General features: G+C 41.5%; 47 protein-coding genes and 3 tRNA genes (1 of these 50 only partly in view). 24 read left to right on the forward strand and 26 right to left on the reverse strand.

The window, feature by feature from the left end:
* The 6 genes from dgcN to pgaA all read right to left on the reverse strand — a co-directional run.
* Window positions 1–1,190: the 5' portion of a diguanylate cyclase DgcN/YfiN gene (gene dgcN / locus Xedl_RS00220; RefSeq protein WP_074022068.1), read on the reverse strand. The gene continues 73 nt to the left of window position 1, outside the view; only the first 1,190 of its 1,263 coding nucleotides appear in the window; its start codon is at window positions 1,188–1,190; its stop codon lies beyond the left edge, outside the window.
* Between the two features lie 5 nt (window positions 1,191–1,195).
* Window positions 1,196–1,810, reverse strand: coding sequence for a regulatory sequestration protein YfiR (yfiR, locus tag Xedl_RS00225; protein ID WP_083600247.1), 615 nt, complete (start codon window positions 1,808–1,810; stop codon window positions 1,196–1,198).
* A gap of 88 nt (window positions 1,811–1,898) precedes the next feature.
* Window positions 1,899–2,321 (reverse strand): poly-beta-1,6-N-acetyl-D-glucosamine biosynthesis protein PgaD, encoded by a 423-nt coding sequence (pgaD, locus tag Xedl_RS00230; RefSeq protein ID WP_074022070.1) that lies wholly within the window; start codon window positions 2,319–2,321, stop codon window positions 1,899–1,901.
* Entirely contained in the window at window positions 2,318–3,649 is a 1,332-nt protein-coding gene (gene pgaC, locus Xedl_RS00235) for a poly-beta-1,6-N-acetyl-D-glucosamine synthase (protein ID WP_074022071.1), read from the reverse strand. The genes pgaD and pgaC overlap by 4 nt, the downstream gene beginning before the upstream one ends.
* The gene (pgaB, locus tag Xedl_RS00240) at window positions 3,642–5,678 is read right to left on the reverse strand and encodes a poly-beta-1,6-N-acetyl-D-glucosamine N-deacetylase PgaB (protein ID WP_074022072.1); all 2,037 of its coding nucleotides are present in this window, start codon (window positions 5,676–5,678) and stop codon (window positions 3,642–3,644) included. Before pgaB ends, pgaC begins: the two co-directional genes overlap by 8 nt.
* A 10-nt stretch (window positions 5,679–5,688) precedes the next feature.
* Complete coding sequence (gene pgaA, locus Xedl_RS00245; protein ID WP_208605011.1) at window positions 5,689–8,187, reverse strand: poly-beta-1,6 N-acetyl-D-glucosamine export porin PgaA; 2,499 nt, start codon at window positions 8,185–8,187, stop codon at window positions 5,689–5,691.
* Between the two features lie 828 nt (window positions 8,188–9,015).
* Here pgaA and menD point away from each other — a divergent pair.
* The 6 genes from menD to Xedl_RS00275 all read left to right on the forward strand — a co-directional run bounded on the left by menD (window position 9,016) and on the right by Xedl_RS00275 (window position 15,398).
* Window positions 9,016–10,689 (forward strand): 2-succinyl-5-enolpyruvyl-6-hydroxy-3-cyclohexene-1-carboxylic-acid synthase, encoded by a 1,674-nt coding sequence (menD, locus tag Xedl_RS00250; protein WP_074022074.1) that lies wholly within the window; start codon window positions 9,016–9,018, stop codon window positions 10,687–10,689.
* Complete coding sequence (menH, locus tag Xedl_RS00255; RefSeq protein ID WP_074022075.1) at window positions 10,650–11,468, forward strand: 2-succinyl-6-hydroxy-2,4-cyclohexadiene-1-carboxylate synthase; 819 nt, start codon at window positions 10,650–10,652, stop codon at window positions 11,466–11,468. The genes menD and menH overlap by 40 nt, the downstream gene beginning before the upstream one ends.
* Window positions 11,468–12,325 (forward strand): 1,4-dihydroxy-2-naphthoyl-CoA synthase, encoded by an 858-nt coding sequence (menB, locus tag Xedl_RS00260; protein WP_074022076.1) that lies wholly within the window; start codon window positions 11,468–11,470, stop codon window positions 12,323–12,325. Before menH ends, menB begins: the two co-directional genes overlap by 1 nt.
* Window positions 12,326–12,339: 14 nt before the next feature.
* On the forward strand, window positions 12,340–13,320 hold the full coding sequence (gene menC / locus Xedl_RS00265) for an o-succinylbenzoate synthase (protein WP_074022077.1): 981 nt from the start codon (window positions 12,340–12,342) through the stop codon (window positions 13,318–13,320).
* A complete protein-coding gene (menE, locus tag Xedl_RS00270; RefSeq protein WP_074022078.1) occupies window positions 13,311–14,732 on the forward strand; it encodes an o-succinylbenzoate--CoA ligase in 1,422 nt (473 codons plus the stop codon). The genes menC and menE overlap by 10 nt, the downstream gene beginning before the upstream one ends.
* Window positions 14,733–14,855: 123 nt before the next feature.
* Window positions 14,856–15,398: a YfaZ family outer membrane protein gene (locus Xedl_RS00275; RefSeq protein WP_074022079.1), complete on the forward strand. Its 543-nt coding sequence runs from the start codon at window positions 14,856–14,858 to the stop codon at window positions 15,396–15,398.
* A 66-nt stretch (window positions 15,399–15,464) separates the two neighbouring features.
* Here the strand turns inward: Xedl_RS00275 and tyrP are convergent, their stop codons facing one another.
* From tyrP to Xedl_RS00290, 3 genes are all read right to left on the reverse strand, one after another.
* A complete protein-coding gene (gene tyrP / locus Xedl_RS00280) occupies window positions 15,465–16,610 on the reverse strand; it encodes a tyrosine transporter TyrP (RefSeq protein ID WP_422645886.1) in 1,146 nt (381 codons plus the stop codon).
* Window positions 16,611–17,038: 428 nt separating this feature from the next.
* A tRNA-Thr gene (locus Xedl_RS00285) sits at window positions 17,039–17,114 on the reverse strand.
* 6 nt (window positions 17,115–17,120) lie between these two features.
* Window positions 17,121–17,208 (reverse strand) — tRNA-Ser (locus tag Xedl_RS00290).
* A gap of 212 nt (window positions 17,209–17,420) precedes the next feature.
* Here Xedl_RS00290 and rcsD point away from each other — a divergent pair.
* Together rcsD and rcsB are read left to right on the forward strand one after the other, a co-directional pair.
* Window positions 17,421–20,168, forward strand: coding sequence for a phosphotransferase RcsD (gene rcsD / locus Xedl_RS00295; RefSeq protein WP_074022081.1), 2,748 nt, complete (start codon window positions 17,421–17,423; stop codon window positions 20,166–20,168).
* Between the two features lies 1 nt (window position 20,169).
* A complete protein-coding gene (gene rcsB / locus Xedl_RS00300; protein ID WP_074022082.1) occupies window positions 20,170–20,820 on the forward strand; it encodes a response regulator transcription factor RcsB in 651 nt (216 codons plus the stop codon).
* An 81-nt stretch (window positions 20,821–20,901) separates the two neighbouring features.
* Here rcsB and rcsC read toward each other — a convergent pair whose 3' ends face one another.
* Together rcsC and gyrA are read right to left on the reverse strand one after the other, a co-directional pair.
* Complete coding sequence (gene rcsC, locus Xedl_RS00305) at window positions 20,902–23,742, reverse strand: two-component system sensor histidine kinase RcsC (RefSeq protein WP_074022083.1); 2,841 nt, start codon at window positions 23,740–23,742, stop codon at window positions 20,902–20,904.
* Between the two features lie 176 nt (window positions 23,743–23,918).
* The gene (gyrA, locus tag Xedl_RS00310; protein WP_074022084.1) at window positions 23,919–26,543 is read right to left on the reverse strand and encodes a DNA topoisomerase (ATP-hydrolyzing) subunit A; all 2,625 of its coding nucleotides are present in this window, start codon (window positions 26,541–26,543) and stop codon (window positions 23,919–23,921) included.
* A 208-nt stretch (window positions 26,544–26,751) separates the two neighbouring features.
* Here gyrA and ubiG point away from each other — a divergent pair, with 208 nt between their 5' ends.
* From ubiG to Xedl_RS00335, 5 genes are all read left to right on the forward strand, one after another.
* The gene (gene ubiG, locus Xedl_RS00315; RefSeq protein WP_074022085.1) at window positions 26,752–27,486 is read left to right on the forward strand and encodes a bifunctional 2-polyprenyl-6-hydroxyphenol methylase/3-demethylubiquinol 3-O-methyltransferase UbiG; all 735 of its coding nucleotides are present in this window, start codon (window positions 26,752–26,754) and stop codon (window positions 27,484–27,486) included.
* 401 nt (window positions 27,487–27,887) lie between these two features.
* On the forward strand, window positions 27,888–30,179 hold the full coding sequence (gene nrdA, locus Xedl_RS00320) for a class 1a ribonucleoside-diphosphate reductase subunit alpha (RefSeq protein WP_074022086.1): 2,292 nt from the start codon (window positions 27,888–27,890) through the stop codon (window positions 30,177–30,179).
* A gap of 12 nt (window positions 30,180–30,191) precedes the next feature.
* On the forward strand, window positions 30,192–31,322 hold the full coding sequence (gene nrdB, locus Xedl_RS00325) for a class Ia ribonucleoside-diphosphate reductase subunit beta (RefSeq protein WP_074022087.1): 1,131 nt from the start codon (window positions 30,192–30,194) through the stop codon (window positions 31,320–31,322).
* Between the two features lies 1 nt (window position 31,323).
* Window positions 31,324–31,590, forward strand: a complete 267-nt coding sequence (yfaE, locus tag Xedl_RS00330) for a class I ribonucleotide reductase maintenance protein YfaE (protein WP_074022088.1) — start codon at window positions 31,324–31,326, stop codon at window positions 31,588–31,590.
* 256 nt (window positions 31,591–31,846) lie between these two features.
* Window positions 31,847–32,620 (forward strand): N-acetylmuramoyl-L-alanine amidase, encoded by a 774-nt coding sequence (locus tag Xedl_RS00335; protein ID WP_074022089.1) that lies wholly within the window; start codon window positions 31,847–31,849, stop codon window positions 32,618–32,620.
* Window positions 32,621–32,752: 132 nt separating this feature from the next.
* Here the strand turns inward: Xedl_RS00335 and Xedl_RS37605 are convergent, their stop codons facing one another.
* Window positions 32,753–33,148 carry a DUF6693 family protein gene (locus Xedl_RS37605; protein ID WP_422645883.1) on the reverse strand — a complete coding sequence of 132 codons (396 nt, stop codon included), beginning with the start codon at window positions 33,146–33,148 and terminating at the stop codon, window positions 32,753–32,755.
* Window positions 33,149–33,734: 586 nt separating this feature from the next.
* Between Xedl_RS37605 and Xedl_RS00345 the strand changes: the two genes are divergently transcribed.
* On the forward strand, window positions 33,735–34,169 hold the full coding sequence (locus Xedl_RS00345) for a lysozyme (RefSeq protein ID WP_074022091.1): 435 nt from the start codon (window positions 33,735–33,737) through the stop codon (window positions 34,167–34,169).
* A 152-nt stretch (window positions 34,170–34,321) separates the two neighbouring features.
* Here Xedl_RS00345 and Xedl_RS00350 read toward each other — a convergent pair whose 3' ends face one another.
* Window positions 34,322–34,717, reverse strand: a complete 396-nt coding sequence (locus Xedl_RS00350) for a VOC family protein (protein ID WP_074022092.1) — start codon at window positions 34,715–34,717, stop codon at window positions 34,322–34,324.
* Between the two features lie 146 nt (window positions 34,718–34,863).
* A complete protein-coding gene (locus Xedl_RS00355) occupies window positions 34,864–35,457 on the reverse strand; it encodes a lytic polysaccharide monooxygenase (RefSeq protein ID WP_074022093.1) in 594 nt (197 codons plus the stop codon).
* Between the two features lie 991 nt (window positions 35,458–36,448).
* Between Xedl_RS00355 and Xedl_RS39540 the strand changes: the two genes are divergently transcribed.
* Window positions 36,449–36,637 (forward strand): hypothetical protein, encoded by a 189-nt coding sequence (locus Xedl_RS39540; RefSeq protein ID WP_479688306.1) that lies wholly within the window; start codon window positions 36,449–36,451, stop codon window positions 36,635–36,637.
* A 276-nt stretch (window positions 36,638–36,913) separates the two neighbouring features.
* On the opposite strand, the gene Xedl_RS00365 is transcribed toward Xedl_RS39540, so the two are convergent.
* The 3 genes from Xedl_RS00365 to Xedl_RS00375 form a co-directional block, all read right to left on the reverse strand.
* Window positions 36,914–36,990, reverse strand: a tRNA-Pro gene (locus Xedl_RS00365).
* Between the two features lie 75 nt (window positions 36,991–37,065).
* On the reverse strand, window positions 37,066–38,805 hold the full coding sequence (gene yejM / locus Xedl_RS00370; RefSeq protein WP_074022094.1) for an LPS biosynthesis-modulating metalloenzyme YejM: 1,740 nt from the start codon (window positions 38,803–38,805) through the stop codon (window positions 37,066–37,068).
* A gap of 29 nt (window positions 38,806–38,834) precedes the next feature.
* Window positions 38,835–39,062 carry a YejL family protein gene (locus tag Xedl_RS00375; RefSeq protein ID WP_074022095.1) on the reverse strand — a complete coding sequence of 76 codons (228 nt, stop codon included), beginning with the start codon at window positions 39,060–39,062 and terminating at the stop codon, window positions 38,835–38,837.
* A 275-nt stretch (window positions 39,063–39,337) separates the two neighbouring features.
* Here Xedl_RS00375 and yejK point away from each other — a divergent pair, with 275 nt between their 5' ends.
* On the forward strand, window positions 39,338–40,345 hold the full coding sequence (gene yejK / locus Xedl_RS00380) for a nucleoid-associated protein YejK (RefSeq protein WP_074022096.1): 1,008 nt from the start codon (window positions 39,338–39,340) through the stop codon (window positions 40,343–40,345).
* A gap of 98 nt (window positions 40,346–40,443) precedes the next feature.
* On the opposite strand, the gene rplY is transcribed toward yejK, so the two are convergent.
* Together rplY and radD are read right to left on the reverse strand one after the other, a co-directional pair.
* On the reverse strand, window positions 40,444–40,725 hold the full coding sequence (gene rplY / locus Xedl_RS00385; protein WP_047679702.1) for a 50S ribosomal protein L25: 282 nt from the start codon (window positions 40,723–40,725) through the stop codon (window positions 40,444–40,446).
* 178 nt (window positions 40,726–40,903) lie between these two features.
* Window positions 40,904–42,661 carry a DNA repair helicase RadD gene (gene radD, locus Xedl_RS00390; RefSeq protein WP_074022309.1) on the reverse strand — a complete coding sequence of 586 codons (1,758 nt, stop codon included), beginning with the start codon at window positions 42,659–42,661 and terminating at the stop codon, window positions 40,904–40,906.
* 271 nt (window positions 42,662–42,932) lie between these two features.
* Between radD and rsuA the strand changes: the two genes are divergently transcribed.
* The 3 genes from rsuA to Xedl_RS00405 all read left to right on the forward strand — a co-directional run bounded on the left by rsuA (window position 42,933) and on the right by Xedl_RS00405 (window position 45,878).
* Complete coding sequence (gene rsuA / locus Xedl_RS00395) at window positions 42,933–43,640, forward strand: 16S rRNA pseudouridine(516) synthase RsuA (RefSeq protein ID WP_074022097.1); 708 nt, start codon at window positions 42,933–42,935, stop codon at window positions 43,638–43,640.
* Window positions 43,641–43,673: 33 nt separating this feature from the next.
* Window positions 43,674–44,864: a Bcr/CflA family multidrug efflux MFS transporter gene (locus tag Xedl_RS00400; RefSeq protein WP_074022098.1), complete on the forward strand. Its 1,191-nt coding sequence runs from the start codon at window positions 43,674–43,676 to the stop codon at window positions 44,862–44,864.
* A 669-nt stretch (window positions 44,865–45,533) separates the two neighbouring features.
* Window positions 45,534–45,878 (forward strand): YejG family protein, encoded by a 345-nt coding sequence (locus tag Xedl_RS00405; RefSeq protein ID WP_074022099.1) that lies wholly within the window; start codon window positions 45,534–45,536, stop codon window positions 45,876–45,878.
* A 92-nt stretch (window positions 45,879–45,970) separates the two neighbouring features.
* Here the strand turns inward: Xedl_RS00405 and mepS are convergent, their stop codons facing one another.
* Both mepS and Xedl_RS00415 read right to left on the reverse strand, forming a co-directional pair.
* Window positions 45,971–46,558: a bifunctional murein DD-endopeptidase/murein LD-carboxypeptidase gene (gene mepS, locus Xedl_RS00410; RefSeq protein ID WP_074022100.1), complete on the reverse strand. Its 588-nt coding sequence runs from the start codon at window positions 46,556–46,558 to the stop codon at window positions 45,971–45,973.
* A 344-nt stretch (window positions 46,559–46,902) separates the two neighbouring features.
* A complete protein-coding gene (locus Xedl_RS00415) occupies window positions 46,903–47,607 on the reverse strand; it encodes a phosphatase PAP2 family protein (RefSeq protein WP_074022101.1) in 705 nt (234 codons plus the stop codon).
* 464 nt (window positions 47,608–48,071) lie between these two features.
* Here Xedl_RS00415 and Xedl_RS00420 point away from each other — a divergent pair, with 464 nt between their 5' ends.
* Entirely contained in the window at window positions 48,072–48,398 is a 327-nt protein-coding gene (locus tag Xedl_RS00420) for a type 1 fimbrial protein (RefSeq protein WP_244149646.1), read from the forward strand.
* Window positions 48,399–48,677: 279 nt separating this feature from the next.
* The gene (locus Xedl_RS00425; protein WP_074022102.1) at window positions 48,678–48,989 is read left to right on the forward strand and encodes a type 1 fimbrial protein; all 312 of its coding nucleotides are present in this window, start codon (window positions 48,678–48,680) and stop codon (window positions 48,987–48,989) included.
* Window positions 48,990–49,065: 76 nt separating this feature from the next.
* Here the strand turns inward: Xedl_RS00425 and yeiP are convergent, their stop codons facing one another.
* The 3 genes from yeiP to Xedl_RS00440 form a co-directional block, all read right to left on the reverse strand.
* Entirely contained in the window at window positions 49,066–49,638 is a 573-nt protein-coding gene (gene yeiP / locus Xedl_RS00430; RefSeq protein WP_074022103.1) for an elongation factor P-like protein YeiP, read from the reverse strand.
* Between the two features lie 130 nt (window positions 49,639–49,768).
* Entirely contained in the window at window positions 49,769–51,013 is a 1,245-nt protein-coding gene (mtr, locus tag Xedl_RS00435; RefSeq protein WP_074022104.1) for a tryptophan permease, read from the reverse strand.
* A 165-nt stretch (window positions 51,014–51,178) separates the two neighbouring features.
* Window positions 51,179–51,598: a nucleotide triphosphate diphosphatase NUDT15 gene (locus Xedl_RS00440; RefSeq protein WP_074022105.1), complete on the reverse strand. Its 420-nt coding sequence runs from the start codon at window positions 51,596–51,598 to the stop codon at window positions 51,179–51,181.
* A 219-nt stretch (window positions 51,599–51,817) separates the two neighbouring features.
* Here Xedl_RS00440 and fruK point away from each other — a divergent pair, with 219 nt between their 5' ends.
* Window positions 51,818–52,756 (forward strand): 1-phosphofructokinase, encoded by a 939-nt coding sequence (fruK, locus tag Xedl_RS00445; RefSeq protein WP_074022106.1) that lies wholly within the window; start codon window positions 51,818–51,820, stop codon window positions 52,754–52,756.
* Here fruK and nfo read toward each other — a convergent pair whose 3' ends face one another.
* Window positions 52,757–53,599 carry a deoxyribonuclease IV gene (nfo, locus tag Xedl_RS00450; protein ID WP_074022107.1) on the reverse strand — a complete coding sequence of 281 codons (843 nt, stop codon included), beginning with the start codon at window positions 53,597–53,599 and terminating at the stop codon, window positions 52,757–52,759. It abuts the gene before it with no gap.
* A 95-nt stretch (window positions 53,600–53,694) separates the two neighbouring features.
* Window positions 53,695–54,777 carry a YeiH family protein gene (locus Xedl_RS00455; RefSeq protein ID WP_074022108.1) on the reverse strand — a complete coding sequence of 361 codons (1,083 nt, stop codon included), beginning with the start codon at window positions 54,775–54,777 and terminating at the stop codon, window positions 53,695–53,697.
* 189 nt (window positions 54,778–54,966) lie between these two features.
* On the opposite strand from Xedl_RS00455, the gene yieE reads away from it, so the two are divergent.
* Entirely contained in the window at window positions 54,967–55,830 is an 864-nt protein-coding gene (gene yieE, locus Xedl_RS00460; RefSeq protein WP_074022109.1) for a DNA-binding transcriptional regulator YeiE, read from the forward strand.
* Between the two features lie 126 nt (window positions 55,831–55,956).
* Window positions 55,957–57,444: an amino acid permease gene (locus tag Xedl_RS00465; protein WP_074022110.1), complete on the forward strand. Its 1,488-nt coding sequence runs from the start codon at window positions 55,957–55,959 to the stop codon at window positions 57,442–57,444.
* The last annotated feature ends 227 nt before the right edge of the window (window positions 57,445–57,671 follow it).

Genomic DNA, 57,671 nt, shown 5'->3' on the forward strand with positions numbered 1-57,671 from the left:
ATGTGATACATTGCCGCATCAGCTTCAGAGAGCAGTTGTTCTGCCGTTAGCTCACCATTGGATAAGGCAATACCGATGCTGAGTGTGATACGTAGATGTTGTCCATTAGGAAGCAGAATGGGGGCATCCATAGCATGGATGATATTTTTAGCAACACGTTCTGCATCTTCCAGGTTGGCAGAAGGCAACAGGATAGCGAATTCATCTCCGCCTAGTCGGGCAACGGTATCTGTTTTTCTTACCCTTCGTCTTAAGGTCGCGGCGATAGTGACAAGCACGTGATCGCCAGCAGCATGTCCATAGATATCATTGACATATTTCAGCCTGTTACCATCAATAAATAATATCGCTGCACTTTCACGCATAAATTTATCGCTCATGACGGTTGAAAGAACGCGCTCAAAAGTCGCCCGATTTGGTAAACCTGTCAGGGAATCATGTTGGGCTTGCCAGGTTAAAACGGCTTTTTCTGTTTGCAGATGGTGTTGCCACTCTTCCAGCTCTTCTAGCAGGTGATTGAAAACCTGGCTTAGCTCATGCAGTTCAGCAATATGGGCAGAGGGTACGCGTCGTGAAAATGTCCGGCGTTGCCGCACATCATGGGCGACGGCCGTAATGTTTTGTAAGGCTCTGACGATACCATCGTGCATGCGCAATGAAAGATAGAGTGAAATGACGGCGCTGAACAGCAGGCAGGCAAATAGTACCAGCAGAGCCTGATAAATAAATTTGATGATGTGATCGCTGTTGCCAATTAACCAGACTGCCCCTACTTTTTGCTGGTGATGATAAATTGGCAAGGTAAAAGGTTCAGGAAAAAGCCAATGCTCGACCAATTTTTTGAAATTACCAGTACGCGTTTCCTGATTGGCTTGCCATCTGGCTAACACCTGCTGTTTAGCATCAAAAATTTTGGCTTCTGTAAAACCATCATGAACAGCAATGAGTTCCAATATTTCGTTTGCTGCGGTTTTATCCTGAAAGACTACTGCGGCCTGTGCTGTATGAGCAATGGTCGTGGCAATCAGTTTTAAACTGTTTTCAGCATATTTCTGCATGGCAAGCAGTGCCAGTAAAGATAAAAATAAACCGACGACGGATAATATGATAAACGTAATGACCAAATGGATCCGGTGGAAAGCGTGACGCAAAGTAGGGCGTGATGGCATCAGTGAATAACGTTTTTTCATATAGATTATTCCACCTTACGAGCCAATTGCAGGACATTCGGATGTACGCGCACGCCGCTGCGCGTCAAAATATCAAGATTGAGGCTAAATGTTGCCTGAGCGCTGTTAATGTTGAGGCAAAATGCACTGCCAATTTCACAGTTCGGGTTATTTTCAGCAATGGTAAGCAATGGCTTGTCATTTTTCAGGTTGACCACCTGGTGTTGAAGTTGTGGATCGACTTGACCATAGTAAATGACATCACATCTTTCTATGAGTTGTTCTACGTTGAAATTGAGTGTTTCAACTTGCAGTTCTGTGTGATCAGAAATCATATCAATGTGGGTTAAGGCGCTAATGTAATTGGATGGGGGAACCAGACATAAGTGCAGGGTAGTCGGTGTCATAGGCCAGTGGGTATAACTGATAATTCCAGAAACTACCCGCGCAACATTTTCGTTGTGTGCTGTTTTTTCATTGATTATTTGTTTTTTATTGGTATCAGCCATAGCCATTACTGTTGAATTACATGTGACGGTGATTAAGCATAAGGTCATTAATACCCATAGAGATGGTCTGGAAATACAGCGTTTAAAAATAGCGCGTTTACAAAGATAATGAGTCCGTTCAATCACTTTCATATCGGGTTCCAGTATTTATTTTTCACATTGGAAATCTAATTGATACCGTCAAGGTATAATTTCATTTTTAATAAATAGATGGTTCTTTTTATATCGATACATCTTCATTGATTCCTATTATATGTCCATGATTGTCATACGTGATACTGGAAACCTTGCTTTGCCTTAAGGTATCTAACCACGCTTGTTCCAAAGTAAAACTCTGGGCTATTTCAGCGTGAGTTAATGTTGGTCGATGACGACGGCGTTCGATTCTAAATCGATGTTGGTTGTATTTTGCCCAGCCAATGAGAAAAAATGCATTAAATATGGCAATAGCAATATAAACGGCGACGGTTCCCAGTTCTGAAGTCAATAATGTCGAAATAAAAGGCTTAGGGTCATTATGGACGGTATAAAATAATCCCACTATGAATAAATAGATAAAACCCGCCCAAGCCAGAATGGTCAATAGAATATCAATTAAACGAGGCCATAACCTTTGTTCAGTAAAAATCAAGGGTTCTTTCATGATTCGATTCTCTCTATTCCCCTGTCAGGGCTTTCCCAGCGAGCCCGTTTTCTGTGTACTTTAAGCATTACTTTGGGAAAAGATACCAAGGTCGTAAATAGGTTTAGCATCCAATAGACCATCGGATACCAAATCACCCAGAACAGCGATGAAGCAACGTGTTTTTCATAGCGTCGTTCAATCAATAAACTGACGGTAAACTGGATCAGACAGGTAGCCGCCAGTACCAATCCCGTATACCCAGGTGGAAATAGTGTATAGACGCGAATGTTTTCCGGTAATGTGAGGAACATGCCGAGCAAAAATAAAATGATGGAAAGAGCAAATGTAAATGACCAGATAACGGAACAGCAGAATTCAGCAAATAACACCCACATGCGGCGATATTGCCATGACCACAATTGACGCAGGTTTTTCAGGAAAACTTCGGCTCCACCCTGTGCCCAGCGTAACCGTTGTTTCCATAGTCCCCGTAGGGTTTCAGGCATCAAGATCCAGCAGATGGCGCGAGGTTCGAAAAAGATAGACCAATGGTGTAACTGGAGTTTCCAACTCACATCGATATCTTCTGTGATCATGTCGTTACTCCAATACCCCACATCGGCCAATGCCCTGCGGTTAAAGGCTGCAACAACACCTGAAACGGTAAAGACTTGACCATAAACCCGTTGAGTACGTTTGATTAGGCCAATGATGGAGGAGAATTCTCCAACCTGAATGCGACCAACTAAGGTGGAGCGTGTACGAACGCGCGGATTACCTGTAACAGCCCCAACACGGGGATGATCAATCATGGGCTTGACCAGCCAAACCGCCGCATCGCGATCTAACAGAGCATCCCCATCAATGCAGACCAGATAATCACTCTTCGCGGCAGCAGCACCCGCTTGAAGTGCAGTCGCTTTGCCTTGATTCTGTTTCAGGTGTATCACCCTCAAGGCTTGATGCTGTTTTGCCATAGCATTGAGTTCCTCTGCGGTGCTATCGGTTGAGCCATCATTAATAGCGATGACTTCAATATTGGGATAGCGTTGGTTCAGTGCTGCCAGCAGTGTTTCGCGAACATTTGGCCCCTCGTTGTAGCAAGGGATCAAAATTGAAATCAGAGGTTCACCTGCAAGATGCGGGGCTTCTTTATCAATGACTTTCCAATGCCTTTCCCGATAGAGCCAGAAATAGATCCCTCCTGAGATCCAGATGGCCGACATGAACAAAGGCCAGAAAAAGACAAAGTTCAGCATGACTTCTCCGGTAAAGGTGATAGCGATGCCAAGGGGGATGCTCAATACAAGGCAGAGCACTATAAAAGCAATAATACGATCAATCATTAAGTGGATACCATTCAGGAGAAAGAACAGGGTGAATCTCATTCATTTCTGGTTGATTGTTGAGAAAGTCATCAGGGTAGTAACCGAAACTCTGTGCGCCATTGAGCTGTAACCGACGCATCCATTCTGCTAATTGGTGCCCTGGAATTGCTCTTTTATCCAGTGGTTTGCGCCAATCTACGGATTGCAATTCAAAGACAGTTTTGTCCAGTGCCTGTGGCCGTTGTGCAATGGTTTTCACCAATCGGGATAACCACTGATTGCTTTTGGACAGCGGCACATTTTCCATCAATGGCATTGCCATTGGGGCAACCCAATCGTAGTGAGTAAGGAAATCATCCAGATTTTGGGCAAACCACGTTTCGCTGTCCGGTTCTAGAATGGGCAGGGCAAAAATATTGCGCGCAGTTTTGAGCTGATAACCCCGTACTGATTTGAGTTCTTTGGTTAATTCGTGAGTAAAATCAATCAGGTATTGGCTTTTGAACCGTGTCCAACGGGCAAATTGTTCTGGATCTTGCCGAATTTCTGCAATCGAGGCAGATAAACCTGCGGCCTGATAAACTTTGATGGCATCTGCGCCAGAATCTTCAAAATCAGACATAACGGCATCATCGTGATACAGGATGCCCTGAAAAATGGCATGAGAAGCCAAATCTTGATAAATCTCTTTGATCCTTTTACGGTTTTCTGGGTTATAAGGCGATAAGCGCCGATATTGTGTCGGGTTTATAAACGGCGAGTTGTGACTTTCGTCATAGCTCATTACCCGCGGGAGTGAAGGTTCCAGCTCAAATGCCAGAACAGGCATCCAGGCATAAACTTCAATATTCAGGCGACTGTGCAGTTGCCAGGAGACACGGTTAAATAAGTCGGCGCGCATTGGCAGCCAGCGATTAGGAAAGTAGAGCTCACGTACATTGCCATCGCCTTTGGCATCAGCAAAGGCTTGCAGGAAAACGGTATTGACGCGCATATCGGCAATGCGCTGAACCAGCTTGTCGAGGTTCCGGGCTTGTTGAACGGGGTCAGGATCGTAAACATAGTCCAGATCAATATGGGCAATCCGTAAGATCTGTTTATTCTGTACCTGGATCACCTGCTCGGCGAACTCTTTCAGGGAAGGGTTATGTGTGAGCAATATACGCGGAACATTATCAAGATTGTTGACGTTCGCCAGCCCATTGTCCAGGGTCAATGCCATTTTGTAGCCATAGCGTTTGGCTATTTCCAGTGTTACACCGCTATCTATGCCATAAGGCCAAATCCAGACTCGTGGCGGCTTGCCTGTAGCAGCGGTAATTCTTTGGGTAATAGTAGCAATATCTTTTTCCATTCGCTGGCGAAACGCTTGTTCACTTTCATAGTTACCTGTTTTTGGATTGTAAATGCGAACGGCCGCCGCAGGCTCTGTATTGCCTTGTGGATTAGCGATAGCGCCATAATGATGCTGATAAGTATGGGAGCCAATTTCTACTAAACCAGAACGGGACATTTCAGCTACCTGTTCCCAGGTCGTGAAACGCTCCCGCGCTACCTTCAATCCACCAAAATCCACGGGTTTTTCGGCGGGTGCATCAACCCAGATCCCAACCGGAGCCAGAATGGCTGGCCAGTTATAGGCTTTCAGCAGCGGAAATACACGATGGTAGAAACTGCTATAGCCATCATCGAAAGTCAGCAATACGGCTTTGGGCGGCAAGGGTGTTCCCCCCTGATTGGCAGTGAGAATTTGATCGACAGTAATCGGCTGGTAGCCATTTTCCCGCAGCCAGGCAAACTGATCATTCAAGGCACTGGTACGGACTGACATAAAACGCTGATCTGCTCCATCATCTTCGACGTCATGGTAAGCGAGCACCACAAAACCATTTTTAGGCCAAGGGCGTTCATTCATGGGAAGCGGTCGTTGCGCTGGTGGAACGAAATCAGGTTTTTCTGCATATGCCAGCATGCCAAATGGGGAAATCAACAGGCTAATCAGCAGTGCCGATATCATCAACCAATGACGAAAAATGTTGTGTATCATAAAAAATCCTTTAGAACCGATAGATTAAATCAAAAGCAGCTTGCAGATTACGTTCGCGTTTACCGTCATAAGGACGTTTATCCAGCGTGAGCCTTACTCCTGCATCAATAACATCATTCCATGTAATACGTTGGCCATATCCCACCCTTGTGATCAAGCCGTTGCCATATCCTCGCTGCCAATATTGCCCAATGCCTGCCACAATTTGCTGACTCCAGACGGTTTGATAGTGCCGATACATGATGTGATCTGCTTCTAGCTCAGGCAGTAATGTAAAGTCGCTTTTGGGATTGAAATAGGGGGTATTTTGCCGGGTATTGTGAGTTGTACTCAGTTCCAACTGCGCATCGATCTTTAGGTAAGAGGCGGTATATAGACGTTGAAGGCCGTCAATGCCATATTCAAAGCGATGGTTACCATCTGAAAAGAATGCAGGGGCAAAGCGAGCACTCCATTGGCTGCGTTCGCTGTATCGCCAGCGAGTGTAAATTTGTCCGCCATTGGCGTGAATATTATTGCTCAACGTACGCAGGGGGGTATTACGAGCCAGGCGTTCTGCGGAACTACCCAGTCGCCATTGATCATTGAAGTCATACCAGGCTGCGATTCGCAATCCTGTCTTGTTGCCATGACGATAATGACGTGCAGAAATTTCACCTTCCAGCCAAAGATCCCGTGAACGCCACTCTACACCGCCGCGTAAATCACGGCTCAAACCTCGGCCTTCTGGAAATTGACTGCGATTGTAAGCACCACCAGCAAATAAGCGCCAATTATCCTCAAAAGGAGGGCTATAAAGTACAGTGTCAATATCTGAACTGTGTTTGCCGCTTTCTGGATTATCTGAATTAATACCTTGATTGACCTTAATTTGCAGTTCTGACATATGATACACATTGCGCAGACGGTCAAGGCGTTTAGCGAGCATATCTTCTGGTGCGCGGGTTATCACATCATCAGCCAGCAAATCCATCTGCCGCCATTCTTGCAGGGCAAGGGCGGTATAACCTTGCTGGATTTCCAACGCCAGATTGCGGTGATCGAGTCCTTCAATTTGCTTCAATTCACTCTCGGCACGACGTGGCCAACCGCGATCCAGCCAGATAGCCGCCAGATCAATCCGTAATTTCTGGTTTCCGGGGGCAGTGCGGGCTAAATGGGTAAAGCGTTTTTCTGCTTCGGCAAGATCTGCCTGTAATTGTGCAGATTCCGCTAAAAACTGCTGCCCTTGTAGCCAGTCATCATTGGGAACACGAATGGGAGAGCCAAAAACATTAAGCATGTAAGGATTGCGTTGCTTGATATCGGTAGCAAGTTGTTGGGCTGCATCCAGACGCTCACTTTCCACATTCGCATAAAAAAGAACAATATCATCTTCAAGGGGGATATTGGCTGATGATATTTTCCCTGACGACGAGGTATTTTCAGCAGGATGATTCAAAGAGGAATAGTTCAAAGAACGCAGAATACTCCGTGCTTTTTCTGGCTGGCGCAGATTCAGGTAGGCTGCTGCTGCCCATTTCTGCGCATATTCAGGGATATGTATGCCCTGTTTCTGCAAAGCCAGATATTCATCAATGATTTCTTGCATCCGATAGCGAGAAAGAAGGGCACCAAGCCGATCAACCCGCGCCTGTTGGTGATCTTGTTGTGCATCAGGCAGGTTGTGCCATTGATTAAGCATCTGCTCGTAGCGTGCAAGGGCCCTGTCAGCAATGTCAAAGCGCTCTTTTTCACTACGATTAGGGATCATTGATAAACGAACCAATTCTGCGGCGGCGTCGGCTTCCAGCCTGCGCAATTGCACCGAGGTTAATTGTGTCGTGTGCTGTTGTCCCAGGTGCCATGCTGGGTCACTGATCCGATGGTTTTTCAGGCTGAACAGATAGTCTTGGGTGACTTCTTGATTGTCGGGAAACCGTTTATGCGCGATAGAAAGCATTTGCATGGCATCCCATGTCCGACCAGCAGCTTGGTCAACGTAGGCCATCAAACGGTAATTCGCCGCGTCAGGCTTATCAGCCAATAAATTTTTTGCTAAACGGCGGGCTTCTGTATCTTGTTTGGCATCGGCGAGCGTCATAATAAGGCCGGCTTTGGTGTCTCGGTTTTGTTTGTCCAAAACCAGGGCTGTACGCCACATCTGTATTGCTTGTGACCACTGGCGTTGGTTGCGATAAGCGCGGGCAACCGCTGAAAGCCCTCTGGCGGGTATAGCCATTGCGTGATAGCGTTGCCTGAGAGCAATGACTTCATCATCATATCCAGCCCAGCTTGCCACTTGTAACCAATCAGCAATTTGTGAGGAAGAAAGACGATGTTGTTTTTCTTCCTGACGGATATATTCGAGCATGGGGTTGGTATTACCATTTCTGGCTTGTTGAATTAATGCATCGTAATCTGCCTGAGCGGATTCCATTGTTGTTAAACAACTTAATGATATAAATAACGATAACAACTTATACCGATATCTATGAAAGCCCATCGGACGGAAATAAAGGTATGACACGCTATCCCCTTTTTATACTGCTTCTTTATTTTACAAATAGCAGAACCAGACGGAATTGAGTTTAATTTAAATTAAGATGAATTTTTGCATTCTTCATTTTTGAAGAGGCGAAATAATACGTATTGTGTGAATTTATATCAATGGGAAAATTTCGATAAATAATTATGGATATTTGGTTTTCTATTGGTATAGTGTCTATTTGAAATAGTGTATAAAGATTATATTTGTGTTTTGAAATTACTTTAACTTGTTTTAAATCAACTGGTTGTGTTTGTGCTTTTCTGTTGTATAACTATGTTGAAAAATAAGGATTAATATTGGTGTTGATTTCAATAAAAAAACTTAGACTAAGTGTAAATATTTTTTATTACCGAAGGGTGAATGTTTCTGATTGTTGATATTTTCATTTGAAATAAATTAGTGGAATTGTATTAATGAATTTTTTCAGTATAAAAATGTGGTTTATTCATCGTGCCATGACTATATTTCGAAATTAAATGCTATTTTTAATCTCCAAAATAGTCGCTTAAAATATGATGGAAATATTATCGGATAGCGAAATGGATATTCTAATATTTTATTTTGTGTTACTGATTACATGTAAATTTAAAAACAATATTGCATGAGTAATTTTCATTGGTAATTGTATGGGTATTGTTATCACCTGATTTTATCTTTCACACTTATAGCTAAAATATCACCAATTAAATGACAATTTCTTGAACTAAGATAAGGAAATCGTTTTTACCCGCATTAAGATCAAAACCGCCTTATATAATTGTCTCTTATTCTTTAGCATCATTTTTAAAAGAAGTTTTTGAGCATTCTATGTCAAACAGCGCACTTAACCGCCGCTGGGCGGAACTTTTATTGGAAGCATTAACCCGCCACGGATTACGCCATATCTGCATTGCCCCCGGCTCTCGTTCGACACCATTGACATTGGCTGCCGCAGAAAACCATAAGTTGATCTGTCATACCCATTTTGATGAGCGCGGATTGGGATATTTGGCTTTAGGATTAGCAAAAGCGAGCAAAGAGTCGGTTGCGGTTGTTGTGACGTCTGGAACAGCCGTTGCCAATTTGTATCCTTCCTTAATTGAAGCGGGATTGACGGGAGAACGATTGGTATTTCTCACCGCAGACAGGCCACCTGAACTCATCGATTGTGGTGCTAATCAAGCTATTCGTCAGGTAGGCATTTTTGCTTCCCATCCCGCGCAAACGTTAGCATTGCCACGGCCAACCACAGATATTCCCGCCAGTTGGTTGGTTTCTTCCATTGATAATGCTATATCAAACCTGAAACAAGGTGCTCTACATATTAATTGTCCGTTTGCGGAGCCTTTGTATGGTAATGAGATGACGGCACATCAAGATTGGTTGCAAACATTGGGTGAGTGGTGGCGAGGAAATGAGCCGTGGTTGGCTCAGCCAGCAATGCATACCACAATCAAGGCCATTGATTGGGATATCTGGCAGAAAAAACAGGGAATTGTACTGGCGGGGAGAATGAGCGCAGAAGAGGGCAAATATGTTGCCCAATGGGCAAAAGAGATGGGATGGCCGCTGATTGGTGATGTGTTGTCCCAAACGGGGCAGCCTTTGCCATATGCAGATTTATGGCTGACTCACTCCCGCACCCAGGAAATTCTGGCGCAAGGGCAATTGGTGATCCAATTTGGCGCCAGCCTGACAGGTAAGCGGTTATTGCAATGGCAGGCTAAATGTCAACCTGAGCAATATTGGATTATCGATCCGATTGCGGGCAGGCTTGATCCTGCGAATCATAAAGGGCGTAAATTCACTTGCAGCGTGACTGATTGGTTACGGGAACATCCTGCTTATTCACAAGCACCTTGGGCAGATGAATTGAATTTGTGGTCAAAAAGCGCATGTCAGTGTGTTGAAACCAAGTTGACGGGAGAATTTAACGAGGCAGCGGTTGCACATCAATTGTCCCAATTGTTGCCGGAGCAGGGACAATTGTTTGTCGGTAATAGCTTGATTGTGCGTTTGATTGATGCTTTGGGACAGCTTCCTGTGGGGTATCCTGTCTACAGTAACCGAGGTGCCAGTGGTATAGATGGGTTGATTGCAACCGCAGCCGGCGTTCAGCGGGCAACCAATAAACCGACACTCACGATTATAGGTGACATCTCCGCCCTCTATGATCTGAATAGCCTGGCTTTATTACGCAATCTTTCTGCTCCCATGTTATTGATCATAATAAATAATAATGGCGGGCAGATTTTTTCTCTGTTACCCACACCAGAGGAAGAGCGCCAGCGTTTTTATTGTATGCCGCAAGATGTCAATTTTGATCATGTTGCTGCCATGTTCGGCCTAAACTATGCGGCACCCCAAAATTGGCCGGAATTAAAACGGTGTGCCCAACGAGTATGGGATCGTAAGGAGACGACATTGGTTGAGTTAAAAGTTTCAGGCAGTGAAGGCGTTATATGTCTGCAAGAATTACTGACACAGGTGGCGGCTCTGTGAAACTAAACTGTCGAACATTTCATTCACATAACCAAGGGATATGGTTAGTGTGGTTACATGGGTTCTTAGGAACAGGAGACGATTGGTCCCCTATCATAGATGCGTGTGATCGGTATCCTTCATTGGTTGTTGATTTACCTGGACACGGTAATTCCGTCGATGTGAATTTGACTGGTGGTTTTGCCGAGATGAGTGAATTGCTGATGGCAACCTTGGCCGAGTATCAAATCAATGATTACTGTTTGATCGGCTATTCGCTGGGAGGACGAATAGCTATGTATCATGCGATTTATCGCAAACAGGATGGCTTGCACGGGTTGTTGGTGGAGGGAGGAAATCCGGGGTTGTTTTCCCAGCAGGAGCGTGATGTGCGATTGCGTAATGATCAGCATTGGGCGCAGCGTTTTCGTCAAGAGCCAATGATATCAGTCTTGGCTGATTGGTATCAACAACCGATATTTGCTGATTTAACAATGGCACAGCGTAAACAACTTATTCATCTGCGTAGTCAAAATAGAGGAGCTTGTATCGCAGATATACTGGAAAATACGTCCTTAGGGCGCCAACCTTGGTTACTCCCTGCTTTACAGCAAATATCTATTCCTTTCTCTTACTTATGTGGAGAAAATGATCATAAATTCCAGAGCATAGCGCAGCAACATAGGCTGCCATTAACCACCATTCCGCAAGTTGGACATAATGCTCATTATGGCAATCCTGTGGCTTTTGCCAGCGCAGTGAACTGTTTTTATCATTTTTTGGTTAAGGAAACACAATAATGCGTTACCCAAGCGAAGAAAAATTGTATGCCCCTATTGAATGGCAAGATTGTTCCCAAGGGTTTGAAGATATTCTCTACCATAAATCCGCAGACGGCATTGCCAGGATTACGATTAATCGCCCACAGGTACGTAATGCGTTCCGTCCCCTGACCGTCAAAGAGATGATTCAGGCGTTGGCAGATGCTCGTTATGACGAGGCAGTTGGGACGATTATCCTGACGGGAATGGGTGAAAAAGCGTTTTGTGCCGGAGGCGACCAAAAAATCCGTGGTGATTATGGTGGTTATCAAGATGACAGCGGAGTACACCATCTGAATGTATTAGATTTTCAACGGCAGATCCGTACTTGTCCAAAGCCTGTCGTTGCTATGGTTGCGGGGTATGCCATTGGTGGTGGTCATGTGCTGCATTTGATGTGTGATTTGACTATCGCGGCAGATAACGCCATTTTCGGTCAAACAGGCCCTAAAGTCGGTTCTTTCGATGGCGGTTGGGGAGCATCGTATATGGCGCGGATCGTAGGACAGAAAAAAGCGCGTGAAATCTGGTTCCTGTGCCGCCAATACAATGCCAAAGAAGCATTGGATATGGGACTGGTTAACACCGTTGTGCCTTATGCCGAACTGGAAAAAGAAACTGTGCGTTGGTGTCGTGAAATGCTGGAAAACAGCCCAATGGCGTTGCGTTGCCTGAAAGCGGCATTGAACGCAGATTGTGATGGTCAGGCGGGTTTACAGGAATTGGCGGGCAATGCCACCATGTTATTCTACATGACCGAAGAAGGGCAGGAAGGGCGCAATGCGTTCAACGAAAAACGCCATCCTGATTTCAATAAATTTAAACGTAATCCCTAAAGCTGTCATCCATCATGCGTAAAGCAACCCTATACCAATTCAGTCTGCCAATGGAGGCAGGCATTATTTTGCGTTACCAGCGCCTGAAAACCCGTGACGGTTTTTTGGTGCACTTGCAGGAAAATGGACGAGACGGTTGGGGAGAAATTTCCCCATTGCCTGAATTTAGTCATGAAACGCTTGAACAGGCTAAAGAGTCGGCGCTGGAGTGGCTGCAACAATGGTGTTTGGGCATGCAGCCAGAAGAGCGCGATCTTCCTTCCGTTGCGTTTGGCACAAGCTGTGCACTGGCGGAATTGCGGGGAGAATTACCTGAAACAGCCAGTTATCGCAAGGTGCCGTTATGTACGGGCGATCCCGATGATGTGATCCGGCGTTTGGGAGAGATGACAGGCCAGAAGATTGCCAAGGTGAAAGTAGGGCTGTATGAAGCGGTACGGGATGGCATGGTCGTTAATGTCATGCTTGAAGCGATGCCTGATCTTCAGTTGCGGTTAGATGCTAACCGCAGTTGGACACGCACAAAAGCAGAGGGTTTCGTTAAATATGTCAATCCAGATTATCGGCATCGAATCGCTTTTATCGAAGAACCCTGCAAAACCCAAGAAGAGTCTCTGGTATTTGCCCGTGAAACGGGTATTGCCATTGCGTGGGATGAAAGTGTCCGTGAAGCTGATTTTACGCTGGAAGCTCAGGAGGGCGTCTCTGCTATTATCATCAAACCGACATTGATAGGCAGTATTGATCGTTGCCGTCAATTAATTATCAAGGCTCATCAGTCAGGAATAGAGGCAGTGATAAGTTCCAGTATTGAAAGTAGCTTTGGCTTGACGCAATTGGCTCGTCTTGCCCAATGGCTCACACCTGATTCACTTCCGGGTCTGGATACTCTGGATCTTATCCAGTCACAACTTATCCGTTGTTGGCCAGATAGTCATATTCCGTGTGTCATGCTGGATAAGCTGGTCATGGTGTGGAGTTATAAATGTCAGTAATAGAGTGGAATCAATGGCCGTGGCAGCATTGGGCTGCGGCCTTGCCTGAAAAACAGGCCATTCAGTTATATGATGAGCAACTTACCTGGCATCAATTAACGCAAAGAATCAATGCTATGGCTGCCCGTTTCCACCAACAGGGCGTTGTCGAGGGTAGTGGTGTGCTCCTGAGAGGCAAGAACAGTGCAGAACTTCTGTTGTGTTACCTGGCTGCCCTACGATGTGGCGCCAGAGCGTTACCTCTTAATCCTCAATTACCTGATCGATTGCTGGTGGAGCTATTGCCTCACCTCAATATGGATTATGGGGTGGATTTCACAGACTCACCTTCGCTTGCCATTCAAGTAAAAGAACTCGAATGGCAACAAAAGTTTCCGGTGAAACATAATGATTGGTTGAAAAGTAACCTTCTGGGGTTGTGGGAAAGTCAACGTCCTGCCAGTATGATCTTGACCTCAGGCTCTTCTGGATTACCTAAGGCGGCGGTACATTCCATTGGTGCTCATCTTGCCAGTGCGCAAGGCATTCTTTCCTGCATGGATTTTCAGCCAGATGATAGTTGGCTACTGTCATTGCCGCTGTTTCATGTTTCAGGCCAGGGGATACTTTGGCGCTGGTTACAAACAGGCGCAACATTAGTGCTGCGGGATTTACAGCCATTGGATCGTGCGCTATCTGGGTGTACCCATGCATCACTGGTACCGACCCAACTGTGGCGTTTGCTGGAACAACCCTGTAATTATCCATTGACGCTAAAAGAAGTACTATTGGGAGGCGCCATGATACCGACATCACTGACCCAACGGGCTGAGGAATTGGGTATTCGTTGCTGGTGTGGCTATGGGTTGACTGAAATGGCATCAACTGTTTGTGCAAAACGGGCTGATGGGCTGCCAGGGGTAGGTAATCCACTCCCTGGAAAATCCATTCGCTTAGTAGAGGGAGAAATTCAGATCCGCGCTGACAGTATTGCAAGTGGCTATTGGTTTAATGGGGAATTGAAGCCATTGGCAGATAACGAAGGATGGTTTTCAACTCAGGATAGAGGCGTATTTGAACAGGGAGAATTACGGATCTCAGGACGTCTCGACAACCAATTTTTCAGTGGTGGGGAGGGCATTCAGCCAGAAGATATTGAGCGGATCATTAGCCAACATCCTCAAATTGAACAGAGTTTTGTGGTTCCCATTCCTGATATTGAATTTGGTCATCGGCCAGTAGCAGTGATTGAAACCCAAAATCCTGCACTAACAGAGACAATTATTGATTGGCTGGCGGATAAAATCGCAGCTTTCCAACGGCCTGTTGCCTGCTATGTGTTACCTGTCCAACTGAAAAATGGGGGAATAAAGGTTTCACGCCAACAAGTTAAGCAATGGGTAACAGAGATAAATAGTAAACATAATAAATGATAACGTCATTTACATATCTTTATAAATATAAACGTTTCCTTGCTTTTGTCATCTATGTCGCCACGTCGGTTTAAGTACAATATCTTGGCTCATATGGGCATTTACTTATTAAAGGACAAAATTATGAAAGGCTTTATTGCTATTGGTGCCGCTAGTTTACTTTTTATAGCTGGCTCAGCAAATGCTCTCTCTATAGATGCTCAGGTGGGGAAACACAGCACAAGCACATCAGTGGGGATTGGTGATAAATATGCTGGCCTGTCTCTGACGGGTAACTGGACTCGTAGTGATCACAATGGTCAGCTAGGTAGTTTAGGTTTAGGCTTCGGTCTGCCATTTGGCCCCTTAGCTGCAAACGTCGGCGCGAAAGGGCTTTATTTGTCTCCCAAAGATGGGAAAGATGGGGCGGCATTGGCTGTTGGCGCTGGCCTGAGTTGGGCCGTGACTTCTTCCTTATCCCTGTATGGTGAGGCTTATGGTTCACCATCAGGCTTAACGTCAGGAATGGATTCTTATACTGAAGCTACAGGGGGAGCGCGTTATACATTTTTCAGACCTCTGAGTGTAGATGTTGGCTACCGTGTCATTGACATACGGGGTAGTCATGGTCATCGTAATCATAAGGTTTCCGATGGTTTTTATGTTGGCGCTGGTTTTAGTTTTTAATTAGACGAAAATGCTGCAAGGTTATTCGCATTAACATTGATGCGAATAACCTTAGACAGGATAAATTTACCCCACGTTTGGCAATGCACCTGTAACAATACCAATCTGAATGGCAATAACTGCGAGCCCGCACAGGAACACAAAGACTAATGCCGGCTTACCTCCTCTGACACGATAACCTTCCTTGTTTTCTTCACGGCTACGCCAAACCAGCAGGCAAGGCAATAACAGCGCGAGAATGGAGAGGGCGACAGCCGCAAATGTCAGTGCCATCACAAAATTAGGGTAATACAGCGCACAGAGCAATGGTGGAGCAAAAGTCATTAACCCTGTTTGTAAACGTCCTTTGGCGTGATTGCTGCGCTTAAAAAGGTCAGCAAGGTAATCAAACAACCCTAAGGCAACGCCGAGAAATGAGGTGGCTAGCGCCAGATCGGCAAATAGATGAACAGCAAACTCCACTTTAGGTGAAGCGACAATTTCTCTCACCGCTTTCAATAACCCATTCAGGCCAGATTCTTGTGCAAGAATGCCAACAAATGTATTGGAAGAAATCGCGCCGAGTGTCACCAATTGCCACAGAATATAAGCGAACAGTGGAATAGCACTACCGATGATAAAGATTTTCCGTAGTTTGTTAGTATCACCTTGCATATAGGTAACGATGCTTGGCACACTACCGTGAAATCCGAATGAAGTAAAAATAACAGGGATGGCAGAGAGTGCTAATCCTTGCTCAATAGGCATGGAGATCAGATTGATTTTATCAACATGAGGCATCATTACGCCGAGTACGATCACCAGAAAAACAATTTTAGCGCTAAACAGCAGGCGGTTAATAAAATCGACAGATTGGGTTCCAATACAGACTACCCCACCACCAATAATGGTAAAAATACCGATACCGGCAGAGACAGAAACAGGTTTATCTAACCAAGAAGAGAGGGAGCTCGCCAGTAATTCACCCGCACCACTAATATAAGCTGTTGTCAGGGCATACATAAGGAAAAGCATACTGAATCCGGTCAACACCTGTCCACCTAACCCAAGGTAGCGTTTCGCGACGGTTCCTAACCCAGCATTAAACTTACTATATTGATACACTTCCACGAGCAAGAGTGCGGTATAACTCATCAAAGCCCACAGGGCGATTAACATAGCCAATGTAGTTCCAAATCCCACACCTGCCGTTGCCAATGGCATTGCTAACATTCCTGCGCCAATCGTCGTTCCAGCAACGATAAAAATACTGCCAATAGTGCGATTTTTCACGCGATCCTCGTTTCTGAATATGTTGAGAAATAGTTATAAGGTCAGCAGGTTAAATGATTGATTTATGTCTGTCAAATTTACAATACACAAGGTGTAAATAAATAATTACACTTTGTGAGGCATTGGGTAATTCGTTATCGAGCTATGTGATTCGGAGAAAATAACTTAGCAAGCAGAAGCATATTAAGTTAAAAAATAACCAGAAACTTCTTTGTTGAGTAACATAATTTATTAGTATGTCAAATAACTTTGTAGTTTGGAATTGTAAATTGAGAAGGTAGAAAAGGAAGAAAATATATGCGTAAAACTTTTGTTTGATACATAAAGAAAAAACCCGCTATCTACTTTATAGATAACGGGTTCTTATATGGTGCCGGCTACCGGAGTCGAACTGGTGACCTACTGATTACAAGTCAGTTGCTCTACCAACTGAGCTAAGCCGGCGAAATCTGGCGGAAGGATAGAGATTCGAACTCTAGGATGGTTTCCCATCGGCGGTTTTCAAGACCGCTGCCTTCGACCGCTCGGCCATCCTTCCATGGCGCGAGATTATGCCTATATCGTTTTGATGTGTCTAGCCCCTAAAGAAAAAAAATCGTGTTTTTTTTACTGTTTGCTCAATCTTCGATCTGTAATGGCCTTTTCATTGGCTAACCTGCTAATATTAAGTACAGCATACCGGCTTATTTATCGACGGGTTGATGTCGCATTGACCAAAATATATTCATACTAAAGGCAACCATCCAAAGAATGTATAAACAACCACCTATCAAGCCATCCGCTATTCCTCGTTTTTACGCGTTATTTGTTACTTTGCTTTTTACGTCTCTATTTTTATTCGGGTATAACTATTTTGATATTTGGCTGATGGAGAAAAAATATGCTATCAGTAGTGTAACAGCTAAGATGAGATTGCAGATTAAAGATTATCGTTACCATGCAAGTCATATTTTTGCTCAGTCAAATACTCTGCCAGTCTCCTCTCAGGAGAATATGCCATTGTTTAAATTGCGTCCCGATGTTTATTGGCTAGAAAATCGTTATCATTCTGTTGATGCAATTATTTTTGGTCAATATAACGACTCAAGTATCCAACTTGCCCAGCATTTATCCAGCTATTTGGATATTCTCTGGGGGGCTCATAATGAATATTTGTCTATGTACTATCTTAATGGACAGGATAATAATTTATTATTGATAACAACCTATCCGATTCTAAAACCAGAAATCAGGTTCAAAGAGAGCTATCTGACTCTGAACCCTGAAATCAAACGCACTGAGATGTTGGAACAATCATCCTCATTAGATGAAAAAGAGAGCATTTCCTCCATTAATGTATTGCGTAGTGAAAATATTTATTTCTACACCTATAAAGCTGCATTTAATGTAACAGGGCAATTAACCACCATTATTGCTTTTGATTTACCCATTAATAACCTTTTGCCGGTTGATATGTCACCAGCAAATTTCCGTTTGGATGCGCTCAACTTACATGAATCTGATGCTTCCGATAACGTTGAGGTTTCGTTAAATGGTTTTTGGCTCGAATTTTCTCAACCTCTTGATGTCGTGCCGTATAAGTTGATTTACCAAGTCTCATTGAAGGCACTGATTGTAGATTTGTTACTCAGGAATGTCTGGCTCTTGCTTTCTATATTGCTGTTCTTTCTGTTCTCTTTGAGTGGATTATTGTATATCCGCAGGCGATATATTGCACCGAATGCTTCCATGGTTCATGAACTGAAAATTAAAGACACCTTAAATAGGGATATTATCTCTAATATCACTATTGGAGTCGTGGTTTATAATTTTGAATCAAATCAAATAATGATAATTAATAAAGTTGCAGAGCAGTTGATGCCCCATCTGGATTTGAATAAAGTTATGGCTATGGCACAACAACATCATGGTGTAATTCAGACATCCATTGATGAAGCCGTTTATGAAATAAAAATTTATAACAATAGTTTATTACCAGAAGCTTACCTGTTTTTACTGCAAGATAAAGATCAGGAAGTCATGGCAAATAAGCGATTGCAATTTGCCCATAGGGAGTATGATAAAAGTATTCAGATCAGACGTTCTATGCTTGCAAATATTAATAATGAAATAAAGCATCCTATTAATAGTATTAATAATATTGCCAACCAATTGCAGCGATTGTCACAAGATAAAAATAAACAAAAATTATTGGATAAGTTATTAGATAAATCAAAATATATCAATGAATGGCTTAATAACATTTCATTGATCAATGAGTTAGAGCTAGGAGATTGGCAGCCAAATAATGAAATATTTTCCCTCTCTTCACGGTTGGAAAATATTTTGAAAGAGGCTTTGCCAATATTAAATGCTAAAGGTTTGAGGGTTTATTATCACTTTAATATTTCTCGTGAATCTTTATTCACAGGGGATGGGGTAGCATTAAGTAAAATTATTACATTGTTATTTAATTATGCAATAACGACGACCAGCTATGGTAAAATATCATTGGTTGTTAGTAGCAATCGTTCAGGCAAATATGACAATTATATTCAAATTGAGTTGATGGATAGTGGTGCTGGTTTAAGTGAAAGAGATTTAACCAGCTTAAATTATCCCTTTCTGAATCAATCAGTGGAAGATAAATATTCTACCCATTCTGGCATGACTTTTTATTTGTGTAATCAGTTGAGCAAAAGAATGGGAGGAAACCTGGATATTAAAAGTAAGTTAGGGCTGGGAACACATTATGTTATCAATTTGCCCTTATCACAACACGATGAAAATAGCGAAACCCCTCAACTTTTGGAAGGGATCACAATTTTAATTGATATCCATAATCCTGAGATCAGCAAAATCGTCCATACTTATCTCAATAATTATGGTGCAGCATATCTTGATAAGAGAAAAGAAGATATTACGGAAGAGTACGACATGATCCTTATGGATAGGCCGTACAAAGAAGAAAAGCAGTACAAACAGGAAAAACCAACTATATTATTAGTGGGGAGCTTAACAGGATTTAAGCAGTTGAAGCCAGGAATGGTTCAATGCAATTACAATCTTGCTGATGATATTATCAGTGCAATATCGTTTCTGGTTGAAGAAAATTTCAGTTTAGATGGATCAAAAGAAATTGATGAAATCTCTAAACCAGCAGGTGATTTAGTTAAGAATATTGATTTGCTTGATGATGTTGATAGCAGTGTTTGCAATATCCTCAGAAGTTATCAAACTCAGTTGGCAAACAGCGATTACAGGAAGTTGTTTATAGAGACAGTCCCTATGGACATTAGCAGACTGTATACTGATATAGACCGACATGATTTGATATCACTTTCGCAAACGGTACACCGCCTTAAGGGTGCGTTTGCTATGTTGGATTTGAAATTTCTTAGGTCATCCTGTGAGGCATTGGAAAAACACATAGCAGACAATAATGAAATAGAAATCAAAAATAGCATCAGCTTCCTTGATTCCTTTGTCATAAAGCTGTTGCAGCAAGGTAACCAATAATATGAATAACCTTAATGTCATTATTGCCGATGATCATCCCATCGTTTTGTTTGGCATCCGCAAGTCACTTGAACAAATCGAGTGGATTAATGTGGTCGGTGAATTTGAAAATTCAACGACGCTCATTAATAGTTTGCCACATATAGAAGCAGATGTTCTCATAACAGACTTGTCAATGCCTGGTGATAAATATGGTGATGGTATCACCCTGATAAAGTATATTAAGCGTCATTACCCAACATTGGCAATTGTTGTTCTTACAATGAATAATAATCCGGCTATTTTAAGCGCCATACTTGAGCTTGATATTGAGGGGATTGTGTTAAAGCAAGGAGCACCAACAGATTTGCCCAAAGCACTTTCTGCTTTACAAAAAGGGAAGCAATTTACACCTGAAAGTGTGTCTAAGTTACTTGAAAAGGTTAATGCCAATGGATATGGGGATAAACGTTTATCTCCTAAGGAGAGCGAAGTCCTGCGTTTATTTGCTGAAGGTTTTCTTGTTACTGATATTGCTAAAAAACTCAATCGCAGTATTAAGACAATTAGTAGCCAGAAAAAATCAGCTATGACAAAACTGGGAGTTGATAACGATATCGCATTGCTTAACTATTTATCTTCTGTCACTATTGACAAAGATATTGTTAATTAATCAATAGGTTATCTTTTTTAATGAAAAATCGGTAACCGTGGTTACCGATTTTCCATCACTCAGGGTTCAGTGTGTATGAGTTTAAATATCACTGTATTTAATTAATGTTTCTTTTAAAATAGCCAGTGATACAGGTTTTGACAGACAATCATTCATGCCCATATTAGCACAACGTTGTTTTTCTTCTGCCAGTGCATTGGCCGTAATACCGATAATGGGTTTGGCATAACCTTTGCCCCTCAAGTATTGGGTCAGTTCATAGCCATCCATATTGGGCATATTAACATCCGTTAGAATAATATCTATTGTGTGATTTTTCAGATACTCAATGGCTTTAACACCATCATTAACCATTGATGCACTAAACCCTATTGAATTTAATTGATCAACCAGTAAATTCTGATTAATAGGGTGATCATCAACGACTAATACTTTAATTTCATTTAAGTAAATATCGGTTTGGATGATTTTATCTGTAATAGGAATTGTTGATGATACAGAAATAACGGGCAAAAAATCCCGTCCTGATAGGAGGTTATCCAGCATACTATCCAGTTCATTCAGTTCATAAGTGTTATATAACCAATAATTTTCTCGAATTTGTTTTGGTGAACCACTATGTTTTTCTGATATTTCTATAAAGTAACATACAAAACTGTTTAGTTTATTAGCTTGATCGCTAATTAGTATTTCTGTGCCATCGAGTTGGCTTTCGTCATAGAGGGCAACCTGGAAATGATTTTGTGTAAGAAAATTTTGCAAATATTTTTCCAGAAAATCATTATTAATATTTAACAGAATTCTTTTTTGTGTCCGCGGGTTGGATAATTGTTTGGTATGATATTTCACGCCATATAAAGGGAGACGGATAGAAAAGATACTGCCAACATATTTTTGTGAGACGAATTCAATATCACCATCCATCAAGTTGATAAGTTTTTCACAAATAGCCAAACCTAATCCTGTACCTTGTGAGGAACTTTCTTTATTGGCACTGATTTGGAAAAAGGGCTCGAATAATTGAAGTTGTAACTTATCCTCTATCCCAAGTCCGGTATCTTTAATACTGACATACAGATAGCCATGCCTTGAGCTGATTTCAATAACAACGTAGCCAGATGTTGTAAATTTGATCGCATTGTTCAGTAAATTGGAGATAATTTGTTGTAACCTTACAGGATCATTACGGATGATATCGGGGACATCTGGTTCAATATAGCAATATAAACCTAAGCCTTTTTTGGCAATCAGGGGGAGGTAGTTTGAAATCACATGGGATAGGATCTCTTTGCAATTGAAATCCTTGGGTTCAATTTTTAATTGATTGGATTCTATTTTCGAGAAATCAAGAATATCACTGATAATTTTTAGTAATAGTGATGATGAATTATTCATTGTTGCCAGTAATCGGGCGGATTCTGGGGGTAATGTATGAGACTGCATCAACTCCAGATTACCAATAATGCCATAAAGTGGAGTCCTTAATTCATGGCTGACTGTGGCAAGAAACATTGATTTTGCCTGGTTAGCTTGTTCTGCTGCTGAAGCCATTTCCTGCAATGATTTTTCCATTTTTACACGAGTGCTGACATCGATCAGTACACAAATTGCGACTTCTTCATTGCGATAACGTGAGTGTACGAAGCTAATTTGCAGATGATTATTGTTACTGGTGACAACATCAATATAGCTGCTATTTTTATCGCAAATAATATCGACAATCCGTTTTTGATCTTCATACGTCAACATGCGAGTGTAATCATGTGCTAATTCATTACTCAAAATGTTAACCCCATCGCTGATCCTTAAAATACTTATCCCGACTGGGGCAGAGGCGACAATTTTATGGTTAAATTGCTCATGCTCTTCAAGGCGGATAGCGTTTTCCTCTGCGGGAGAAAACATTTTACGTTCAAATAACCAACCAAAAAAGATAATTGCCATCGCAGAAATAATATTCAAGATAATGCCATTAATGACACTGATTTTCAGTTCATCATAAATATGTTTTAGCGGTAACGAATAGATAATACGTAATGAAGAAGGTGATAAGTTCCGCATTAATACCAAGCTGGTAAAATCCTCATCGTAACCAAAATACGTGGGTTGCAAGTTGGGATTGATAGCAAGGGATTTATTATGCGTTTTTATCGAATATTGCAATTCGGGTTGGTCTGATTCATTTAGCATCGTGATTGTGATAGGCCGATCCCTTCTTTGCAAGAAAGAGTCTAGCCTGATAGATTTTTCAATACCTATGATGCCTGTCATGTGCCCATTAATATAAATAGGCGTAAAAACATAAAGGTTACCACCATCCGCTTTGGGGTTAGGTTGGATCCAAAAGAGCGCTCTTTCATTGTTTTGTTCTCTCATGTTGATCAACCTGCGGGTATTCTCGTAGATCATTTTTTTCAGTGCATCAGGTTCGGTAATATTGTTATGAGGGAAAAAACTCACCATGCATTTGCTTTTTACCCCAATGAAAAAAGCCTGATTTATACTGCGTATAGCGGCAACATTTTCTCCCCAAAATGCAATCAACTGATCTAATGAATATAAATTATTATGTGAGGTTCGCTGTAATAGCTCACAATTGGAACTCTCATTCAAAGGAATGTACGAAAGAATATCGTTATTATGTGGTACGATGGTTTGGTTTCTATCATTATCTTGTGATAAGCGCTGTTCCGCCATAAATTGAATATCTCGCAAGATATTAGCAATATGTCGTATATGAGAAAAGGCTATATCGTAGTTGGCATTATATTCTTGACGAATATCAGATTTGAGTGCATTAAAAAGATTGGTCAAATAAAAGCTGGTTAATAAGGCGCCAAGCGCCCATAGCATAAATCCAAGCACCCGAAAAAGATAACGTGATATCTTTAATGACGTCCGAAAAGAAGATAAATATCTCAAGAGATCGCCTGATGAAATATATGATTAATAATAACTGCTTACAGCATATACTAGTGTAGCAGGGAATACAAAGTAGCATTTGCATCTTGCTAATTCTTCGTCAAAAAATTGAACAAAAAAAGCAGGCACTTAAATGCCTGCCATTGTGATTTACTCTTTTTTAACTCGCTACTTTTTTATTCACTATTCCCTTCATCAGAAGGCGCTGCGATATTGTCATTTTCATCATCGTCATCTGGCTCAGCTACGCGCTGTAAACCAACGACTTCTTCGTTTTCGGCTGTGCGGATCAGGGTGACGCCTTGTGTATTGCGGCCAACAACACTGACCTCAGAAACACGGGTTCGTACTAATGTTCCTCCATTAGTAATCATCATGATCTGATCAGTAGGTTCTACTTGAATTGCGCCGATAACCTTGCCATTACGTTCGCTGACTTTGATGGAAATGACGCCTTGGGTAGCCCTGGATTTCGTCGGATATTCGCTTTCGGCGGTACGCTTGCCGTAACCATTTTCAGTGACGGTCAGGATTTCTCCTTGTCCACGAGGAATGATCAGGGAAACAACTTTATCGCCTTCACTGAGTTTGATACCACGCACCCCAGTTGCAGTACGTCCCATTGCCCGTACACCTTTTATGCGAACAGTACCATCTTCCAGCGTTTCTTCCTCTTCTTCGAGGAAACGAACGACTTTACCTTGCGCAGAGAACAGCATGACCTCGTTGCTACCATCTGTCAGGTCAACGCCGATTAACTCATCCCCTTCATTCAGATTTACGGCAATGATACCGGCACTGCGTGGACGGCTAAATTCGCTGAGCTTGGTTTTCTTAACAACACCACTGGCTGTTGCCATGAAAATATTCAGCCCATCTTCATATTCACGCACGGGTAAAATAGCTGTAATACGTTCGTTTTGATCCAATGGCAGAAGGTTGACAATTGGGCGACCACGGGCACCACGGCTTGCTTCCGGCAATTGATATACCTTCATCCAGTACATCTTGCCCTTATTTGAGAAGCAGAGAATAGTGTCGTGGGTATTAGCGACCAATAAACGCTCAATGAAATCTTCTTCTTTGGTACGTGCGGCTGATTTGCCTTTGCCGCCACGACGCTGGGCTTCATAATCAGACAGTGGTTGATATTTGACATATCCCTGATGAGACAGTGTAACCACAACATCTTCCTGATTAATCAGGTCTTCAATATTGATGTCCGCTGAATTTTCGGTCAGCTCAGTCCGGCGGGCATCGTTGTATTGTCCTTTGATAACCAGCAATTCTTCACGAATGACTTCCATTAAACGTTCTGGGCTTTCCAAAATGAACAGCAATTCCGCGATAGCTTTCAGCAAGTCACGATACTCATCAAGCAGTTTTTCATGCTCAAGGCCGGTCAGTTTTTGCAGACGCAGATCCAAAATAGCCTGTGCTTGTGGTTCGGTCAGGTAATATTTACCGTCACGAATACCATACTGTGGTTCCAACCATTCAGGACGGGCAGCATCATCACCTGCTTGTGCCAGCATAGAGGCAACATTGCCCAATTCCCACGCCTGGGAAATCAAGCTGGCTTTCGCTTCAGCAGGTGTAGAGGCTCTCCGGATCAATTCGATAACAGGATCGATGTTCGCCAGGGCAATAGCTAATGCTTCAAGGATATGGGCACGTTCGCGAGCTTTGCGCAGTTCAAAAATTGTCCGGCGTGTAACGACTTCACGGCGGTGGCAAACAAACGCAGAAAGAATATCTTTCAGGTTAAGTAATTTAGGTTGTCCCTGATGCAGAGCAACCATGTTGATACCAAATGAAACCTGTAATTGGGTCAGTGAGTACAGATTATTTAGGACAACTTCACCAACAGCATCACGTTTTACTTCGATAACGATGCGCATTCCATCTTTATCGGATTCATCACGTAGTGCACTGATCCCTTCAATGCGCTTCTCTTTTACCAGCTCAGCTACCTTTTCGATCAGGCGGGCTTTATTGACCTGATAAGGGATTTCACTGACGATAATGGTTTCGCGGCCATTTTTTTCATCAGTTTCAATTTTTGCGCGGGCGCGGATATAAATTTTACCACGACCTGTACGGTAGGCTTCCTGAATGCCACGGCGTCCGTTGATGATAGCAGCCGTCGGGAAATCAGGGCCTGGGATATGTTCCATCAAGCCTTCGATGCTGATGTTTTCATCATCGATATAAGCCAGACAACCATCGATCACCTCAGATAAATTATGAGGTGGAATGTTGGTTGCCATACCGACTGCAATCCCTGATGAACCATTCACCAGTAAATTGGGGATACGGGTTGGCATTACCTCGGGAATTTGCTCTGTGCCATCATAGTTGGGCACAAAGTCGACAGTTTCTTTTTCCAAGTCTGCCAGCAATTCATGGGAAATTTTTGCCATGCGCACTTCGGTATAACGCATCGCTGCCGCAGAATCGCCATCTACTGATCCAAAGTTCCCCTGACCGTCAACCAGCATATAGCGCATGGAGAATGGTTGTGCCAGACGAACAATCGTGTCATAAACAGCGCTGTCACCGTGTGGATGGTATTTACCGATAACATCCCCAACAACGCGGGCAGATTTCTTATAAGGTTTATTCCAATCATTTCCCAATACATTCATCGCGAAAAGTACGCGGCGGTGTACTGGCTTCAGTCCGTCCCGAACATCTGGCAGTGCGCGTCCAACAATAACGGACATCGCATAATCCAGATACGAGCTTTTCAGCTCTTCTTCGATATTGACCGGTGTGATTTCTCTGGCAATGTCGCTCATGGAGCCACTGTCCCTCATACTCCGAATTCAAAGGCTTAAATTATACCACAAAATGGCAGTTTTATAAAAACCTGACGCGGGTATTTCAAGATTAAGGCATGTATAATAGTTTCTTATCACACATCCCCATAATACTGTTACATTTTCTGTGAATCAGTTTGCTGTGAACCAGTTTGCTGTGAAGCAGTGCCTAGGAGCGATATTGCTGATGAACGCCAAAACCCCTGATTCACCCATCCAATCCCATGCCAATGTGGATCAGCAGGAAATCGAAAAATTTGAAGCCGTTGCTTCCCGTTGGTGGGATCTTGAAGGCGAATTCAAGCCATTGCACCGAATCAATCCACTGCGTTTGAACTACATTTTGCAACATGCTGACGGTCTCTTTGGGAAAAAAGTGCTGGATGTTGGATGTGGTGGCGGTATCTTGTCGGAAAGTATGGCGCGTGAAGGCGCGGAAGTGACAGGGTTGGATATGGGTTTTGAACCCTTGCAAGTTGCCCGTTTGCATGCACTGGAATCCGGCGTTTCCGTTTCTTATATTCAGGAAACGGTAGAAAGCCACGCACAACAGCACCAACATGCTTATGATGTGGTGACCTGCCTGGAAATGCTTGAACATGTGCCAGATCCAGAATCTGTAGTTCATGCCTGTGCCAAATTAGTCAAACCTGGTGGTCATGTTTTCTTTTCAACGATTAACCGCAACCGAAAAGCCTGGTTGATGGCCGTTGTCGGCGCTGAATATATATTGAACATGGTGCCAAAAGGAACACATGATGCGAAAAAGTTTATTCGTCCCTCTGAACTGATCAATTGGATTGATAAGACTACTCTGAAAGAACAACATATTATTGGTTTACATTACAATCCGTTAACAGATAAATTTCGACTTGGTCATAATGTAGACGTGAATTATATGTTGCACACCCGATCTGTCTGACAAAGGCCGTTTAGGGATTAATAAAACGGCAACTAGATATTATTTTTACGATTTTATTTTCCCTGTTTCGCCGATAGCCTTATGAAAGTAACATCAAGTAACTACGCAGGTTATCGGCTTTTTGCCAAAATTAATCCTCAAGTTATCCACAAAACTTCTCGATCTTGTGCACTTGATAAAACCCGAAAATAACATTATCTTGTTATTACCGTTTTAATTACCCCCTATATATTGTGTTTCTTGTCACCTTGTAGTAGCAGCTTGTAATAAGCAGTAGCGAAACAGTAATAAATTGTAGCTAAGCCCCGACTGGCTCCTCAGCCATCTTGGGGGCATCGTGCTGTCAAGAGGTCAAGGAACAATATAGGTGGGATACGAAAAGAGAGAAGGTGTATTTCCCCATGAACCAGAGTCTGCTAGTTACCAAACGTGATGGACATAAAGAACAAATTGATCTTGATAAAATTCACCGGGTTGTTACCTGGGCTGCTGAAGGTCTGAAAAATGTCTCAGTGTCACAAGTAGAACTGCGTTCCCAGATTCAATTTTACGATGGCATCAAAACATCGGATATCCATGAAACCATGATCAAAGCTGCGGCTGACCTGATCTCCGGTGATGCGCCTGATTATCAGTATCTGGCAGCGCGTCTGGCGATTTTCCACCTGCGTAAAAAAGCCTATGGTCAGTTTGAGCCACCTGCACTGTATGACCATATCGTAAAAATGGTTGACCTGGGTAAATACGATAAACATTTGCTGGAAGACTATTCCAAAGAAGAATTCGAGCAAATGGATAGTTTTATTGATCATTTGCGTGATATGAATTTCTCTTATGCAGCGGTCAAGCAGTTGGAAGGGAAATATTTAGTACAAAACCGTGTGACTGGCGAAATTTATGAGAGTGCCCAATTCCTCTACATGCTGGTTGCCGCGTGCCTGTTTTCCACTTATCCAAAAGAAACGCGTTTGGACTATATCCGTCGTTTCTATGATGCAGTGTCTACCTTTAAAATTTCGCTGCCAACGCCAATCATGGCAGGGGTTCGCACACCAACCCGTCAATTCAGTTCCTGTGTCCTGATTGAGTGTGGTGACAGCCTGGATTCTATCAATGCGACATCCAGCGCAATTGTTAAATATGTTTCCCAGCGTGCTGGCATCGGTATAAACGCGGGTCGTATTCGCGCATTGGGTAGTCCAATCCGGGGTGGTGAAGCTTTCCACACGGGCTGTATCCCATTCTATAAACATTTTCAGACTGCGGTGAAATCTTGTTCTCAAGGTGGCGTTCGTGGCGGTGCAGCAACACTGTTCTATCCGCTGTGGCATCTGGAAGTTGAAAGCCTGCTGGTATTGAAAAACAACCGTGGTGTTGAAGGTAACCGTGTTCGCCATATGGACTATGGTGTACAAGTTAACAAACTGATGTATGAGCGCCTGATTAAAGGGGAAGACATTTCTCTGTTCAGCCCGTCTGATGTGCCAGGATTGTACGATGCATTCTTTGAGGATCAGGAGGAGTTTGAGCGCCTGTACACTCAGTACGAAAATGACAGTAATATCCGCAAAAATAGCATTAAAGCGGTTGAATTGTTCTCTTTGATGATGCAAGAGCGTGCTTCAACAGGCCGTATTTATATTCAGAACGTTGACCATTGCAATACTCACAGCCCGTTTAATCCAGCTATTGCACCTGTGCGTCAATCTAACCTGTGCCTGGAAATTGCACTACCAACGAAGCCGTTGGACAATATTAACGATGAAAACGGCGAAATTGCGCTGTGTACACTATCTGCTTTCAACCTGGGCGCCATCGAAAATCTGAATGAATTGGAAGAGTTGTCGGAGCTGGCAGTTCGTGCGCTGGATTCCTTGCTGGATTATCAAGATTATCCTATCGTCGCCGCAAAACAAGGCTCAATGGGGCGTCGAACTCTGGGTATTGGCGTCATTAACTTCGCTTATTATCTGGCGAAACACGGTGTACGTTACTCTGATGGCAGCGCTAACAACCTGACTCACAAAACATTTGAAGCTATTCAGTATTACCTGTTAAGAGCTTCAAACGCACTGGCAAAAGAGAAAGGTGCTTGTCCGTGGTTTAGTGAAACCACTTATTCACAAGGTATTTTGCCGATTGATACTTACAAAAAGACACTGGATACCCTGACCAGTGAGCCTTTGCACATGGATTGGGAAGCACTGCGTCGTGACATTCAACAATATGGCCTGCGTAACTCAACATTGTCTGCATTGATGCCATCAGAGACTTCTTCGCAGATCTCTAATGCGACCAATGGTATTGAACCACCACGTGGTTATATCAGTGTAAAAGCATCCAAAGACGGCATCCTGCGTCAGGTTGTGCCCGATTACGAGCTTCTGAAAGGCGCTTACGAGCTGCTGTGGCAAATGCCGAGCAACGATGGCTACCTACAGTTAGTGGGGATTATGCAGAAATTCATCGACCAGTCGATTTCTGCCAATACTAACTATGATCCGGCGCGTTTCCCTAATGGCAAAGTTCCGATGAACCAATTGCTGAAAGATTTATTGCTCGCTTACAAATATGGCGTGAAAACATTGTATTACCACAACACCCGTGATGGGGCAGAAGACGTTCAGGGTGATCTGGAAGAAGTTGTTGAGTCAGCAGATTCCGATTGTGAAGGCGGCGCGTGTAAGATTTAATTTGAGGAAACTATGTCCTATACCACTTTTTCACAAGTAAAAAATGATCAGTTACAAGAACCGATGTTTTTCGGTCAATCTGTTAACGTAGCGCGTTTTGATCAGCAAAAATATCCTATTTTTGAAAAGTTGATTGAAAAACAACTCTCTTTCTTCTGGCGTCCGGAAGAAGTAGATGTTGCCCGTGATCGCATTGACTATAACGCACTGCCGGATCATGAAAAGCATATTTTTATTAGCAATCTAAAATACCAGACGCTATTGGATTCCATTCAGGGGCGTAGCCCCAATGTGGCTTTTCTGCCATTGATTTCCATTCCGGAATTGGAAACATGGATTGAAACGTGGTCGTTTTCAGAAACAATTCACTCGCGTTCTTACACACATATAATTCGTAATATCGTGAATGATCCTTCTATCGTATTTGATGATATTGTGGAGAACGAACAGATTTTAAAACGCGCTAAAGACATTTCCGCGTATTATGATGATCTGATCGAAATGACCAACTATTATCATCTGTTCGGTGAAGGAACACATGATGTTGCAGGTAAAACGATTACCGTTAATCTGCGTGAATTGAAAAAGCAACTTTATTTGTGCTTGATGAGCGTTAACGCCCTGGAAGCTATCCGTTTCTATGTCAGTTTTGCATGTTCATTTGCTTTTGCTGAACGTGAATTGATGGAAGGTAACGCCAAAATTATCAAACTAATTGCCCGTGATGAAGCACTGCATCTAACGGGAACGCAGCACATGTTGAACCTGTTGCGCTCTGGTCAGGATGATCCTGAAATGGCGGAAATTGCCAAAGAGTGTGAACAAGAGTGCTACGATCTGTTTGTACAGGCAGCCGAGCAGGAAAAAGAGTGGGCTGATTATTTGTTTAAAGATGGCTCCATGATCGGACTGAATAAAGATATTCTGTGCCAGTATGTTGAATATATCACCAATATTCGTATGCAGGCAGTTGGCTTGAAGTTACCATTTGAAACCCGTTCTAACCCGATCCCATGGATCAATTCATGGCTGGTTTCTGATAATGTTCAAGTGGCTCCACAGGAAGTTGAAGTCAGCTCTTACTTGGTTGGTCAGATTGATTCGGAAGTCAATACTGAGGATCTCAGTGGTTTCGAACTCTGATATGGCTGATTACAAAGTCACCCTGCCGTCACGGCAGGGGTTATCTATCCATTATTCTTCAGGTTTGCACGACAATTTATTGCAAGCACTGGAACACGGCAAAGTTCAGCTTGAATACCAATGTCGGCAGGGGTACTGCGGTTCTTGTCGTGTTCGTCTGGTCAAAGGGAAGGTTGGTTATCCTTGCAAGCCATTGGCATTTGTTAATGAAGGGGAAATTTTACCCTGTAGCTGTTATCCATTGACGGATATTGAAATTGAGCTTTAATTTCCCTTAAATTAGCCAGTCTTATTACTGCCGCGACAAATTTCGGATTATTCTTGCTTGTGGACATATCGTTCATCACGGTGATATGTCCATATTCTTGCCATTTCTCCACCTGCTTCTATCGCGATGTTCTAAAAAATAGATAAACAAAACCTTTATTGCTGTGTTCGTTCCTTTTATGCTGTTGATAACAACGGATTAGAGGTAATTTGAGACTTACCGTTTTATCCAGCAAAATAAATAAAGGAGAACAATGATGTATAAAATTGATTATAATTCATATCGTTCGAGCAAAAGTTTTAACAGACGTTCCCGCTTTTTAGTTATGCACTATACTGCATTGAACTTTGAGAAATCTATTCAAGCCTTGACTGGGGAGTTCGTCAGTGCCCATTACCTGGTTCCAACTCCAGATGATCCGACTTATCAAGCGGCTGGATTTGATAAAGTTCGCATATTCAATTTAGTCGATGAACTTGAAAGAGCCTGGCATGCAGGAATAAGTTTTTGGGATGGGCGAGAAGGATTGAATGATACATCCATAGGTATTGAGATTGTGAACGAAGCCAGTGATGATCATGGCGTTTTCACTTTCCCTCCTTATCACCCTGATCAAATTGCTGCTCTCAAAGAATTAGCCATCAATATATTACAACGTTACCCAGATATTGAACCGACTCATGTTGTAGGGCATTCAGATATTGCATGGCAAAGAAAAACTGATCCAGGTCCCTCTTTTCCGTGGAAAGAATTATATGATGCAGGAGTTGGTGCATGGTATGACGAAGAAACTAAGCAGAAATATATTGAACAATTCGGGCATCGACTACCTGATACCGCCGAGATTTTAAAAAAATTTAAGCGTTATGGTTATGACATCACAGGTACAGAAAAAGAAGAAAATTTTCAATCCTTAATTAAAGCATTTCAAATGCATTTCCGCCAATCATATTATGATGGAATACCTGATATAGAAACCATCGCCATTTTATATGCTTTGGTTGAAAAATACTTTGATAATAAATCCTAATTTCGGATGAAATATATTTCATAGATGTCAAATTGCAGTTTGTTAATTTAGCTGCAATTTTTTAAATTTTAAACGAAAAAATGATCACAGACATAAGAGGATTATGCCTGTGATTATCTATTCTGCTAGTTTTTATGCAGAGACCACTCGTGTATGATTAATGCAATGCGCTATGATTTTGTAAAGATAGACAAAATATAAAAGACCAAATGTAATAAAAGAGAGAATAGCCCAAATCACAACATACCCAATTATTTGGACAAAACTGATCTCACAATTTAATTTGCCGATAATTTGTCCACTATCTCGGTCTATAACATGCGTTTTGCTAATAATAAAACGAGTCATATAGTAGGGAAACATAAAGGCACCTAGCCCTAATGTAAATAAAATAATCAGAAACCAGATGACGAGATGTAAAATAATCTCAAATATCCCTAATTCTGATTTTAACTTCAGACTACGAAAGTCCGTTGAGTTCATAGTGTTCTCCTGATGTTTAAATAAATAGTGAAAATTAGTCAGCATAGAAATTTTATGAATTCTATACCTTCATTTTGATTTTTGCAGGTTGTTGCCTTGTCGCAGTATTACGCCTTGAAATCTATTAGGGATCTGAGACAAATTTTTGGGACAGAAGTTCAATGAATAGCGTGTAGATAATGAAATAGGTAAGAAAGCATTTACCCTAAGGCTGTAGTAACGATAAAAAGCCAGATTTTTTGAACTGGCTTATTATACTTTAGCAATTCTTACATAAAACGAGTTGCTGATAACCGGATAACAACGCAGTGTACATTTGAGAGGAAAGATTTTACAGATTTCATGATGATTTCCTTTGAGGGTTATAAATTGTGATTTACTTCACGAAAATCTAAATTCTAAGGAGGATTTTATGCGCAAAAGCAAAAGAGTCAAGATTTTTATTCAATTATTTTTTTAAAAATTAAAAAAAATTTGCAAATTATAATAATTTATTGAAATTTAACGCATTATTTTTTATTTTGATTTTTGTCGAGGTTTTACCACCTACTGTAAATGGGGTTTTGTTGATTGATTTTTTTTCATCTACACTTGATCTGTATTGGTCCGCAATTTGGTAAGGGAAAAATGAATGGAAATCAGTGAAAGTGGTATTAATAAACTCAAAAGTTATGAAGGCTTGAAATTGAAAGCATACCCAGATCCCGCTACTGGAGCAGCACCGTGGACAATTGGGTATGGCCATACAAAAGGAGTAAAACCTGGACAAGTGATAACTGTGCAACAGGCTGAGGAATTTTTACATCAAGATCTTATCCCTATTTATGCAGCCATTCAGCGGTTAGTTAAGATACCACTGACACCAGGACAATTTGATGCCTTATGCTCGTTTATTTTCAATTTAGGGATCGATAATTTTGCTCATTCAACATTGTTGAAAAAATTGAATACAGGTGATTACCAGGGCGCAGCAAAAGAGTTTGTGAAATGGGATCGTGCTGATGGGAGAGAGTTAGCAGATTTGCGCCTGCGAAGGGAATCTGAGCAGAAAACATTCTTATCATGACATGATCAAATAAACATTATGGCAGTTTTTTAGGCTATCAGAAATAACAAGTAGAAATCTAATCAGATTATCACTGACAGCCTAATTAAATAAATGATCAATGTGATAAGGAAATAATCCTTTGAATAAACCATTAACCGTAAAATAAATAACTAAATCTCTGATGTACCATGTTGTAATACAATACGATAACCATCGATATCTTCGAAAGTTTTTCCGCCCTTATCCCAATAAGGATTATAAGAAGGAACGAGAATAAACCCAGCATTTTGCATTGATTGTGCTTGTTCTTGCCATTCAAGCTTATCTTCAATATAAAACACTAATAAATTATCTTTAGTTGGAGCCTTACCAACATGTGTATTGTGATGATGAGTAAATTCAAGGTGCCAGGAATGGTTGGGATGCCCCAGCATAATACCATCAAAACCATCGTGATCTATGAATTCACCTAGTATGATAAAATTTAAGCCATTGCAATACATTTCTGCAATTTTAATAAGATTATCTGTTGGTCTGGCAATTCTAAGAATAGTTGATTTTTTCATATTTTTCTATGTGTAGAATTGTGTTAGGTGAATAGATTTTATCTGAAAGGCATTTCAATTTTTTAGAAAAAAGTGCTGCCAAGTGATCAGCACTTTTTGTACTCAGATAATATTTATAAATACGATGTTAGTATAATTAAAAAATATTATTTAATATCAACATCAATAACTTGATAGAAAGCATTAGCGGTATCAGCAATTGTCCACACACCGAGAATAACATGGTAGCCTGAACGATCGGGAATATCACAGTTCAGAGAGACAGTTTGGCCTGGCCTTTTTCCATTATCAAAACGCTCACAGAAGGGAGTTAGATCAAATTGGGCGCGTGTGAGAGATTTGTTTGGATCCCAGCCAGGTTTAGTAATATAGAATTGCCATGAAGTGGTGCTATGGCGGGCTGTTATTGTCCAATTAAATTTGTTGATTCCTTTATTGATAGTAACATGATGCCAGCGGTCTAGACTTTGTTCATTCAGTTGTTTGAACTGACCAACACCAGCACTGGCGAGTTGTCCGTCTGGTGGTCCCCCTTGTGGGAAGCCTTTGGGACCTTCAATCGATTGTGGTTCGTACGTGACAGACCCGCAGTTTTTATTAATGCCTTTTTGGCATAAAAGTGCCCTGCTTGGCGGTGTGTCGATATATCCATGATTTGAATCTGGTTCAGCGATACTGGAGAATGGGATAGTACCAAACGCTGTCAATCCCGCCAAAAGTAGAGATTTTTTAATATTCATAATGAATTTCCTATTTTTTCCTTACTTGACTATAAAATAAGTGAATTTATTTTCTAATTATTATATTGATGGTTAATGAAATTTAAATTTCTTATAATGGAAATGCACGGAAATATTTATAACAAAATTAGATAATTATAAAAACTTAATTTATGATAGGCGTATGCCAGAAAGATATTATTGAGAGGTATAGTTGACGCAATTATGGATGGTAGGAAAAATTCTATTTTAGAAAACTTTTAATAATAAAAATCCCTCCCTGAATACAGGGAGGGGAAGAGCGAAATAAGAAGCAAATGAGGGTGTACTAAACAAGTAGGATTTTGAGTACACATAAACAAGGTAGTCCCAAATTGAGTAATATGCAACAAACCAAACTTAAACAAAGAGTAAGAACAATACACTAACAGTCTCAAAATCAACATAGGATTAGATATATGATCCAAGTAGGTGAAGATAAATATTGGATAAAATCGATACTTGTTCAGCAGTTACAAAAGATAGGCATAAAAAAGGTGATATTGTTATGGCTCATGTTGCTATGCGATCTGTTGGGTCATGTATTCAATCCGTTGATCTGCTTTAAAGATAGTATTCTCTTTCAATAAAAGTCCCAATAACTTTGTTTACACCGCGTTGTGCCATTTATGCAGCCTGTTTCAGTTCTTTAATTCGAATACCCGTGACTTCCTTGCATCTCTCTTACAGTTCAAAAAGTCCATTCAATGCCGTCCATGTATTACATATTCCTGCTGGAGCTTTTCTTTGTTGACCTCTTTGGTCGCATACTCGGTGGAAATCACGCAGAACCGCATCAATACTCTTAGGAGCCACATGATGAACCTCCTCGTCGGCATCAATCGCTGTCTCTTCCGTAGGAATACAGAACGCCTGAATTGCATGCGATGGACATAGCCTTGTTCGTTGTTTTAGCGGGGTTGAGATACCGCTGTGCAAAAATAAATTACCGCTGATTTGGGTGGATTACAAAGTGCTACCGGATGTCTCCATCAAAATCATGACGTATCATCGTGAGCACTCAAACGCACCTACATTCGCCAGAAATATACAGAGGGTTACGCTGACGGTGACCCGATTGATATTCCTGTCGGTCTATCTCTGTCCGTGTCCAGATGCCGGCGGATTCGGTGTGGAATGTGAGGCAGGGGGAGGCTTCTGATGGTGAAGCGGTTGAGCGGGTGGAGTAAGAGTGGGATGGAAAATGATAGAAAAATTTTACAGATGAACATTCATCGTAATTTTAGAATTCAGAGAATAAAGAGCAAATAGGCAAGGTAATGACCAGTGCAAATACAATTAAAATATGATTATTTTTAGCTCAATAAATCAGTGACTTTTGAAGAAGGTTCTACACCCATTTTACACCAGTTTTACCCCAAGCAAATTCGACGCATAAAAAAACCAACCACAAGTGGTTGGTTTTTCTAGGGAAATTTGGTCGGCATGATAGGATTTGAACCTACGACCCCCGACACCCCATGACGGTGCGCTACCAGGCTGCGCTACATGCCGATGACTTTACCTATACTACCGTTTTTTATTTGCAAAGCAAGCCCCTAATTTAGTGAGTGCCTGATTTTTAAACGATTAGTTTGCTAAAAATCGTTTTACTTCCGTTAATATCTGTAATAATTGGGCAAGGTTTGGTTTGGCATCCTGAATTTCATTACCCTCTAAATCATACAGATGATACTCCCCATCCTTGGAAAGATAGACCGTATTTTGAGGCATCGTAACAATTAAGGAACCATTATCACCCGTGATAAGCCATGGATTTTCTCTTTGGGCGTTAAAGAGATCTTCGCCTTGGGAATAATCTTCTGGAGAATTAGTCACGTGCAATAAACGGTGCATTAAGGTTGTCATGATATCTTGATGATTAGTCAATTTATCGATAGTTTGTGCCGGAGTGCCTGGCCACTGAATTATCAGGGGAACATGAAGTTGTTCACGATTGAATTTGTCACCTGTAAACCATTTTCCCTTGTTAGCTGTTGTTTCTTTGCTCTGTTTAGCTGTAATCACAATGATCGTTTTATTTAAGACACCTTTAGTTTTCAGGACTTCTAAAACATGACTGATTTCAGTATCCAGCGCTTTCTTATCAAATTTACCGGATGAAGGTACGAAACCATTAATATCCAGCAATGAGAACCATGGTGTGGAACCATTTCGTAGATCTAACCATTGGCTCCATTGTGTCACTGTTACATTATCATTTTGCCTTTTAGCTTCTGGCAATGAATAATCGGTCAATATGGCCTGGCGATAAAGTGGTGTCTGGAATCCATCTGAAGAAAAGAGGCCGAATTGATACCCTTGATGTGTCAGGGCATCTATAAGTGCTGAGGATTTTCTGGCGTTAAGAATACCATCCAGATAACCCGATGATATGCCATAGAATAAACCAAACAATGCAGTATCATCGTGAATGCCGGTACTGAAATGTTGCGTAAACTGGAGATTGTTCTGCGCAAAACGTTCCAAAGTTGGCATATCGTGAGTAATATCTTGATGATTCAGCTCATCCACGACAAGCAGAAGTAAGTTATAACCGCGGCCTGTATCCTGATAAGATAAATTATTCAGTGGATAATTGACGCTCAAGGCTGTGGGATTGCCTTGTTGGTTAATGCGGCGTTGAAATTCTTGTTGATCCAATAAGCCATGTTTTTCAAGGAATTTGCGGGCGGTCATTGGATAAGAAATCGGCAAGTTTGAGCGCTGCATGGTAATCGGACGGTAGAAATTGGCATCAGCCCATATATATATAAGGTGCGAAGCGATAAAAGCAGTAATAAATACTGTTGCCAGTGGTTTACCAAATCGTTGGCGGTTTAGGCTGCGTAATTTTTGCCAGCTCCATGTGCCAAAAAGCATCTGTATTAGGAAAATCACCGGAATACAGATGAACATCAGTTGCCATTCCCTTGCTAACTCGCCTTGTTCTGGATTGGTGACTAAATCCCAAACCAATGGGGTTAAATGCAGGTGGAAGCGAACATAGATGGATGAATCGAATATCAGTAGTGTCAAACCTGCCGTTGCCAATGTGGCCGAAAGAAACCGCATTAGCCGCTGGGACATAACGATAAATGTCAGCGGAAATAAAATAAGTAAATAGATGGCGAAGACAATGAAACTAAAATGGCCGAGCCAACTGATCAGCGCGTAGATGCGACCAAACAGTGAACCCGGCCAGTCAGATGCAAATAGATAGCGACTGCCCAGCACAAGACTGAACATAATGTTGAACAGTGCGAACCAGTGTCCCCAACTGATCATCTGAGAAACTTTTTCGCGGTAATGCTGACAGCTAGTCACCATATTTCTTTACGTCAACGTGTTAATGAAGATTAATGCGCTTTATCTTCGTTGATTGAAGATTGCAACGCGTGTGCAAACGAGTCTGCAATATGTTTGCGTTGTGCAGGAGCAATACTCGTATTGATCAAATTTGTTACCATATTACCTAAAACCATCAAGGTCAGGTCAGTTGGAGTATGGTCTTTTTCGAAAACATTTACTAATTCAGTTAATAAATGTTCAACTTTTTCATCGCTATAGCGAGATGACTGTGGCATAAATCAAATATCCTGAATGTACAAAGCCCCATATCTTACCGTATAGAGGGGGGATTTTCTGCTTTTTTTATGACAAATTAACTCTCTGTTGCCGGGGTTGTTGCCAATATTGAATATATTGCATCATTTTATTCTTTGATATGTAGGATGTTGGCAATTCAATAACGAGTATTTCGTCAATTGGGTTTTTAGTTGCGGCAGAAAGATAACGATGTTTGAATACGCCGCTAACCGCACGCCTCTATATGGCCAAAGCTGCAAAAGGAGTATAAATAATGAGTCTGGATATTACCCAGATCGCGTTACATCGGTTGATTAAACGTGATGAACAGACGTTGGAAGTGATTTTGCGTGATGCTTTGCTGGATACCAACCAAGTGGTTGAAGAGATGATGGCAGAGTTACATCGTGTATATAGTGCGAAAAGTAAAGCTTACGGTTTGTTTAATGAAGAAAGTGAGCTGGCGGGATCACTGCGTCATTTACGTAAAGGAGATGACGGTTTTCTTGGTTTTAGCCGGGCTGCAACGGTTCGCTTAAAAGATGAGTTAGCAAAGTATCCGTTTGCAGAAGGGGGAACGGTATTGTTTTGTCAATATCGCTATCTTGCCGTGGAATATTTACTGATTGCTGTGCTCAATAGTTGTAACAGTACGTCCGTCAATGATGAACTCGATGTAAATACGACACAATATCTTGATATTCCTCATGCTGATATTATTGCAAGAATCGATCTCACTGAATGGGAAACCAATCCTGAATCCAGTCGTTACCTGACTTTCTTAAAAGGGCGAGTAGGGCGTAAGGTTTCGGACTTTTTTATGGATTTTCTGGCCGCCAGTGAAGGCATGAATGCCAAAGTTCAAAACAAAGGGTTGTTGCAGGCTTTGGATGATTATTGCGAGTCGGCACAGTTGGATAAAAATGAACGCCAGGCTTATCGTCAACAAGTTTATGGTTACTGTAATGAACAGTTACAGACGGGCGAGGAAATTAAGTTACAAGAGCTATCCCAAGAGTTACCCTCGTTGGAGGGGCAAAGTTTTCAACAATTTTCGCAGGATAAGGGCTATAAATTGGAAGAGAGTTTTCCGGCCGATCGCGGAACATTGCGCCAGTTGAAGAAATTGGCGGGCAGTGGTGGAGGATTAACCATCAATTTTGATGCCATGCTGATGGGAGAACGAATTTTTTGGGATCCTGTAACGGATACATTGACGATTAAGGGTACGCCCCCGAATCTACGCGATCAATTGCAACGTCATGGTAGTGGCAATCGCTAATATTGTTCACCGTGAAGAGACTAAGTTGTAAAAATAAATAACGCCGCAATTGCGGCGTTATTTACTCGGCGTCCCGATAAAAGCTCGAATGTGGCTAATTAAGCACGCAGGAAATCGATGTGCGTCAGTTTAGGTTTAAACGGATGACGCTGTACTGCCTGCACTTTAACTTTAGTTTCTTTACCATCAACAACCAGAGTCAGAACTTCGTAAAATTCTGGCTTGCTTTCGTGGTTGATAACTGCATCGTGATCCAGTTCGATAGAAACTGGCTCTTGGTTACCACCGTAGATGATTGCTGGAAACTTGTTAGCTCTACGCAGGCGGCGGCTCGCACCTTTGCCCTGCTCTTTACGTACTTCTGCATTAATAGTTAACATTATTTTTTCTCTGTAAAAGAAGAAAATAAATCCTGCTACAGGCGACCCAGCAGCAGGTTCGATACTTGGCTTAACATGAGTTATTACGTTAAGCGGGCGGCATTCTAGCGAAAAACCAATATGACAGCAAATATAAATATGTTTTCCGGTTGGTTAGTGGATAGTCTAATCGACATATTTAGTACAAATCGTCAGCCCGTCTAAATCGTCCTTGATAGTCAAAAACCTTTTCTCTGATTTGCCAAAATTGCCCTTTTTTACGCGCAACAACAAAGTCAGGATGGCGCAATAAAGGAAGTTGATTTGCTATGTCTGACGCTGTTCTCCAGCGGAAAATGACTCCGGGTGCACGTTGGTGTTGACGAAGAAATTGCAGTTCAAATACTTTCTTTTGGGCTGGAGTAGATAAACGGAACAGCTCAGATACGGTCGCACCCTCTTCGTCGTAATAGGTGATTTTTAGCCATTCTCCTTTATTGTCGTGACCTGGTGTCAGTTGCATGCCACCACAACGTAGTACCAGTGCATCTTTTAGTCTTAAGGCTGCTTTCAGCATATCATCGGGGTCGACGAGCACTTCTTCACAGCGATGGCAGCGTCGGGCTGCGATATCATTTTCCGCGCCACAATGGGGGCATGATTTAAAACGAAAACGAAAATCACATTGTTGGCGTTTCCCATTTTCGTTTTCTTCCCAACCTTGGCAGCGTCGCCCAAAATGCTCAATGATGTCTCCATCTGTTGTGCATATACCCCAGAAAGTATTGGCGAATTGGCAAATGGGGCAAAATACCTGAACGGGCTGGCTCTGTGAGTTGGGTTTGCTATTACCTACTTCAGGAGTGTAAAGATCGTGAGGATTGCCGGCATAGTCCAAAATCAGGCAATCTTTTTTATCAGGAAATAAACGTAAGCCGCGCCCGACGATCTGCTGATAAAGGCTGACAGATTCTGTTGGGCGCAATATGGCGATTAAATCAACATGGGGGGCATCGAATCCGGTTGTGAGTACGGCAACATTGACCATGTAGCGGAGTTGTTGTTCCTTGAATGCCGTAATTAAGCGATCTCGTTCAGATGGTGGGGTATCTGCACTGACTAGCGCGGCTTGCCCTGCGGGCAGCAATTGGACGATTTCTTTGGCATGTTCGACTGTCGCGGCGAAAATCATCACTCCTTTTCGAGCTTGTGCATATTCAACGATCTGTCTAATGATATGAGGAGTGATACGCTTTTGGCGTTTGATCTCCCGATTCAATTCTGCTTCATTGAATATTCCTTGTTGGCTGGTTCGTACCTGACTAAAATCATATTGCATTACAGGTATGTCCAATCTTTCTGGAGAAACCAGAAAATGATGTTTAATCATATAACGCAATGGAAGTTCATAAATACAATCGCGAAAAAAACTGCGTTCATCACCACGGATCATGCCATGATAATGATATTGATATATCCAGCCAGCACCAAGGCGATAAGGTGTTGCGGTTAAACCCAAAATGCGGAGTTGGGGATTGTTTTTTCGAAGTTGCTGGATGATTTGTTGATATTGACTGTTTTCGTTATCGCTAATGCGGTGACATTCATCGATAATTAGCAGTGAAAAATGGTGATTAAAGCAATCCAGATTGCGGGCAATAGACTGAATGCTGCCAAAAACCACTTTTCCTGCGCTTTGTTTTTGATTTAACCCGGCGGAAAAAATGTCTGCGTCCAATCCATAAGCACCATATTTGCTGTGGTTCTGCGCAACAAGTTCTTTGACATGTGCCAGTACCAAAACACGGCCATGAGCCAGCTTTGCCAATTCAGCGATGACAAGGCTTTTACCTGCCCCTGTTGGCAACACAATAACGGCGGGATCGCTGTGCTGGCGAAAATAGCGAATGGTTGCGTCTACCGCTTCTTGTTGATAAGAACGTAAAGTAAAAGCCATTTTTATGTTACTGTCACAAATATCAGGTAAAAGATAATTGCTGTAGAGAATAACATTTTTCATTGAAGCCTGCCGTCGAGAGATAATTCGTCATTATTTTTCTAGGATCAGATGGGCTATAACGTGTCGCTTATTATTGTTATAGTTGCTGGTGTGATGATTTTTTTGTGAATTATCTGTTTAATCTTGTATTCCAATAGTGGCCTTGAAGTTGTTGGTAATATCAAGGACATGTTTTTATGTGTTTATTTTTTGTCAGGTACATCTATTCATGCGATTGGATAAATTTTTATCACAACAATTAGGTATTAGCCGCAACGATGTGGGGCGCGAGTTGCGGGCAGGGCTAGTTACTGTCGACGATGAGATCATCAAAACAGGAGCCTATAAATTGAAGGCCGATCAGCAAATTGCCTATGATGGCACGATATTACAACAACTCAATGGCCCACGTTATTTTATGCTGAATAAACCTCAGGGGTATGTGTGTTCGACAGATGATCCGTCAAACCCGACAATTTTGTATTTTATTGATGAGCCTGTTGCTCATAAATTACATTCAGCGGGGCGTTTGGATATTGACACTACAGGGTTGGTTTTGTTGACTGATGATGGTCAATGGTCACACCGTATTACGTCCCCCAAACATCACTGCGAAAAAACTTATCTTGTGACATTGGAATACCCGGTTTCTGAGGATAGCGAGCAAAAATTTCTGGCAGGGGTGCAGTTAAATGGGGAAAAAGCACTGACAAAACCCGCACAACTGGAAATTATCGAATCTCAACTTGTTCGTTTGACTATCAGCGAAGGACGCTATCATCAAGTAAAACGGATGTTTGCCGCAGTAGGGAATCATGTTGTGGCGCTTCATCGGGAGCGAATCGGTGAAATCTACCTCGATCCTGCACTGGAGCCAGGAGAATATCGGGCACTGACTGATAATGAAATCAATAGCATACAAATCCCAACGCCCTAATTTTTATCCTTCAATTGATTCAGGAGTAACTGCGTGCAACAACAGCGTTCGTCCTATTTGGGATTAGTGTTGATCCTTGGTTTGCTTTCTATGTTAATGCCATTGGCAATTGATATGTATTTGCCAAGTATGCCAACAATTGCTGAAAGTTTTGGTGTCAGTGATGGTTTAGTACAAATGACACTAAGTAGCTATATTTTAGGCTTTGCTATTGGGCAAATGATTTATGGGCCAATGTCAGATAGCTTAGGACGCAAACCAGTCATTTTGGCAGGTGTCATTGTTTTTGCTATCTCTTCTGCTGCCTGTGCTTTAGCTCAAGATATTGATACCTTTATTTCCATGCGCTTCTTACATGGGTTTTCTGCTGCGGCAGCCGGTGTTGTCATCAACGCTTTGATGCGTGATAGATTCACAAAAGAAGAATTTTCCCGCAGTATGTCTTTTGTGACATTGGTGATGATCATTGCACCGTTATTAGCTCCCATGTTGGGTGGGATATTGATGGTATGGTTTAACTGGCATGCTATTTTTTGGTCGATTGCGCTGGTTGCAGTCATTACTGTTGCCCTGGTGGCTCTCTTCATAGAAGAGACATTGCCTAAAGAGAAAAGGCAAAAATTTCATTTAAAAACGACTGTAAGACAGTTCGTCATGCTGTTCCGGCAACGCCAAGTGCTATGTTATATCTTAGCTAGTGGTTTCTCCTTTGCTGGCATGTTCTCTTTTCTCAGTGTTGGTGCATTTGTTTACATCAAACTGAACGGTGTACCTGCACAGCATTTTGGTTACTATTTTGGGCTGAATATTATTTTTCTGTTCATCATGGCAACTATCAACAGCCAGTGTGTGCGCAAATATGGCCCATTGAAAATGTTGCATATTGGACTGTTCGTTCAATTTGTCATGGGACTATGGTTACTGTTTAGTACCTTATTTGATCTGGGATTTATTTCTCTGGTCATCGGGGTTGCCATTTATATCAGCGGAATTTCCATGATTACGTCGAATACGATGGCCGTTGTGTTGGATGATTATCCTCATATGGCCGGAACCGTTTCTTCAATGGCAGGAACCATCCGTTTTAGTATTGCTGCATCAGTGGGCGCTATTTTGTCTTTATTGCCAGAAGAAAGTGCCTGGCCGATGGTGGGATCAATGACATTATGTGTGACATTCGCAGTGATGCTGATTATCTATGCACGCAGTAAGTCGTATAAATAATCAGCATCATAAATAGCTATGTCCTAAGCGTAATCAAGCTCAGGTGTAAAGTGTTTTTAGAGGTCATCTGCCAGTATGGGATGGCCTTTTGTTTATTATCGGAGATTATTTTTTTCCGGCATCGAATGACAGGATATATTTATTTAAACGTTTTTCCTAAAGTGCCCTGAATCTCTCTTTAAAGAGGTGACTGATTAACCTGATAAACAGGAAATATCGAGCAATCATCAAACAAATGTAGGAAGTTGTTAACCTTATCATATCCAGCAAGCATTGCTATGTTGCTTTTTTGTTAACTTTTTATGGTGATTTTATCACTACAGAAGATTATAGGGCTACCATTATTTAACCTGTTGTAAATAAAAAGATTATGCTTTTATTGGTACACAATAACGCCTGAAAGAAACGAATATGTAAATAAATCTTGAACTAAAGGTTGCTGTTTTGCATAAAAATAAGTTGAATTTTTTACCTAAACAGTATAAATATATATAAAATGCGAGCCAGGTCGCACTTTTTTTGAAGTAGGAAATGAAGTAAGTGCGGTCTGGTGATTTTTATTTTAACCTTTTATTTACTTTTTTGTTGGGTGGTTATTCGGTTTTGACGAATCGATAATCTACAACGGGTGGTGAGATGTATTAATGTTGTTTCTGATAGGAATGATACGTGAATAATATCCAACTTTCGGTAGTACACAGACTGCCGCAAAGTTATCGGTGGTCAACCGGCTTCGTTGGTACGAAAGTAGAGATTTTACCAGCAGAAGAAACAGATCCAGGAAATAGCCTGATGGGGCTTAAATTACTAAGCCATGAAGGCGAAGAAGCACGGGAAATTTTGTATGTTATAAATCAGTCCATCGCTGATATGCAGATACCGAGTGCTGTGATTGAGTGGGAAGGAGAACCATGTTTGTTTTTTGCTAAGGAAGATGAGAGTGCAGTGATATGTCGTTTAAAGACGTTAGGTGCTGCAATTGCAGAAAATATAACTGCGCTATATCCATTATGATTTTACCCATTGATAAAAAACGCTTCTTAAATGGAAGCGTTTTTTAATGTCTGCAAGGGGAAATCTCAGTAATAAATCACGTTAGGTGCCAGTTAAGTCGGGTATTTTATGTTATCTGATAATACTCGTCTTGCACCATAGTAGCGTTTACTCCAGTAAGTATCGGTCAATTTGGAAACGATGACGCCATTACTGCTTGAGGCATGGACAAATTGATTATTGCCGATGTAGATACCGATATGGCGCCTGTGAGCCCCAGTTTTAAACAGTACCAAGTCACCAGCCTGCAATTTAGAGCGACTAACAGTTTGTCCTATATTCTGTTGTTCTGATGTGGAACGTGGTAACTCCATACCAAATTGATCATGAAAAGTGCGTTGCACAAAAGCAGAGCAATCAATGCCACGTTTAGTGTTTCCACCAAGCCGATAGGCTACACCTTTCCAGTCTGCGTATTGATTGAGTATCTTAGACTTAATGTCTAGTTTGCTGACCAGATTTTCAAATTCATCCTGAGATGCTTGCAGTAAATAATGCTTTCCAGTGTTTACTGCATGCGTCTCAGTTTGTTTATTGCGTAGGTTAGAATCTGGTGAACTACATGCAGTCAGTGCGACTGCCGCTATAATTGCGGGTATCAGCCGCAAGATGTATCTCAGTGTTGGTTTCGATTTAACCATTTATTGATTTTCCCTTGCAGTCCTTAACGTGGCTTATCACCATCATGAAAACACTAAATGTTCTATAGCCTAGTCAGAATATGGTGTATTAACAAATTTTATGTCAATAAAGTGTGCGAAATAACACATTTTATTACTATCTTTACAAAACATATTATTTTAATAAACAGAACGCAGGAAAGATTACTGAAATCATTAGTAAAAAGCGAGAGACAAAAAGAGTTCTTTACAAAAAATTAGATTATGAACTAATAGGTTAGAATGAAATGTTGTTATTTTATACGACTTTAATAAATACGAGGTAATATTGAGGAGATAATCGGTATCTCCTCAATATTATGAGGTTAATTATCGCGTCTAATATGCGGCAATTTCTTGTCTAGCCATGTTGCCATAATGTCACTTAATGGGGTTAGTAACACCCAGCTCATGCCGATCAGTGTTAAAGATAAAGAGCCTACAGCAATGTCTGTAAACCAGTGAGCACCTGCCATAATACGGGGAAGAGCAAAAGCGACCATAATCAGCAGAGCAATGCAGAATGCACCACGGGAGATATAACGCAAAATGAAACTACTGAAAATTAAGAGCATTAAACCGTGATCACCAGGGAAACTGTCTTTAGACGCATCTTTTGTATGCCAATTTGTCATTTCGTTTATACGATTAACATTTTCAAATGTCAGCGTTGGACTTGGGCGGCTAACGGGGATTTGATGGCCTATTTGATTAATGATAACGGCGGAAATAAGCATGACTAAACCCATCATGAAAAGCCGGCGTTTGCCGGTGTAATCCTGTTTACGAAATGCGCTGTAATAAAGCAGGCCCATGCATAGAAGTGATATAACATCGAATGCCCTGACATTCGCGATAGCTACAAATAGGGCAAATTTCGAACCTGACAGTAATTTTTCATTAAAAAAATAGAAAATGGCGGAATCAATATGGAACCAAAAGCCGTGATTCTCAGGCAAGTACCAAGAGAGGAACAGGGCGATACCAAGGATATTAAGAATAAATATAGCGAGTGGGTGACTGCGAGTCATGAGATACCTATTTAACACGTAAAATGGAGTTTGGCAGACCAATTAACTAGGAAAGGGACTATAACAAAATTTATGAGAAAGCGTAATCACCATCAGATACTGTGGTTAACGTGTGATTATATCAATATGTTTGTATAGTTCACCGCTAACCTTTGTTGTTGTTAAATATGTAATTAGTTTTATGATATCGAAAAAATAGCTAAATCCCCACGACAGTACCGATAATATATATTTGATGCAATGTCAATATCTGACTATGGTTAAATAACCATCAATTGATTTTATCATATCCTAATTTATTAGAATATTATATCGAATTGTCGTTCAAATTAATCAACAGTATAAAGAAAAAGTTTCATTTGACGTTATATCGTTATATAGCAGAGCGTTACACCATTATCTGGTTTTCACATTAGCGCGAGCTAAAGTTGAAAAAAGATAATAACACTTGTAGTGGAGGTTGAATGCTTATGTTACGAAAAATGACGACTTTTTTGTTCATGTCTTTGTCTTATTATCCTGTAATGGCGAATTCTCCATCAACTTCCAGTTCTGGAACTTTTTATTTCCACGGTACTATTGTTGAGTCCCCGTGCCAACTGAGCTGGGATAAAGAGCATACTGAAATGATCTGCTGGTATAATGGTAAGCAATTGATCAAAAAGAAAATATTAGAACATCGAAAGGATAAAAAATTTCCATTGTCGATTGAAAAACATATTGGAACAGAAGAAATAAAGTGGGTGGGAAAAAATAAAGAATTAGGTATTGTTACTGTAACTTATCATTAAATGTTACATAAAAGTATAATAATCATTTCATTTGGCTAAATAATATAATATAAAATCAATAAACTTAACTGTGATTTAGTTCGAATAATGATTATTAATGTTTTTTTAATTAATCAATAAAAAAAAGTGTGTCTATTTTTTAATTGAAAAATCACTTTTGATATTTATCAATAAAAGTTCTCAATGTCGTATTTTTTTTACATGAAATAGTTATTATGGAGATGAAGGAATAAAAGGTAGCTGAGTTTTAGTTAATGGATAAACGAAAGTGAGGTGACCATGAAAAATTATCTTAAGCTGTTAATGAGTTGTTTATTGGTTTCATGGCTTTCTTATGGATATGCCGAATCTAAAGGAGGAGTCATTCGGTTTTCAGGTGCGATTGTTGATCCAGGATGTCAAGTTGTTATATCAAACACTCAAGCCAATATCTCTTGCTATCGATTAGGTAAAAATCTCACTGTCAAACAAATCATTTCAACTCACAAAACGAAAGGCGACGTCATGCTTCCTGGTAACATAGGTGTTTCCAGAGTGAAGTGGACTGATAATCAGAAACGTGTGGCAATTGTTAATGTCGATTACTTCTAGCTTCACAGATAATGAGTTGCCCTTTGCATCGAACGTTATTTTCGTCAAAGAGCAACTCATATTTAAGGATCAGGAATTAGTCACAACGTCCCATATAGCGACGTTCTGCAATATGGATGCGGATTTTTTCACCAGAATTTAAATATTCAGGGACTTGGATAGTCAACCCTGTACCCATTTTAGCCGGTTTAGTACGGGCACTCGCTGATGCGCCCTTAATACCTGGTGATGTTTCTTCAATAACCATATCAACAGTTTGAGGCAATTCAAGAGCTAACAATTGTCCATCCATTGTCAGGATTTGCATTCCTGGTAAACCTTCTTCGGGAATAAATAACAGTTCTTCTTCGATTTGATCTTTTTTGAAGTGATAAGGAGTGAAATCTTCGTCATCCATAAAGATATATTCATCACCATCAATATAGGAAAAACTGACACTACGGCGGGTCAATGTGATGGTTTCAAGAATGTCATCACCTTTGAAACGTTCTTCCACTTTCTGACCAGTACGAATATCCGTAAAACGCATCTTATATAGCGTGCTGGCACCACGTGCGCTGGGGGATTGAATATCGATGTCTTTAACTAATAATAGTTTTCCATTGTAGCTGATTGCAGCGCCGCGTTTAATTTCATTGGCTCTAGCCATAGATACCTTCCATAAAAACAAGGAAATAGTGGAATGAATATTTAAGTGGCGACAAAATTACTCGCAGTTGGCCTATTAGGCAAGAAGTGAATGAATGCCCCAGTAAAAATACTGGGGCGAAAGGAAAGCATTAACGATAAACTGGCAATAAATCAAACAGAGAGAGAACGTGTGCTAATGCATTTATCAAACCGAATAGGATAACAAAGATAATCAAAAAATTACCGCCCGGAGCCCGATAGCTGGCTGTTGGATAGCGTTTACGACTCTCTCTGGCCATTAAAGCAGGAACAATAACTGCCCAAATGGTTGCTGCCAGGCCAGCAAAGCCGATTGCATATAAGAAACCGTTTGGAAAAATTAGAGCTAATGCAGTCGGAGGAACGAAGGTAATCAGTGCCGTTTTAAAACGACCATTGCGATGATCGCCGAATTTAAAGCAATCTGCCAGATAGTCAAATAATCCTAATGACACACCCAGAAATGAACTCGCTAAGGCCATATATGAGAAAAGATTTAAGAATTGAGTTATTGTCGTATTATCAGAAGTATTATCCATTTGTTGCAATAAGTTACCAATATTACCGCCATCAGCAATGATTTGCTTGAAGGCTTCACGTGGAATGTTTCCTTGAATGACGTACTGCCATAAAATGTAAATCGCTAACGTTATCAATGTGCCGTATAGTAAGCTCTTTGTGACGGCTTTACTGTCTTTATGGTAATACTTAACCAGTCCCGGAACATTACCGTGATAGCCAAATGAGGCCAGTAAATAAGGCAATGAAATTAAAGCATAGGGTAAATAGTCTGAATTGGTATTGGCTTGATCAAATAAGATGGCTGGCCTAACTTCGGTAAACATACCACCGACAGACATAATAAAGGTAATGACCATGCCACCTATCAAGATAGTACTTAAACGATCTACTGCTTTAGTCGATAACCAAACAATAAAGGCAACGATAAAGGCGAAACATAAACCAGATATTGGTTGGGGTAATGGAATAATATTCTCGATATTGTGAGAAAGAATTGAGCTACCTGCTGAAACATAAGCATAAGTTAAGATATACAGAACGAAGGCGATGGATAAGTCATTGAGGGAGCTCCAGCCTCTGCCCAGCAAATCCTTGGTAACAGTATGGAAACTGGAACCAGCAGGGTAATTCATATTGGCTTCCAGAATCATCAGGCCAGAGAAATACATACATGTACAGGTATACAGCAGCAAAATGATTGACCCTGTAAACCAGACACCTGATGTGACAATCGGAATAGAAAACATACCCGCGCCGACAGCAGTTCCGGCAATGATCATAGCGCCACCAAATATAGAGGGGCGTTTCAAATTTTGCGTTACCTCAATGGTCATATAGACTCCTGATGAATGGTGTTACCTTGTACTAGCGCAACGATACATAAATAAATTATATGTGTAAACAAATAATTAAGAAAAATAATTAAATGATGTTTATCGCATTTTGCATACAAAAGTAGGGCAGGTTATCTGGAAAAACCTGCCTGTAGGAGTCTGATATCAATTTTCGCAATAGAATTGCGCTTTTTGCCATAATCTGATGGCATTACGGCTGGCCTCAAAATGAGGTTCGGGAAGATGGTCAGGATCACACCACACTAATTGTTCACATTTATCGGGTTCCATTAATTTCGGTTCACCTCCGGCATACTGTGCCAGCAAACAGACCGAAACAGTGTGCTTTCCTTCTTCGCGATAGGTTTCGAGATTATTGCAAATACCATAAACTTTGGGGTTGTGGATTGTTAGATCAATCTCTTCTTTAATTTCACGAATAGCGCATTCTTCAAAGGATTCGCCGGGATCTACATGACCACCGAAGATTGACCAGTATGGTGCATGCTGGCTGGTACGTTTTCCCAGTAGAATTTCGCCCTTATCATTGATGATAATGACACCCACTCCGACAACGACTGACACTGATATATTCCTCCGGCTAGTATCTACTTACCTTGGTTCAGATTGATTTTAGTCATCTAATAAGAAATTATTCCGTTGCATATTCTTACTGTTAGATTGTATTAACACAATGATCAAACAAGCGGTAATTTTAACTGAAACGATTCAATTTTGATGTTATAAATAACAGATAGAACTTAATGTTATTTATGACTGTTTATTCAGGAGATATCGGGCAAGATGAGCCGTCGAGTTGCCACAATTACCTTAAACCCCGCTTATGATTTAGTTGGCTTATGTCCAGATATTGTTAAGGGAAATGTTAACCGTGTACAGACGGCAGGGCTTCACGCTGCTGGTAAAGGAAACAATGTTGCGAAGGTACTGCGTGATTTAGGCATTGATGTGACTGTCAGTGGTTTTTTGGGACGGGAAAATCAGGAGGGATTTCAGCAATTTTTTAGCGAAAACAGGATGGTAAATCGTTTTCATCTCGTCTCAGGGAGAACTCGTATTAATGTCAAGCTGACCGAAAAACAGGGTGAAGTGACAGATTTCAATTTTTCTGGTTTCCAGGTGACAGAAGCAGAATGGAATCGATTTGTCAGTGATTCCCTGACATGGCTGGGGCAGTTTGATATGGTTGTTGTCAGCGGTAGTTTACCCGAAGGGATTACGGCAGAATCATTTGCGGATTGGATGATGCAATTACAACAGTCTTGTCCCTGCGTTATTTTCGACAGTAGCCGTGAAGCTCTTGTGGCTGGCCTTAAGGCATCCCCCTGGCTGGTAAAACCTAATCGCTATGAGTTGGAGGTTTGGGCGGGGAAATCATTGCCGGATTTGGATAGTGTTATTGATGCAGCTTATGAATTGCGCAATGGCGGGATTGCCCACGTTGTTATTTCACTGGGAGAGCAGGGAGCATTATGGGTCAATGCTTCTGGTGCATGGTTGGCAAAACCACCGCATTGTGAAGTGGTTAGCACCGTTGGGGCAGGGGACTCTATGGTCGGAGGATTGGTCTATGGTTTGCTGATGAGAGAATCCAGCGAACACACATTGCGTCTGGCAACCGCCGTTTCTGCACTCACGGTTAGCCAGCCGAGTGTTGGGATTAAAAGCCGTACTGAACTTGCATCAATGATGGCGAAGATCGAGTTAATGTCAGTCAGGTAATTAACTTTGCTGGGATTTTAGCCAGGCAATTTCTTCAGCCCAAATATCTGGATTGATCGTTTCAAGAACCAAGGGAATCCCATTGAAACGCTCATCTTTCATGATATAGCTGAAAGGTGTTTTACCGATATTGCCTTCACCAAGACTGTGATGCCGGTCAACACGGCTGGAAAATTCACTTTTGGCATCGTTCAGATGCATGGCCTTAAGATATTTGAATCCCACAATTTCATCGAATGCTTTGAAAGTTGCCTCGCAATCTTTTTCAGTGCGCAAATCGTAACCAGCCGCAAAAGCGTGGCAGGTGTCAATACAGACTCCAACGCGGGTTTTGTCTTCAACACCGTCAATAATGGCCGCCAGTTGTTCGAATTTGAAACCAAGATTGGTGCCTTGTCCGGCGGTATTTTCGATAACGGCAGTGACTCCCTGTGTTTTGTCCAAAGTAATATTAATGGATTCTGCAATACGGGCGAGGCACTTATCGATGTCAATTTTGTTGAGATGGCTGCCTGGGTGGAAATTCAACAAATTGATGTCTAATTGTTCACAGCGCTGCATTTCATCAAAGAACGCAGCGCGGGATTTTTCCAGGCCGTCTGTTTCAGGATGACCAAGGTTAATTAGGTAGCTGTCATGGGGAAGAATTTGTCGGCTACCATAACCGTAACGTTCACAGTTTTCTTTGAATTTATCAATGACATCTGTCGATAACGGTGCGGCCTGCCATTGGCGCTGATTTTTTGTGAACAGGGCAAATGCCGTTGCGTTTAATTCATGAGCACGGATCACGGCCTGATCAACACCGCCCGAAGCGCTCACATGGGCTCCAACAAATTTCATATCATTTTCTCCTGTGTTTTCGTCATTATGGCATTATTCGCCTTTTTGATAAAATTTGGGCAGCAAAAGTCAATTTAATATCCCCTCGTTCTGAATTAGCGCAATAAATAATGGATGCCCTGATTGACGATTAATCCTCCGACTGCCAGCCAGACAAACAAAATGAATGCCAACAAAATGGGCTTAACCCCCGCCTGGCGAATAGCACTGATATGGGTGGTTAGCCCTAAAGCAACCATTGCCATTGCCAGCATAATGGTATCAGCGGCAATGATATGGTTAACAAGAGATTCAGGTAATAGATGAAACGAGTTGAAACCCGCAGTAACAATAAAGAACACAGCAAACCACGGAATAGTGATCGGGAATTTTTGGGGGTGATCATTACAATTTTTAACTTTCACGCGACTGAGGTAACCAGAAAGCAGCAATAGAAAAGGCGCCAATAGCATGACACGGATCATTTTACTGATAACCGCTGCATTTTCCGCGTCGCTTCCTAATGTATGCCCAATGGCAACAACCTGAGCTACTTCATGAACCGTTGAACCCGAAAAAATACCAAATGTTTCCTGAGTGAAATTAAACCATTGGTAGTGAACATTGAGTTGATAAAACCACGGATAAATAAAGATTGCCAGTGTGCCAAAAATAACGACGGTAGAGATGGCAACAGCAACTTTGCTGGCAGAAGCGTTGACAACGGGCTCTGTTGCCATAACTGCGGCGGCTCCACAAATACTGCTTCCTGCACCAATCAAGATCACGGTTTGGCTGTCCAGGCGAAAAAAAGCACGGCCAACCCATAGTGCCATAAAAAATGTTGAAGAAAGCATAATGACATCAATCAATATCCCTGTTGTGCCAACATCAGTGATTTGTTGGAAAGTCAGGCGAAATCCATAAAGAATGATGCCTGCTCGTAGTAGGTAGTGTTTGCAAAAATGGATACCGCTATCGCAGGTAGATTTTAAGAAAGGATATAGCGTGTTGCCGATCATGATCCCCAATAAGATGGCAAGTGTCAGGACGCCCAATCCTATATTTATAAACCAAGGAATCGTTCCAATATAGATGGCGATTGCCATCAGAATTGCGGCTAATAGAATACCGGGAATGAATTTTAATACGGTATTCTGGTGGATTTTGGTAAATTCACCTACTTGATTTTCAGACATAGTGGCGACTCTATTAGCTTATGCATTTTAAGAATAAGCATATAGAAAATTTATAAATCAATAAAATTTATAATACTTATATATATAAACACTAAAATAGATTAATTATGGGTGACTTTTGTTAAGTTGCATAATACTGTCTAAAATCAAGATTATCTTTCCCTTTTATTTAGCTTCCCGTGAGGCCATATGCGTATCACTCTGAGACAACTGGAAATTTTTGCAGAAGTTCTGAAAAGTGGTTCAACGACACAGGCTTCTCAGCAATTAGCATTATCACAATCTGCTGTGAGTGCTTCACTGACAGATCTTGAAGGGCAGTTGGGAGTACAACTGTTCGATAGAGTCGGAAAACGTCTGGTCACCAATGAACATGGGCGTTTGCTCTATCCTAAGGCGTTGGCATTGCTTGAACAAACTGGTGAAGTGGAACAGCTTTTTAAACTTGAATTGGGCGCATTGCGGTTAGCAGCCAGTAGTACGATTGGAAACTATATGTTACCTGAAATGTTGGCGAGATACCGTCAGGATTATCCTGAGACGCCATTGGAATTGAATATCAGTAATACCGGAGACGTTATCAGGGCTGTTGTCGAGTTCCGTGTCGATTTGGGATTGATTGAAGGATTGTGTCACGATCCGGAATTGATCACACAGTCGTGGATGAAAGATGAGTTGATTGTTTTTTCCTCTCCAGAAAGCCCGTTGTTACAACGTGAGTTGAGCGTGGAGGATTTGATCAAAGCCCCTTGGATATTGAGAGAAAAAGGTTCAGGAACAAGAGAAATTTTGGATCATCTTTTGTTCTCACAAATGCCGAGATTTAATATTGCGATGGAGTTGGGTAATTCGGAAGCCATTAAACATGCTGTTCAATATGGAATGGGGATCAGTTGTCTTTCACGGCGAGTTGTCCAGGAGCAACTGAAAAATGGCACATTATCTGAACTGATTATTTCTGGACTTAGCCTCAATCGTACTTTGTACCTGATTTACCATCGCCAGAAACATATATCCAATGCGTTACGGAAGTTACTGAGTTATTGTAACTAAAATCGTGTAGCTAATAATTGGCTATGAATTATGAAGGTATCTTATAACCACGAATCGCTGCTATTCTGGGGACAAGGATTTGTTACAATCCCGCATTAAATTCATTTCAAATGATATAGGAATAGAATGTCTCAAGAAGAAAGTATGCCACGGGATCAGGCTCCAAAAACCCTGCGCCGTGAGTTAAAAGCACGACATATGGCAATGATTGCCATAGGTGGATCAATTGGCACGGGGTTATTTGTTGCTTCTGGCGCAACAATTTCTCAGGCTGGCCCTGGTGGGGCTTTACTTTCCTATGCATTAATTGGCCTAATGGTCTATTTCCTGATGACCAGCTTAGGTGAGTTGGCCGCGTACATGCCTGTTTCGGGCTCGTTTTCAACTTATGGTTCCAAATATGTGGATGAAGGTTTTGGCTTCGCATTGGGATGGAACTATTGGTACAACTGGGCGGTGACGATTGCGGTTGACCTTGTCGCTGCGCAATTGGTGATGGGATACTGGTTTAATGGTGTGCCTGGTTGGGTATGGAGTGCGTTGTTTCTTGGCATAATTTTCTTGTTGAACTTCATTTCCGTCAAAGGTTTTGGTGAAGCAGAATATTGGTTCTCCTTGATCAAAGTCTCCACAGTGATTGTGTTCATTATTGTTGGCATTCTCATGATTGTCGGCATCATGAAAGGCGCCGAAGGTGCAGGTTGGCACAATTGGGGTATTGATGATGCTCCTTTTGCGGGCGGTTTTGCAGCCATGATCGGGGTGGCAATGATTGTCGGCTTTTCCTTTCAAGGGACAGAGTTGATAGGTATTACCGCAGGAGAATCGAAAGATCCGGCAAAAAATATCCCTCGGGCTGTGCGCAAGGTATTCTGGCGTATCTTATTGTTCTATGTGTTTGCGATTTTAATCATCAGCCTGATCATTCCTTATACTGATCCTAATTTGTTGCGCAATGGCGTGAAAGATATCAGTGTTAGCCCATTTACGTTGGTATTTGAAAATGCTGGTTTATTATCAGCGGCTGCCATAATGAATGCGGTGATATTGACGGCTGTTTTATCAGCGGGAAATTCAGGGATGTATGCTTCTACCCGTATGCTATTCACATTGGCAAAAGAGGGTAAGGCACCGAAAATTTTTAGTCATCTGTCTAAAGGCGGTGTTCCGCGTAATGCACTGTATGCTACGACTGTGGTAGCAGGGTTGTGTTTTTTTAGCTCCATGTTTGGTAACCAAACCGTCTATTTGTGGCTATTGAATACCTCAGGTATGACAGGATTTATTGCATGGCTTGGAATTGCAATCAGCCATTACCGTTTTCGTAAAGGCTATGTTGCCCAAGGTTTGAATCTCAATGATCTGCCATATCGTTCAGGTTTCTTCCCGATTGGGCCGATTTTTGCCTTTATTTTATGTCTGGTTATCACTTTAGGCCAAAATTATCAGGCATTTTTGCAAGATAAGATCGACTGGTACGGCGTGACCGCGACCTACATTGGCATTCCGTTATTCCTGCTTATTTGGCTTAGTTACAAACTGAAAAAGAAAACTCGCTTTGTTAAATATAATGAGATGGAATTTCCAACATTTAAATATATTGATAAAGAATAAATTGTTAATAAATTATCAATAAATTGATAATTGTTGATTGAAGTATTATTGATTTTGTTTTACAAAAAACTGCCTGTTCTGTGATGGAACAAGCAGTTTTTATTTTTCAGGGAATTAAGGAAGGAATATCGATAGTAAATTTCGGATATACGACACCAATCGCATTGATAAGTATTCTTATTTGCTTTATTGTTAGCAGCACAATTGTTGTATGAAGAGGCTAACTA

Source organism: Xenorhabdus eapokensis (assembly GCF_001908105.1).

Bases quoted from the DNA above. Each gene is read 5' to 3' on its own strand.
- yfiR (WP_083600247.1), bottom strand. From the start codon at position 1,810: ATGAAAGTGATTGAACGGACTCATTATCTTTGTAAACGCGCTATTTTT.
- pgaD (WP_074022070.1), bottom strand. From the start codon at position 2,321: ATGAAAGAACCCTTGATTTTTACTGAACAAAGGTTATGGCCTCGTTTA.
- pgaC (WP_074022071.1), bottom strand. From the start codon at position 3,649: ATGATTGATCGTATTATTGCTTTTATAGTGCTCTGCCTTGTATTGAGC.
- pgaB (WP_074022072.1), bottom strand. From the start codon at position 5,678: ATGATACACAACATTTTTCGTCATTGGTTGATGATATCGGCACTGCTG.
- menD (WP_074022074.1), top strand. From the start codon at position 9,016: ATGTCAAACAGCGCACTTAACCGCCGCTGGGCGGAACTTTTATTGGAA.
- menH (WP_074022075.1), top strand. From the start codon at position 10,650: ATGTCTGCAAGAATTACTGACACAGGTGGCGGCTCTGTGAAACTAAAC.
- menB (WP_074022076.1), top strand. From the start codon at position 11,468: ATGCGTTACCCAAGCGAAGAAAAATTGTATGCCCCTATTGAATGGCAA.
- menC (WP_074022077.1), top strand. From the start codon at position 12,340: ATGCGTAAAGCAACCCTATACCAATTCAGTCTGCCAATGGAGGCAGGC.
- menE (WP_074022078.1), top strand. From the start codon at position 13,311: ATGTCAGTAATAGAGTGGAATCAATGGCCGTGGCAGCATTGGGCTGCG.
- Xedl_RS00275 (WP_074022079.1), top strand. From the start codon at position 14,856: ATGAAAGGCTTTATTGCTATTGGTGCCGCTAGTTTACTTTTTATAGCT.
- tyrP (WP_422645886.1), bottom strand. From the start codon at position 16,610: ATGTTAGCAATGCCATTGGCAACGGCAGGTGTGGGATTTGGAACTACA.
- rcsD (WP_074022081.1), top strand. From the start codon at position 17,421: ATGTATAAACAACCACCTATCAAGCCATCCGCTATTCCTCGTTTTTAC.
- rcsB (WP_074022082.1), top strand. From the start codon at position 20,170: ATGAATAACCTTAATGTCATTATTGCCGATGATCATCCCATCGTTTTG.
- gyrA (WP_074022084.1), bottom strand. From the start codon at position 26,543: ATGAGCGACATTGCCAGAGAAATCACACCGGTCAATATCGAAGAAGAG.
- ubiG (WP_074022085.1), top strand. From the start codon at position 26,752: ATGAACGCCAAAACCCCTGATTCACCCATCCAATCCCATGCCAATGTG.
- nrdA (WP_074022086.1), top strand. From the start codon at position 27,888: ATGAACCAGAGTCTGCTAGTTACCAAACGTGATGGACATAAAGAACAA.
- nrdB (WP_074022087.1), top strand. From the start codon at position 30,192: ATGTCCTATACCACTTTTTCACAAGTAAAAAATGATCAGTTACAAGAA.
- yfaE (WP_074022088.1), top strand. From the start codon at position 31,324: ATGGCTGATTACAAAGTCACCCTGCCGTCACGGCAGGGGTTATCTATC.
- Xedl_RS00335 (WP_074022089.1), top strand. From the start codon at position 31,847: ATGTATAAAATTGATTATAATTCATATCGTTCGAGCAAAAGTTTTAAC.
- Xedl_RS37605 (WP_422645883.1), bottom strand. From the start codon at position 33,148: ATGCTGACTAATTTTCACTATTTATTTAAACATCAGGAGAACACTATG.
- Xedl_RS00345 (WP_074022091.1), top strand. From the start codon at position 33,735: ATGGAAATCAGTGAAAGTGGTATTAATAAACTCAAAAGTTATGAAGGC.
- Xedl_RS00350 (WP_074022092.1), bottom strand. From the start codon at position 34,717: ATGAAAAAATCAACTATTCTTAGAATTGCCAGACCAACAGATAATCTT.
- Xedl_RS00355 (WP_074022093.1), bottom strand. From the start codon at position 35,457: ATGAATATTAAAAAATCTCTACTTTTGGCGGGATTGACAGCGTTTGGT.
- yejM (WP_074022094.1), bottom strand. From the start codon at position 38,805: ATGGTGACTAGCTGTCAGCATTACCGCGAAAAAGTTTCTCAGATGATC.
- Xedl_RS00375 (WP_074022095.1), bottom strand. From the start codon at position 39,062: ATGCCACAGTCATCTCGCTATAGCGATGAAAAAGTTGAACATTTATTA.
- yejK (WP_074022096.1), top strand. From the start codon at position 39,338: ATGAGTCTGGATATTACCCAGATCGCGTTACATCGGTTGATTAAACGT.
- rplY (WP_047679702.1), bottom strand. From the start codon at position 40,725: ATGTTAACTATTAATGCAGAAGTACGTAAAGAGCAGGGCAAAGGTGCG.
- radD (WP_074022309.1), bottom strand. From the start codon at position 42,661: ATGGCTTTTACTTTACGTTCTTATCAACAAGAAGCGGTAGACGCAACC.
- rsuA (WP_074022097.1), top strand. From the start codon at position 42,933: ATGCGATTGGATAAATTTTTATCACAACAATTAGGTATTAGCCGCAAC.
- mepS (WP_074022100.1), bottom strand. From the start codon at position 46,558: ATGGTTAAATCGAAACCAACACTGAGATACATCTTGCGGCTGATACCC.
- Xedl_RS00415 (WP_074022101.1), bottom strand. From the start codon at position 47,607: ATGACTCGCAGTCACCCACTCGCTATATTTATTCTTAATATCCTTGGT.
- Xedl_RS00420 (WP_244149646.1), top strand. From the start codon at position 48,072: ATGCTTATGTTACGAAAAATGACGACTTTTTTGTTCATGTCTTTGTCT.
- Xedl_RS00425 (WP_074022102.1), top strand. From the start codon at position 48,678: ATGAAAAATTATCTTAAGCTGTTAATGAGTTGTTTATTGGTTTCATGG.
- yeiP (WP_074022103.1), bottom strand. From the start codon at position 49,638: ATGGCTAGAGCCAATGAAATTAAACGCGGCGCTGCAATCAGCTACAAT.
- mtr (WP_074022104.1), bottom strand. From the start codon at position 51,013: ATGACCATTGAGGTAACGCAAAATTTGAAACGCCCCTCTATATTTGGT.
- fruK (WP_074022106.1), top strand. From the start codon at position 51,818: ATGAGCCGTCGAGTTGCCACAATTACCTTAAACCCCGCTTATGATTTA.
- nfo (WP_074022107.1), bottom strand. From the start codon at position 53,599: ATGAAATTTGTTGGAGCCCATGTGAGCGCTTCGGGCGGTGTTGATCAG.
- Xedl_RS00455 (WP_074022108.1), bottom strand. From the start codon at position 54,777: ATGTCTGAAAATCAAGTAGGTGAATTTACCAAAATCCACCAGAATACC.
- yieE (WP_074022109.1), top strand. From the start codon at position 54,967: ATGCGTATCACTCTGAGACAACTGGAAATTTTTGCAGAAGTTCTGAAA.
- Xedl_RS00465 (WP_074022110.1), top strand. From the start codon at position 55,957: ATGTCTCAAGAAGAAAGTATGCCACGGGATCAGGCTCCAAAAACCCTG.